This window comes from Kyrpidia sp., assembly GCF_023512215.1.
Taxonomy (GTDB): domain Bacteria; phylum Bacillota; class Bacilli; order Kyrpidiales; family Kyrpidiaceae; genus Kyrpidia; species Kyrpidia spormannii.
The window spans coordinates 1-55918 of the sequence record NZ_JAILZZ010000017.1 but is presented as its reverse complement, the minus strand read 5'-3'; the positions used below and the strand labels follow the sequence as shown (position 1 = coordinate 55918).

Below are 55918 nucleotides of genomic sequence, written 5' to 3'. Positions count from 1 at the left end.
GGCCTGACCCGCCCAGGGAGGCGGTGATGTGCAGTAACTCGGGAATGGCTCCTGCTCCTGGTTGCTGTAGGCCCGGACAGCCGGACCCATCGATGAATCGGGCGGCGAACAGCTCCCAGTGACCCCTGGGAGCTTTTTGTTCGTACCGGGCCCATCCTTTCGCACGGGGCCCGTCCTTTCGATGTTGACATCGTGTGCTATTATGTTTAATATTGAGTTGTAATTGCACATTTATCCTTGCCGAGATGACCATGGGGGAATGATTGTGCCAAAGTACGATGTCGTCATCATCGGGGGCGGCGTGGTCGGGACATCCATTTTTCGTCGACTAAGCAGTAATGATATTTCAGTGGCTCTTTTGGAGCGAGCCCCGGATGTATGCGAAGGCGCGAGCAAGGCCAACAGCGGCATTGTCCATACTGGATTTGACGCCAAACCGAACACCCTTGAAGCCAAGCTGTTACAAGAATCGCGCGAGTTATGGCCTGATTTGATCGAATCCTTGCACATTCCGTACTTGCCCTGCGGAGCGATCATGGTTGCCACGGACGATCAACAGTTTGAAACCCTCTCGGCGAAGATTATCCCCACCGCCCGGGAGAACGGTGTTGAACCTGTTTTACAAACCGCGGACGAAGTCAAACAGCGGGTACCGTGTGTCAATCCCGATATCCTGGGCGGTCTATTTATCGAAGGAGAGTCCCTGGTGGATCCTTTCTGGGCCACTCGCGCTTTTGCTGAATTGGGCGTTGCGAATGGTGGTGACGTCTACCTCGAGGCTGAAGTTGTCGGAATTGACCAGCACCCCGACCATTTGACGGTCCGGTGTGCGGGCGGTCTTGTTCTCGAAGCGGGCTGGCTGGTCAACGCTGCCGGATTGTGGGCGGATGAGGTAGCCCGTATGGTGGGTGACGAGTCGTTCACCCTGACACCCCGCAAAGGGCAGTTTGTCTTAACGGAAGACGAGTTGGGGTTAACCTCCATCATCCTCCCGGTACCGACGGAAAAATCGAAGGGGATCCTGGTAACGCCTGTGGTTTTCGGCGGGACCTTGCTTGGACCGACCGCCGAGGATCAGATCGACAAAAGGGACCGATCCACCACCGAGGAGGGGTTACTCCGAGTTATCGCCGAGTCGGCAAAACTGGTGCCGGCAGCGGCCAAAGTCAGCAGTATCCGACAATTTGCGGGTGTACGGGCGGTGTGTTCTGCAGGCGACTATGTCATCCGACCATCGTCGGTTTGCCCCCGGCTCATCCATGCGGCGGGTATTCGGTCAACCGGAGTCTCCGCTTCTCCCGGTATCGCTGCGGAAGTGGAACGCGTGTTGAAAGATCTGGGAGCCTTGTCCGGTACGAAAGCGGTAGTACAAACCCGGTTGCCGGACCGGTTCACTGACGAAGCGAACAATGGCGAGGTTGTCTGCCTATGTCGTTCCATCACTCGGCATGAAATCGAACTGGTGTTGAATGTCCCCCCGGTGCCCTCTACCTTGGACGGGATCAAAAGGAGAACAGGGGCCATGTTGGGTGAATGCCAAGGCAACCTGTGTGCTGCGGCCATTATGGATATGATCTCCAAGGCACGAAATATCCCAGTGGAGCATGTATGCAAACACGCGGCGGGGTCCCATGTCATCGTGGGCATCGCGGGCAGCACGGCGCCGGTGGAGCAGCGGGCACAGGAAGGTGGTGGCACGGAACATGTATGACGTGGTTATCGTCGGTGCCGGACGTGCGGGAACCGCGGCGGCGCTGGCTCTGGTACAGCGGGGCATCTATGGATCGGACCGTCTATTGGTCCTCGATCACCAGGCTCAGGCCGCCGGATGGAACCGTCCATACTGGTGTGCAGTTGCTCCCGCAGCTGAGCGCACGCTCGAGGAGTTTCAATCCCTCGTCCGGGAAAACGTTTTGACGTTCCGTCCGTCCACGACGGCGGTCGGCGTTCTGCATGGACACACCGGACAGGCGCACGTTGTCCTGGCACGGCACAGGGGCGGTACTGACGAACTCGAAACCCGTTTCATTGTCATAGCGTCCGGCAGTTTCGACCGTCCCCGGGAGGCCATGCGCATTCCCGGCACCCGCCCGGCCGGGGTCATCACCGGTCAGCAGTTGCACATCTTTATGGATCGGGGGTGGTTGCCGGGGCGCCGGATTCTGCTCGTTGCGCGAAGCCCGTTTCGGGAAATCATCGAAAAACGGCTCAGGGAGTGCGGGGTCGCCCCGACAGCCGTGGTCACGCCGCCGGAAGAAACGAGAGCCACAGGAGGCCCGGTCTGCGGAGATGGAGAAATTCGGAGATTTGAGGGCACAGTGGTCGACCTTGTGGGATTCCCGCGGGTTGAACGAGCCGTGGTTCAGACCTCTACCCAGAACTCGGTATCCATTGATTGTGATTGCGTGGTCTTTTGCATCGGACGCATGCCGAACGCGTTATTTTTAAAAGGCTCCGGTGTGTGTGTGCAACCCGGGGGAGGCCTGTGGGTTAACGAACGGGGTGAAACGTCTCTGCAAGGAATTTACGCGCTGGGCTCCTGTGTGACTGGAGAATCCTTGTGTCCCCTTGACCCATCCCTGGCCAGAATCGCCGATTCCATCCAGGAAGCTCTTTCGCAGTCGGCAAAAAGTTGAACGAACAGGAGGATCCGAAATGCGGATGGAAGACACCTTTACGGTCGCAGCTCCGGTAGAGATCGTATGGAATACGGTGATCGATCCGACCAGGCTGGGCCAGTGCTTACCCGGGTGTGAGAGTATCAAACGAGTGGACGACACCCATTATGAAGCGACCATGGCGGTGAAGATCCAATTCATGACCTTGCGTTTTTTCACTCGCGGAGAATTGAAAGACACGGATCCTCCCCGGCATCTCACCGTTGTCATGGACGGGAGACCCATTGCCTTGGCCGGGGTGTTTCGGGCGCAGTTGAGAGCAGAGCTTATTCCGACGAACGGCTCCACCGAGATGCACTATGAGTTAGATCTCCGGATGACGGGTCGCTTGGCTTCTCTTGGGGAAGCCATTATGCGAAAAACAGTGGAACAGTCGGCTCGGGAATTCGTTACAAAGGTACGTGCTTTGGTCGAGGACACTCCTGCAGTCCAATCCTGAATGAGTGTGGTGGTCAAGTACAGGTTGTGAGGCAGCGAACAGCGGATGGCAAATGCTCATGAGGAGGATCAGTCCGCATGCTTCAGGAGGAACGTCAAAAGAAAATCATGGAATACCTTCAGCACCACGGCACGTTACGGGTGACGGATCTGGTGGAACGGCTCGGCGTTTCGCGGGAAACGGTTCGCCGTGATTTGCAGGAGTTGGAACACCAAGGGGTGCTGAGAAAGGTGCACGGCGGGGCAATTCTGACCCGCACAGGCGTCGAGCCCACCTTTGCCGTTCGACGAACCACCAACATCAAGGAGAAGGAAGCAATCGGGCGGGCGGCCGCGGGTCTCGTGGAAGATGGAGATACAATTTTTCTTGATCTTGGTACCACAGCCTTGGAGGTAGCCCGTCACTTGCGGGGCAGGGGCCGGATCACCGTCGTAACCAACTCGGTGCAGGCAGCTCTGGAACTCATCGATGACGAGGCCATTAACGTGTACCTCACGGGCGGTATGTTACGCAGCGGCGATCTCTCTCTGTCCGGTCGGTTTGCCCGCCACATGCTGGCCCAATTCTATGTGGACAAGGCCTTTATCGGGGTTGCCGGCATCTCCCTGGCGGGAGATCTGACGGATTTTCACGTGGAGGAAGCAGAGGTTCGCAACATGATGATTGAACGCGCCAAAGAAGTGATAGTGGTGGCCGATCATTCAAAATTCGGTGTGACGGCTTTTACCCGCGTGTCGGCACTGACGGCCGTTCACCGTATCGTCACCGATGCGGGGACGGATCCCGAACAAATTTTCATGATTCGTTCCCTTGGAGTCGAGGTGTTTACGGTTCCCATTCCGTGCGAGGAAGGGAAACACAATCATGTACAAACGGATGAGGAGGTTTAACATGGATATGCAACGCGATCGTCAATTGACGGACGGTTCTGCTGATGATTTGCAAACGATGCAGACGTTTCACTATTCCCAGGAGTTGAAGCGCACCCTGAAACTGTTCGCTTCCTTCGCTGTAGCCTTCTCTTTTATTTCCATTACGACAGGCATTTTTACAAACTACAGTTTCGTTCTGAACACAGCGGGACCCTTGGGGATCTGGACCTGGCCGATTGTGGGTTTAGGGCAATTCTTCGTTGGCCTGGTTTTCGCCGAATTAGCGGGAAAAATCCCTCTCAGCGGCTATTCTTATCAATGGGTGAGCCGAATGGCCGGTCCCGGATGGGGGTGGTTCGTCGGTTGGGTGGGTGTCTGTTTTCTCGTCCTGGTTGTGCCGGCCGTGGATTCGGGACTGGCACCCATTCTCGCCAGTGTGCTTGGAATCGAACCGACCCAGAGCCATTTGAACATGATCGTTATTGGAATATTACTGATTCAGGCCCTGTTAAACATTTATGGTGTACGGTTGGCGTCCTCCATTAATAACATCGCCGTGTTCACCGAAGCTGTCGGAATCATTGGTTTGACGGTGCTGTTGGGTATCCTGGCGGTCATCCACCACGCTCCGATCCAACTGTTGTTCCATCCAGGTGCCGAACATCAGGGCTATCAGTTATCGAACTTTGTCATGGCTTCTTTGATTGGTGCCTTCACTCTAGTTGGATTTGAAGCTGCGGCCAATTTGTCGGAAGAAACAATACATGCCTCGAAGACAGTGCCGAAAGCGATTCTCACCTCTCTGATACTCAGTGGGGTATTCGGAACTTTGTTCTTGATCGCGGCGACCTTGTCGATTCCCGATGTGGCGCTCATCACGAAATCTGACAATCCGCTACCGGCGGTTATCGAGGCCAATTTGGGGTCCTGGATCGGTACGGCTTTCTTGGTACTTGTGATCATTTCGATTTTCGCCTGCGGGTTAGTTATCATGACATCCGGTTCACGGCTCATTTATGCCATGGCCAGGGATAATGCGTTTTTCTTTAGTTCCTTGTTCAAGAAAATTTCTCCGACGACCGGAGTACCCGTTCCCGCGACAGTGATGTTGCTCATCATCGGAATTCTGGCAACACTTTTTTCGAATTCCTTGACCCTGCTGGTCGGTGCGGCATCGGTGTTACCGGCCATCCTGTATCTGATCACCGTAGCCTCATATACGTGGGGCGGACATCGCCTGCCCGACCTCACCCATGCGTTCTCCCTTGGGCGGTGGGGCCGTGTTGTCGCTTGGCTGGCCATTGTGTGGCTGGTGGTGGAAATCGGGATCCTGACGATTCCCTCCGAGTTTCATAAGGTGACGTTGGTGGCCGCGGCGTTGTTGGCTATCGGGGTGCTCTTTTACTTTGGGTTGTTTCGCCGGCGGATTGTGGCAGGCGAGGCTGGTGTCCATCCGGTGGAATAGTGATCAGACACATATGTAACACACACGGTTCTGAATTGATGGAAGGAGAACGACATAAACCATGGGATATATTCTTGCAATCGACCAAGGGACAACCGGAACGAGGGTGCTGGTCGTCGACCGAGAGGGAAGGATTAGGGGCGAGGGTTACGCTCGACATACGCAATATTACCCGAAACCGGGGTGGGTGGAACACGTTCCGGAAGAAATCTGGCGATGTGTGTTGAAAGCGACCGAATCGGCACTGGCTGCTGCGGACGTTGGTTCGGAGGAGATTGCGGCCATCGGCCTGGACAACCAGGGGGAAACTGTGGTCTCCTGGGACGTTCGTACCGGCGAACCCCTTCATCCGGCCATTGTATGGTCCTGTCGGCGAACATCGGTGGAAGCGCGGAGGTGGGCCGACGACGCCGATTGGGAGGAGCGGGTGAGGTCTGTCACCGGTTTGACCATAGACCCGTATTTCTCGGCGACCAAGGTCCGTTGGCTGCTGGACCACACCGATCAACCCGCAGACACCGTGCGCTGCACCACGCTGGATGCATGGTTGCTGTACCGGTTAACAGGTGGTCGTCGTTACGCAACCGACGTTTCCACCGCGTCCCGGACGCTGCTGTTCGATATCGTTAGACTCAAGTATTGGCAAGATACCTTGGATTATTTACGGATCCCCCCGGAGGTTCTCGCCCCGGTGCTACCGACCGTCTCCCATTTTGGCGACACGGATCCCGAGTCATTTCTCGGGATCTCAGCTCCCGTGTTGGTGAACATCGTCGATCAGCCGGCCGCTTTGTTCGGCCATCTGTGCACAGAGTACGGCATGATCAAATGCACTTTTGGGACTGGGGGATTCGTCCTGATGAATGCGGGAGGCCGACCCCATCTCCCATCGGGGTCGGTGCTCACATCCATCGCCTGGCAACAGGGGGGTGCGGTAACTTACACCCTGGATGGAGCGATCTACTCGGCGGGGTCTTCGGTGGACTGGGTAGTTCGAAACTTGGGCTTAGCCGATTCTGCGGCGGAAACGGATGCCCTGGCCCGGTCGGTTGAGGATTCGGCGGGGGTTTATTACGTGCCGGCGCTGACGGGACTGGCCGCTCCTCATTGGGACAGCACCGCCCGGGGCGCTTTTCTGGGGCTGAATCCAAAGGCGGGACGGGCCCATTTGATCCGGGCGATGTTAGAAGGCATCGTCCATCGGGTTGCGGATGTTGTTGAAGCCATGGAGGCGGCCTCCGGTTTGTCCTCCCGGTCATCTCTGCGGGTGGATGGCGGTATGGTGCGCAACGCGTTCTTTATGCAATGTCTGGCCGACTTCCTTGGGACGGACGTCATTGTGCCGCGGCTCACAGAAGCCACGGCGATGGGTGTTGCTTACTTAGTCGGTCTGGAATTGGGATGGTGGAAAGACGCTGACGCTCTGCGCGACAAACAACAGATTGCACGGCTGTACACACCCGCGTTGTCGCAAGAGCAGCGAGAGCAGAAGCGGGAGGCGTGGCGCCGGGCCTTGGCCGCTGTACAGGTGTTTCCGGCGGACGAGGATTAGCGATGCCTGGGTGTCTCGCTTGTTACCGGCTCGTTAACGAAAATCACCTTATGGTTGATCCGGACCTCAATAGGCGTACTTCACAACATTAAACATTCCTCCCATCGGAGTCCGGTGGGCGTTCGTCATATGATGAGGCTTGTGACAGTGAAAGGCCCATGTTCCGGGGTTTGCAGCTATGAATTCAATATCCCATGTCTCTCCTGCGGCCACATTCATCGTATTCTTCAGCACTCGGACGGGTAGGGGCCACCCATCCCCGGCAACCACGTGAAACGTATGTCCATGCAGATGCATGGGGTGGGAATCCATGCTCAGATTTCCCAAGCGAATCCGAACACGTTCCCCGTATCGGACAAGAAGCGGCTCAGTGTCCGGATACGATTTTCCGTTCATGGTAAAGTAGTTAAAATCCATGCTCATGGGGTCGATGGTTCGTATCGAGGTAACGACGCGTGGTTGAACAGAAGCTGCGGAAACGGAAGGATCAGGGCGCCCCGCCGTGGCGGGTGCCGTCGCCACTTGGTCGCGAACACTCCATTCTTGGAGGAGAATGATGAATTCTCAATCTGCCGTTTGGAGGTGACGGGGCAGGGAGATGAACATCCCTCCCAATCCCATCATTTCCTGTTTGGCGTCGTGGGCATGGGCATGATACATAAAAGTGCCGGACTGGGGAACCGCAAAATCGTATACATAGGTTTGCCCGGGCAGTACCAGCGGACCCGCTCCGATCTCCGGAACCCCGTCTACCTGATTCGGAACGTTTAAGCCGTGCCAATGAATCGCAGTCGGCTCGGGAAGCCGGTTGTGCAATGCAACTTGGATCCGTTCGCCTTCATGGCTCACAATGACGGGGCCCGGAATCGACCCGTTGTATCCCCAGGCTTGGATGACCACACCCCGGACCAGTTCGTGCGCGATGACTTCCGCCGTCAAATGAAAGCGTCGAATGCCGTGGACAATCTCATATGGGGCGAAGGCCGCGTTCGGAGCGATGAGTCGGGGAGTGCCGAGGTGCCGAGAAGGATACAGGGTTGCATTCCCCATGGATACAATCCCCCTTCATCACGGATCGTGTGATTCCAGGGTATGCGCACACCTTTCGGACGGTTACCCAAGGGTCTTCATCGGATCTTCACAAGTCGGTGTTACGCTGACCTTGGCCGGGTGCACCGGCATACTGATGAAGGAACGGGGGGATTTGAATTGAATCGGCGAAAATGGTGGATAGGACTTGTCCTGCTCCTGATCGTCGCTTTGATTCCCGTCGGCGTATACCTGTTCAGGGGTCAATCCACCGTGGAGGCAGCGGACAAGCCGCTCGAACCCGACAAGACGTGGACGGATAACGAAGGGCGGACTGTCAAGGACTTTACGGTGATAGCAAAACAGATCAAATGGCAAATTGCCCCCAATTTTCAGGTGGATGCCTTGACCTATGGAGGCACGGTACCCGGCGCCAAAATTCAGGTCACGGAAGGTGAACGGGTTCGGGTCAAATTGGTCAATCAACTGAACGTACCGATCTCGATCCATTGGCATGGATATCCAGTCCCCAACGCCATGGACGGAGTGACGGGAGTGACCCAGGATCCGGTGGCCCCTGGACAAAGTTTCACGTATGATTTCGTGGCGAAAGTGCCGGGTACCTATTTTTATCATTCCCACTACAACAGCGCCCAACAAGTCGATCAGGGTTTGTACGGAGTTTTCGTCGTCCTTCCGAAAAACGAGCCGGTTAAATATGACCGGGATTATACACTGGTTCTGGACGAATGGATGAATATGTCCGGATCGGGAAACGGCATGGGCAATATGGACATGGGGAATATGAATATGGGCAACATGAACGGTATGGATCACTCCAACATGAACATGGGGCCGTCTTCCACTGAATCCGCACCGGCAGCCAATGCGACGCCGAGCAACAACATGCCGGTCATGGACCATGATCAAATGATGAAAATGATGTACAACGTGTACACGGTGAACGGGAAGTCCGGATCGCTCATTCAACCCCTTGAGGTGAAAGAAGGAGAAAAGGTTCGCCTTCGATTCATTAACGCCGGATACATGACGCACCTTGTACACCTGCAGGGACAGACCTTCCAAGTGGCAGCAACTGACGGTAACCCCATTGCAAATCCATCTCCGGTTCAAGACAAACTCTTGTCGATTGGAGCCGGTGAGCGATATGACGTGACCTTTGTAGCAGGAGCGAAAGATTTTGCGATTGATCTGCACGATCAAACCAATGGTGCAAAAACGGCCGTCATTCCCGTTCACGTCGCCGGAAACACCCAGGCTCAACCGGTTGCGGATCAAGCGAATCTTCCCGTCTTGGATCTGACGACGTATGGTCAAAATACCGGCGGTTCGGTGGACGAAGGCCAATTCGACAAGTCCTACACCTTACATCTAAACTCCACCTTCCAGGGCAATGACCAAGTATACACGATCAACGGAAAAACCTGGCCGAATACGGATCTCCTTGAAGTCCGCAAGGGTGAACGGGTCAAAGTGACGCTGATTAACGACGGCAAGTCGGATCATCCGATGCATCTTCACGGGCATACCTTCCAGGTGTTGCGATACAACGGGAAGCCTGTCACCGGATCTCCCATCAACAAAGACACCCTGCTGGTTCGGCCGGGAGAGACTTATGAAATCGCTTTTACGGCCGACAACCCGGGGAACTGGGCGTTTCACTGCCACGACCTTCACCATGCTTCGGCGGGTATGATGACCCTCCTGAAGTATCAGGATTACCAGAGCAACTACCGGATCGACTTGTCCAAGGTAGGCGAATGATCGAGGAGCAACGATCGAGCAGAGGGGGCGGCGAGCCCCCTTTTTTGCTCCGGGAGTTCGACAGTTGAGCGAGTGGGGCGCACGCGGGATCCCGGCGGCCTTGGGTGCATTGATTGCATTCGCAAGCTGGCGTATACTGCCCTCGAATGCCTTTGTATGGACGCACATGAGAGGGCGAAATTATGTTAGGGGGCGAGGAGGATCGACGCGGTGCTGGTTTCGGGAGGGGCCGGGTATATCGGCAGTCATGTGGTGAAGCGCCTGGTGGAGGCGGGCCGGCCGGTGGTGGTGATGGACAATGAAACCACCGGGCACCGGGAGACGGTGGGTGCGCTGGAAGAGCTCACCGGTTGGAGGGTGCCATACATAACTGGGGACGTCGGGGATGGGGAGGCCGTCCGCAGGACCGTCGAAGAGTATCGGGTGGGCGCGGTGATGCATTTTGCGGCGAAGAGCGTCGTCGCCGAGTCCGTCCGGAACCCCGAGGTGTATTTCACCGAAAATGTCGCGAAGGGGATCGCATTTTTCCGGACGTTGTGCGAGGCGGGGGTGAGGCGGATCGTGCTGTCCTCCACGGCGGCGGTGTACGGCAATCCCGAGCGGGTGCCCATCCCCGAGGACCATCCGGTGCGGCCGATCAACCCGTACGGGGCCTCGAAAATCATGCTGGAACAGGTGCTGGGATGGCTGGAGACCACCTTTCCGATCCGCTGGGTGGCGCTGAGGTATTTTAACGCGGCGGGGGCGGATCCGTCGGGGCGCCTGGGGGAGCGGCACGATCCGGAGACGCATCTGATCCCCATCGTGCTGCAGGCGGCGCTGGGACAGCGGGAGCGGATGACAGTGTTCGGGACGGATTACGGGACGCCGGATGGGACGTGCATTCGGGACTACATCCACGTGCTCGACTTGGCGGACGCGCACCTGTTGGCCCTGGCGGCTTTGGAGGGGGGCCATCCCTCGGGGGTGTTCAACGTGGGCACCGGGCGCGGGCATTCTGTGCTCGAGGTGATCCGCGTGGCCGAGGAGGTGTCAGGGCGGAAGGTGCCGGTGGAGTACGGAGCGCGGCGGCCGGGGGATCCGCCGGTGCTCGTGGCGGACGGCTCTCGGCTGCGGGAGCTGGGCTGGAAGCCGCGATACGGGCTGCGGGACATCGTGGCGTCGGCATGGGCGTGGCATTCGGGGGACGTCGGAGATGCCCCACGGCGGGTTTAAGCAAAGCGGGCTCGGTAAGGACCTGTCCGCCCACTCCCTGGAGGAACACGGTGGTCAAACATTGTGCGATGACGGACATCGTTTCCATTGTCAATGGTACATCCGGACCTTGAATGGCTCGTTTTTCCGTTGTAGGATGGCCGCAGAGACAACCTGCTGTCTGCCGCCCGCATTCTGGCGGCACACCTCCCGAAAGGGACAAAACCCTTGAGAAGGAGAGGATTGACATGAAAGCTCTGGTGTATCATGGCCCGGGACAGAAAAGTCTGGAGGACAAGCCCAAACCGAGCGTGCAGCAGCCCACCGACGCCGTTGTCAAAATCTTAAAAACAACCATTTGCGGAACGGATCTCCACATTCTGAAAGGGGACGTGCCGGAGGTTGCCGACGGCCGGATTCTCGGGCATGAAGGGGTCGGCATCGTCGAAGAGGTGGGTGAGAGCGTCGCCAATTTTAAAGTTGGCGACAGAGTGTTGATTTCCTGCATCACTTCCTGCGGCAGATGCGATTATTGCAAACGGGGCATGTATTCGCACTGCGAGAACGGCGGCTGGATTCTCGGTCATCTGATCGACGGCACCCAGGCGGAATACGTGCGCATCCCCCACGCCGATACGAGCCTCTACCCGCTTCCGGAGGGCGTGGAAGAAGAGGCCCTTGTCATGCTGAGCGACATTTTGCCGACCGGCTTCGAATGCGGCGTGCTCAACGGCAAAGTCCAGCCCGGCGACACGGTGGCCGTGGTGGGGGCGGGTCCCGTCGGTCTGGCGGCGCTCCTGACCGCTCAGTTGTATTCCCCCTCGGAGCTCATCATGGTCGATCTCGACGACAATCGCCTGGAAGTTGCAAGGCGATTCGGGGCGACGGAGACGGTCAACAGCGCAGACGGACGCGCCGTGGAAAAAGTCATGGAGTTAACGGGGGGCAAAGGTGTCGACGTGGCCGTCGAGGCCGTCGGCATCCCCGCCACCTTCGACATCTGCCAGAGCATCGTGGCGCCGGGCGGCTGCATCGCCAATGTCGGCGTGCACGGGAAAAGTGTGGACCTGCATCTGGAGACCCTGTGGTCTCACAACATCACGATTACCACCCGGCTCGTGGATACGGTGACCACCCCCATGCTGCTAAAAATGGTCCGGGCGGGCAAACTCCAGCCGCAGCACCTCATTACCCATCGCTTCAAACTGGACGAGATCCTGAAGGCCTACGACGTTTTCGCCAACGCCGCCCGGGAAAAAGCCCTCAAAGTCATCTTGAGCAACGAATGAGGCAGGTGAGCCCCGGCCGGCCCGGGGCTCACTGCCGGATACGTTCTTCCGGGGTCGCGAATAGAGTATTTTCATTCGGAACCGGCTCAAGGACGTCGACCGAATGAGCTTCCTAAAGATCCGTCAACGCCCCAGCACTCTTTCGTAATCCTCTCTTCGGTTCGACCGGAGCGCATCAAACCGAGGATCGTTGTCAAAATCCTTCGCCGACTCCGGGCGGATTCGCACCGCTTCTTTCATCCAGCTCAGGGCGGCCGTCCATTCCTGCTGCTCCGCATACAGCGCGGCCAAGTCGCAAGCCGCCTGGTAATTGTCCGGATGATGCTCAAGATCCTTCCGGAAACATTCCTCGGCGGCGACGAGATCGCCTTTTTCATACCAATACACGTAGCCCAGCGCCACATAACCGTTGTACACCGACGGATCGACCTCCAGAGCTTGGCGCAACAGGGCGATTTTGCGGTCGGGATCGCCGGTCACGCCGTAGGCGGCAATCACTTTCTGCATGGCTTCCTGTTGGGCGAGGAGCCGCTTTTCCAGGCGCTTCTCCATTTCGTTCATGCGCTCTTGAACCCTTTTTTCCACCAGGTCGGGAATTTCCTTGGACGAGTACCAGCCGTACAAGGCAAAAGCGATGCCGCCCAGGGTGGCGCTGGCGGAAACGACCGTGAGGAGGAAGGCGGCCTGTTGATCGGCGGAATGGCCGAAAAAGAGCCCGACGACCAATAAGGCTAAAACGGCAAGAACGATCAGATACCTCATGGTCCTCCCTCCCTACGGCCATTGTACCGGAAGGTCGGACCGAACAAAAGAGTGGGGCGGAGGCCTCGGGCTCTGGCAAATTGTTCCCCAGCCGCGCGACAGGGTGCCTCCGGCCCGGCCTCGCGCCCCTTCGCCGGACTAGCGATCCTCTCTTCGCCAGGATTCCTGATTTGCCTCAGCCATTCAGATCTTAAATTGCCTCACCAGGTCGTGGAGCTGTTCTGCCAGTCGGCTGAGTGACTGAGCCGATGCGGCAATCTCTTCCATGGACGCATGCTGTTGCTCTGTTGAGGCGGAAATGGTATGCATGCCCGTCGACGTTGCGTCCGTGATTTCGGTTACCTCACCCATCGTCGTGCGCAGTTCTTCGGCATTGGCGGCCAGTTGCTGCAGGGCTGCAGAAACTCCCTCAATCTGTTCGACGACCCTATGTATCGATCGCTCGATTTGGGCAAAGGATTCTCCGACCTGGTCTACCGCGTCAAGGCCCGCGCCCACCGCCGTGGTTGTATTCTGCATGGACTCGACCGCCAGACTGCTTTCCTCTTGGATATTCTTGATGAGTTCGACGATTTGTTTTGCCGAATTACCCGCGCCTTCGGCCAGCTCTCTAATTTCTTCCGCCACCACGGCAAAACTTCGCCCGCTTTCCCCGGCTCTCGCCGCTTCGATGGCCGCATTGAGCGCCAGGAGATTCGTCTGTTGGGCGATGTTTGTAATCACCTCTATAATTCGCCCAATCTCGCCGGATCGCTCGCCCAGGCTTTTGACAACCGCGGACAGGGTATCGACCGTTTTCTGAATGGTGTCCATTTGCATGCGCACATGTTGGATGGATTGGCTCCCCAATTTGGACAAGTCGGAGGCTTCTCCCGCGGATGTGGATACAATCTGCGCGTTGTTGGCGATTTGTTGCATTGTATCGGTCATGTCGTTGACAGTCGAGCGGCTTCGATCCACCGTTTTCACCTGTTTCTCGGCGCCGACGGCGATCTCTTGTGCAACCTGAGTCACTTGTTCAGTCGCTTTCGTGTTCTCTTCTGTGCTGGCCGTAAGCTCTTCGGCGGATGCCGCAAGTTGTTCAGAAGTTTCACTGATGTTTTTGACGAGATCGCGCAGATGGTTGGTCATGGATGAAAAGCCGTGGGCAAGACGGGAAATTTCGTCGTTCCCTTTTTTCACGAGGGGCTCCAAATTCAGATCGCCGCGAGCCACTTGCTCCACTTGTTGCGCCATGAGGGAAACGGGTTTGGAGATGCGGTTGGCAAGCCACAAACTGATCACTGCACTCAGGATGACCTCGACACACAGGGCAATGATCAACACATTCAACACTTGATTGGCCGGCGCATTAAAGTCGACCATGTACGAACTGGAAATCACGTTCCATCCCCAATGGGGATCTTTTTGGACGTAAACGATCTTGTCACCAACTTGGTCAGAGTTGGGGAATGGGAATATGTATGTGAAATATCCGCCGCCGTTGTTTGCCAAACGAACCATGTCGGGCACGAACAACTTACCGTCCGGACTTTTGGTATTCGAAAAATCTTTTCCTTCTGTGACCGGGTTCATGACGGACACCGATCGATCATTGACGGCGGACACATAGCCGTACTTGCCGATGGCGAAGGTTGGATTGATTGGACGTTGTCCTTTCTCGTTCTTTGGCCCCAACACTTCTTGTTTGACCATTTCTTGTGCGTCTTCCAGTCTCATCTTGCCTGCTTTCACTTGTTTGTCCGCCTCATCAATCAGGGCCAAAACATGCAGGGTGTCCTGTTTCAATTGTGCCATTCCGGTTGCCTCAAGTTGTTTGGTGGTAATCTTGTAGGAGATTGTACCGATTACAAGGCTCGGAATCAGCGTCAAAGCAAGAGACATCGTCAGCAGCTTGGTCCTCAACGACGAAAATACGGCATTGAATTTCAGCCTGCGCAAAACCTTTTCCTCCTTACGACGCCAATCCGGAGACGTTTGTTGACGGATTGTTTGCATCAATGTGGGGTCGTGTCCCGGGGTCATCCCCGGGCCAATGTCAATGTATGAAACCCAATTCCTTTGAGATTTGCTCCGCCGCCACCCTGACCCTTTCTTTGATTTCTGTCAAGCGCGGCTCGCGGAACGCGTATTTTAATCCGCTGACACCCAGGGCGGCGATCACATTCCCCGTGTAGTCCCGAACCGGGAAGGAGATCCCAACCGTATCTTCATCCTGTTCGCCCTCGCTGACAGCAAAACCGTCGGCTCTGATCTTTTTCATTTCCTCGAGCAACTTTCTTTTCTCTGTGATTGTATTTTTTGTTAATGACTCCAGCGGATAGTGGCTGATGATTTGTTGGAATTCCTCTTCCGGCGTGAAAGCAAGAAGCAATTTGGGTCCGGAACCCGCATGCAACGGAGCCCTTTTCCCCACTCGAATAAACAGCCGCAGGGCCTTTTTGCTCTCCACCTTTTCGATATACACAGCCTCATTTCCCTCTCGAATGGTGAGATGCACCACCTCTTCGACTTCGTTGCCCAACCGTTGCATGTGTGGAAGGGCCACCTTGCGCAATTCCAATTGTTCCGCCACTACATTTCCGAGTTCCAGTAATTTCGTGCCCAATTTATAACGGATATCAAGCTCGGAATACTTTATTTTTTTCACAAAATGGTATTTCTCCAGCGCCGCCAAAAAACGGTATACCGTGGGTTTCGGCATGCCGGAAAGACGCGCCAAGTCTCTCAACGTCAACTCGGGTTCTTCAATAAAAAAATCCAGCAATTTTAATGCCTTCAAGACGCTCTCATTCATCAGCATCTCCCGTTTCACAAAATGAAATGGCATTTCATCATTTAAGCACTTCCTCTCCTTCGCCGTTCACAGGCAACCATGTTCGTCAACTTTGGTCTGGAGTGGATGAAGCAGCCGGTCGATGAACCGCCGAGCCACTTGGGAGTTCAAAAGCCCGCGGTAAAACTTGCGTAAAAAACAGTTTGTCCCCTATCCCGTCGCGAAACGTTCCGCCCCCTCCCGTTCGTTTGGTGTAAATTATTGGCTTGCCTAGACTATACCGTTGTCTCAAACGTGTTGTCAACCTATTTTGCGTATTCATGTCGTGTGCGCAGTTGAGTGATCCTGGGGACTTGCGTCGATATGTTGACACCTGTCAGAGGGCGTGGTACAGTCGAACAAGATGGATTATTTGCACCAAACCTCAGCGACGCGGGCGGGGTATTGGGGCTTCGAAGTATTGGTGGAGGGTGGTGGACGGAAAAAGTCCTGACTTGCATAAATGATGAAACGCCGTTTCATTAATTGAAACATAGGCCACTTGCGGATCAGGATTCCTGCTCGGTGCTGAATCAAAGAGATGACGCGGAGATGACGCGCCCTTCTGAGCATGCGGCGGTGGAGCACTTGGATCGCGTCCGTTGGGCGTTCACGGACATGCCGGCGATAGAGCAGAAATCGTTGAAAAGGAGATCGTCGCGATGCAAGATTCACTGGAGGTGCGAGTTTTGGAGGAGCATGTTTTATGGAAAGAATGACGGCGGCCGAGGCCATTGTTGAAGTCATGGTTCAAGAGGGGGTGGAAAACGTTTTTTGTGTACCGGGCGAAAGTTATTTGGACGTAATGAATGCTTTGTATGACCATGATCACATTCAACTCATCTCGGGGCGCCATGAAGGCGGAGTTTCATTTATGGCGGAGGGATACGCAAAAGCCAGTGGTAAGGTTGGGGTTTGTCTAGCCACCCGAGGCCCGGGGGCCGCCAATCTGTCCATCGGACTGCATACGGCCATGCAAGATTCCACTCCGGTCGTGGCTCTGATCGGCCAGGTCGAACAGGCTTTTCGGGACCGGGAAGGGTTTCAGGAAATCGATCTGGCGGCGTATTTTCGGCACCTTGTGAAGTGGACCGCGGAACTGAGAGAGGCGTCACGCGCGCCTGAATTGCTCTGCCGGGCCTTCCATATTGCGCGAACGGGCCGCCCCGGTCCAGTGCTGATATCCTTGCCCGAGGATGTGTTGAACGGGACGGCGGAAATGCTATTCCAACCGGCTCGGGTCTACAGCTTGCCCCGACCCGAGCGCGAATCTGTCGCGCGTGTTGCTTCCCTTTTACAAACGGCTCAGCGCCCGGTGGTGATTGCCGGCGGTGGAATCAGTGCAAGGAAGTCGACGGATCTGTTGGTCACTTTGGCGGAATGGTTTCGGCTTCCGGTTGCTACAGCCTTTCGGCGCATGGATGCTTTTCCGAACCAACATGCGTGTTACATTGGCCACCTCGGGCTGAATGCCCCGAGCTACCTGGTTGACGCCGTACAACAGGCCGATGTTGTTCTGGCGTTGGGAACCCGTTTATCGCAAGTGACTTCCCAGGACTATACGCTCATTCGCCCGGGAACACAGTTGATCCATGTCGATATCTCGCCCGATGAGATCAATAAGGTGTACAGACCGGCAATCGGTATTGTCGCGGACGTGGGTTATTTTCTGGAGGATTTGTTAGAAGTTTCGGCGGGTGGGATGACGGCCGATCTGATGGCGGAACGCGAATCCTACACCTCTGGACTGAGGGAGGCGTATTCGGCCTATTCCAAACCCCGTTCAAACCACGGGGACCGGACGGTTGATCTTGAGGGACTCATGCACGACCTTCAAGAAGCATTGCCGGAAGGGACCATTGTTACCAGTGATGCCGGGAATTTCTTCGGATGGCTGTCACGGTATTATCGATTCCGGGAGGCGGGGACGTATATTGGTCCCACCTCGGGAGCGATGGGGTACGGATTGCCGGCCGCCATTGGGGCGAAACTGGCCCGGCCGGACAGGACCGTCATCGCTTTTGCGGGCGACGGGGGATTCATGATGACCATGGCCGAACTGGAAACGGCGATACGTTATCAGATTCCGGTGGTGGCCGTTGTGGTCGTCAACAACATGTATGGAACCATCCGCATGCATCAAGAAAAACGTTATCCGGAGCGAGTGATCGGCACGGATCTGAGCAATCCCAGTTATGCCGAGTATGTGCGTCTGCTGGGTGGGCATGGTGAAACGGTTCGCAGCAACCGGGACTTTTTGCCCGCGCTGGAACGGGCCCTGGAGTCCAACCGACCGGCGGTGATTGAGGTGATGGCCGATCCGGAACAGATATCGGCGGCCTTAACCATCGAACAGTTGCGGCGGGGGTGGCAACACAATGGGGCTGCAGTTTAAGTATGCCGGGGATCAGGCGATTTTGGTGGAGGTCGGCGAAGGAATCGATCCTCACACGAGCGGGAAGGTGAGAAGCTTAGCTCAAAAGGTCGAGTCCTGCTCCATTCCCGGGTTTGGCGAGGTGATCCTTGGTTATCGATCGTTGTTGGTCAATTACGACCCATTGATCATTTCTGATGAGGAAGTGATCCAATGGCTTCAACGCTGGGGGCAAGAACCGGAAGTGATCCAAAGATCCGAAGCGCGCCTTGTCGAGATTCCGACTCTCTACGGGGGAGAATGGGGGCCTGATCTGGAAGATGTCGCCGCTCATAACGGCCTGACGCCTCAAGAAGTCGTTGAGATTCACAGCGGCGGTGATTATCTTGTTTACTTCCTGGGTTTTATACCGGGCTACCCGTTTATGGGCGGTATGTCCGAAAAAATCGCAACGCCACGGCTTTCCAGTCCCCGCGTTGCCATTCCCGCGGGGAGTGTCGGGATCGCGGGCAAACAGACGGGCATTTATCCCATTCAAAGTCCCGGCGGATGGCGGTTGATAGGACGGACACCCCTGCGTCTTTACGATCCCAACCGCACTCCTCCTTTCTTGCTCCAAGCGGGCGATCGGGTCAAATTTATACCCATCAATGAAGACGAGTTTTCAGAGATTCATGAATCCGTTTTGCAAGGGAGGTACCGCCCGGTGACAAGGGGGGAGTCCGTTGAGCCGAACTGAGCCGGTGTTCGAGGTCATCCATCCGGGAATGCTGACAACGGTTCAAGATCTTGGACGGCGAGGCTATCAAAAATACGGATTGGCCGTATCCGGCGCCGCAGATGCTCATGCGCATCGGATGGCCAATCTCTTGCTGGGCAATCCCGTGGATGCGGCAACTCTCGAAGTCACACTGATGGGGCTGAAAGTGCGCGTGCTGAAGCCGGCGGTGATTGCCATAACCGGCGGGGACTTGGATCCCAGGCTGAACGGACAACCCCTCCTCATGTGGAGCACGGTTCCGGTTCACCCGGGAGATGTGATCCATTTCTCCGGTTGCAAATCAGGATGTCGGGCTTATCTGGCCGTTTCCGGGGGGATTGATGTCCCCGTTGTTCTGGGGAGTCGTTCTACAGATTTGCTTGGCGGTATAGGGGGGGTTGCAGGGCGCAAACTCGAAAAGGGGGATCTTCTTTTCGCCGGTCCCGCTCGGGTTCCTGCAGACAAGGTCCTCAGGCGTCGACTGCATCCGGACTGGGTTCCCCAGTATCCCCGGCAGGTGGAAGTGCGGGTGGTGCTCGGGCCTCAGGAAGACGCCTTTACTCCCGATGGTATCGCCACATTCTTGTCTTCCGAGTACACGGTCAGCACGACGTCGGATCGAATGGGGCTTCGCCTCATGGGGCCGACAGTTGGCCACAAACACGGAGCCGATATTTTGTCCGAAGGACTTTTTATGGGCGCTGTCCAAGTGCCGCAAAACGGTCAGCCGATTGTGTTTTTGGTTGGTCGCCAGAGTGTCGGCGGTTATACAAAGATTGCCGGGGTCATCACTGTGGACATGCCGTGGCTGGCCCAGCTAAAACCGGGCGACACGATCCGCTTTCGTCAGGTGACAGTGGCCGAAGCGCACCGATTGCTTCGGGAGTACGAGCGTTTCTTTGCCGCGATAAAAGTATGGGGTTCAAGCCATTTGTCGGCATGAATGAAAAGGAGGATGCGGTATGTCAAAAAGATACATTGATTTGAATTGCGATATGGGTGAAAGCTTCGGGGTGTATAAGCTTGGCATGGATGAAGAAGTGATAAAACTCATCTCCTCGGCCAATGTTGCCTGTGGCTTTCATGGCGGTGATCCGAATGTGATGGACCGAACGGTGGCGATGGCAAAAGAATACGGCGTCGGGATCGGCGTGCACATGGGGTTTCCCGATCTGTTGGGATTCGGCCGCAGAAATATGGATATCGCCCGGGAAGATCTCATGAATTTGATCATTTACCAAATCGGGGCATTGGATGCGTTTTGTCGCAAGCACGGGACCGTGATCCAGCATGTCAAGCCCCATGGAAACATGAACAATATGGCCGACACCGACGAGGAAATGGCTGAGAATATCGTTGATGCGATCCTTGCCGTACTTCCCGATGTTCCGATTTTTGTAAAACCGAACAGTCAGTTGCACCGAGTTGCCGAAGCCAAGGGGTTGCCGTTCGTACTGGAACTTTTCCCCGACAGGGCGTATAACAACGACCTGACGTTGGTTTCCCGCCGACAGCCGGGTGCGGTCGTCAAAGATCCGGAAGTTGCGGCGGAGCGTGCGGTCCGCATGGTGACGGAAGGCCGGGTCACCTCGATCACGGGGGATACACTTGAGGTTAGAGGGGAGACGATTTGCGTTCACGGCGATACACCGACCGCGCTTGAGATTGTGCGCAGAATCAGGGAAAAATTCGACCGACAGGGCATTGTGGTGGCGCCGATTTCTCAGTGGTGGAAAAGCAACTAGCGATGCAGTTGTTAGAACGAAAAAGACGCTGATGCTGTTTACGTGAGGGGGAGATCTGTTGATCGCGCGAAATTTGTCCTCAGAGATGAAAAGGGCTATCGTTGGCGGCACCATCGGCACAGTGATCGAATGGTATGACTTTGCGGCTTACGGATTTCTTGCCGCGATTCTGGGCAAAGTGTTTTTTCCGTCACAGAATCCGACAGTATCACTTCTGGCTTCCTTTGCGACCTTTGGTGTTGCATTTTTTATGAGGCCCATCGGCGGCATCTTATTTGGAAGTTTGGGCGATCGGTTCGGTCGCAGGTCAGCCTTCACTTGGAGTATCATCCTCATGTCGTGTCTCACTTTTTTGATCGGGTGTCTGCCCACGTATGCTTCGATCGGTATCGCAGCACCGGCCTTGTTGGTTTTGTTGCGTTTGTTGCAGGCGCTTTGTGCGGGTGGAGAGCTGACGGGGGCCTACACGTTCGTCGGAGAGTTTGCATCGACAAAGCGCAGAGGGTACGAAAGCAGTTGGACAGAAGCCGGTGCGATCAGCGGGTTTTTATTGGGATCACTCTGCGCGTTCGTTTTGTCTGCAACTTTGAGCCAGAGCGAATTGGTTGCATGGGGTTGGCGAATCCCTTTCTGGTGTGCCGCACCGCTGGGTGCGGTGGGCGTATACCTCAGGATGCGAATGGGTGAGAGTCCGGCATTTGAAGTGATGAAAGAAAAAGGGCTGATTGTCTCGGCGCCCATTGGAGAAGCTGTACGGTACAGCCGCATACCGCTGTTTCAGGCATTCGGGATCGCGATATATCAGAATGTGGGAATTTACATCATATTGACCTACATGCCCACTTATTTTACTACACAGCTTCATTTTTCCCCGATGCAGTCGATGTTATCGTCGGTTATCTCCATGGCGCTGGCCATTCTCTTCATGCCCATCGCGGGAGCGTGGTCCGACAGGTTCGGGCGGCGCCGGGTGCTGGGCTGGTCCTGTGGGATTGCTCTGGTTCTGACGTATCCTTTGTTTTTGCTCATGAGTCAGCACAACTTTGGTCTGGCGCTTCTCGCCCATGTGGCGACATCCATTCTGGTCGGGATATTTCTGGGGCCGATCCCGGCCACGATGGCCGAACTTTTCCCGACAAACATCCGCTACGGTGGAATGTCTCTTGCGTATAATATCTCCGTTGCAGTATTCGGGGGATTTGCCCCTTTTATCGCCACATATTTGATTGCTTCAACGAAAAACCCTCTGAGCCCGTCGTATTATGTCATCGGTTCGGCTGTGTTAACATTAATTACCTTGGCGAGCATGGCGGAAACCAGCCGCACCCCATTAAAAGAAAATGCGAATGCCGTGCCGCCCATGCAGCTCGGCATGTACGAGGGGATGTCTTCCGTCGAAGAAGGTTCCGAGTGAATCGGTTCAAAGTCATCGTGAGCAACGAATAAGGCAGGTGAGCCCCGGTCGGGGCTCACGGCGTTTTCGGTCACCGGCGCGTGTATCGCCGCCGACGGCTTTTCGCCAGATGATACCCGTCGATTGACTCGGGTAAACCGATGTGCTCCTTTATGGGGAAGTCGAAAAATGCCAAAGGACCTGCGGCGTCAACTGGAACGCAAGTGGGGAGGGTAGGGTTCTCGCCTAATCCAAGTACCCCAAGGAGCAGTTGGAGGGATTGGCGATGGGGGATCCGGCGATCAAGAAGGCGCTGACGATGTTGGAGTTTCTGAGCCAGGACGAGGAAGCACAAAAGTTGTATGAGGAGCGCATGAAAGGTTTGCAGACGTGCATGGCGGACGTCGAAGGGGCAAGAGAGGAAGGGCGGAAAGAAGGAAGGGAAGAGGGGGACAGGGGAGCTCGCAAGGAATTGGCGAAGAACTTTTTACGCATGGGACTGACGGGAGGGCAGGCGGCGGAGGGGACGGGACTCAGCCTGGAAGAGGTTGAGGGTATTCGCAGAGAGATGCTGGACCGCGACTGACGGGTGCACCGGGCTTCGGAATATCTCGGTGCCTGCATTCGGGGGAGCTGAAGACAACAGAGGATGCCTGTTTCCGTCTTCCTTTGATACGACAGAGCCTGTGCGAGGGCGGATATGTATCGCAGTGCGTTCAAGTGTGAGCACCGACACATTAACGTAGCTTTGTCTTCTGAACAGAAATACCGTACCGGATACGTTCTTCCGGGGTCGCGAATAGAGCATTTTCATTCAGAACCGGCTCAAGGACGCCGACCAAATGAGCTTCCATTCTTAGTCCGGCCAATTCGTCTTCGGCTCCGCAGAAGATGATGAAAAGCCGATCAGCATAGTGCCAAATGATCCTATAAAGCCACTCTCGACCACCCTTCTTCCACAAATAGTCCAAGGCTCGTCCCACCAGCAGGTGCGGAGAACTCTCACCGACGTAGAGGCAACGATCTCCGTCGAAGAACACGTAGACTCCGTATTCTCTCCGATGACGGATCTCGTCGTCTCGTGGAATGACCAGCCACCGGCGGTCTTTTCCCAGATGCACAGTGCTCCTGTCGATCGAATATTCAAACACCGTCAATTGCCGCACATATTCGAGTGCGTCCATGATTCGAGACACATACGGCATTGTTGTACCCGCGGCCATTCGATTCGGTCCAATGATCATCGGCCGCCGAAAGATCCGTCAACGCCCCAGCGCCTTTTCGTAATCCTCTCGCCGGGTTGGCCCGGAGCACATCGAACCGCGGGTCGTTGTCAAAATCCTTCGCCGACTCCGGGCGGATTCGCACCGCTTCTTTCATCCAGCTCAGGGCGGCCGTCCATTCCTGCTGCTCCGCATACAGCGCAGCCAGGTCGCAAGCCGCCTGGTAATTGTCCGGATGATAGTCGAGTTCCTTCCGGAAACATTCCTCGGCGGCGACGAGATCGCCCTTTTCATACCAATACGCGTAGCCCAGCGCCACATAACCGTTGTACACCGACGGATCGACCTCCAGAGCTTGGCGCAACAAGGCGATTTTGCGGTCGGGATCGCCGGTCATGCCGTAGGCGGCGATCACCTTCTGCATGGCTTCCTGCTGGGCGAGGAGCCGCTTTTCCAGGCGCTTCTCAATTTCGTTCATGCGCTCTTGATGCGCTCTTGAACCCTTTTTTCCACCAGGGCCGGAATTTCCTTGGACGAGTACCAGCCGTACAGGGCAAAGGCGATGCCGCCCAGGGTGGCGGTGGCGGAAACGACCGTGAGGAGGAAGGCGGCCTGTTGATCGGCGGAATGGCCGAAAAAGAGCCCGACGGCCAATAAGGCTAAAACGGCAAGAACGATCAGATACCTCATTGTTCTCCCTCCCTACGGCCATTGTACCGGAAGGTCGGCCCGAACAAAAGGGTGCAAATGGTCGAGCAAATCTACACGTGATCGGATGAAAGGGTCCCGACGGCACACCGGTTGCATAATCGCGGATTTAGGATCCATCCAGACAAAGAATCAGACATAGGGTCCACCAACGGCGAACTGGCTGTTCTGTCATATCGTGCAGTCCTCCACTCACCAGATCGTCTCAACATCATAACGCTTGATCCACTCATCCGCGGTGATGATGGGCATGCCTTCTTGTCTGGCTTGGGCGACCAAAAGGCGGTCAAACGGGTCGCGGTGCAAATCCGGAAGCCCATAGACGCCAAGCGCATGGAGGATCTCGACGGGCAAACCCACAATACCGTTTTCGTTCATCTGCCGGGTCATGAACCGGTCCAAATCTTCGTATACGCGTATTCGGCCGAGGGCGGCTTTGATCGCGATCTCCCAGGCACTCGCCGCGCTTGAATACAGTTCATTCCTTGTATCTTGGATGATCGCTCTTGCACGTTTGGACATCCGCCCATCACCGGTGATCCACCACAGGAAGACGTGCGTATCAAGAAGGGTCTTCATCGTTCGAACAACCTCTGAATCGACTCCGGCAGCGGATCGTCAAAATCTTCCCCGACAACAATCAGACTTTTGGCTGTGCCCGGTACGCGCTTTGTCGGCCGTTCGCGATAAGGCACGAGCCGGGCGAGAGGTTTGCCCGCTTTCGCGATGACGATCTCTTCCCCGGCTTCTGCACGCGCCAATAGTTTTGAAAAATGCGTCTTTGCCTCGTGGACGTTGACCACTTTGGTCACCGAAACCACCTCCTGACGATATTATGAACTAAGTCTTGGACTAAGTCAATTCACATCTATCTGCTGGAGAGACGGTGGACCTTCCTGCCTGCTCCCGTAAGTGCCAAACGGCGTCGGTGGCTGTAGGCTTTTTGCGCACTCCAAATAGACTCCATCCGACCCAAGTGATGGAGCCTACTCTTCAGTTCAAATTTTACGGCGCTGGATTGCCGACGGCGGACAGACTCCGGCAAATCGGGCGACCAGGAAGTAATTGGAGATTTTCTGCATAAAAAAGCCCCCTCGTCACTTCATGTGGGTAGATCCAGGTTGGTTCAACTTACCATGAGGTAGATAGTGGGCAGACCGGTGCCGCATGGTGTGCGACTCACCAAATCAGGGAGCATCAGCTTCGGTATTGGGTGAGCAAGTTTAAGACAGAGGCTTCCCCGCAATCCCAACACCAATTTGTCCCGATCCGAAACCAGGAGGCTCCGGATGCCGCGCGGCCGGATCAGATTGGGGTAAATGACGGGGCAACAACTCAGAGACGCATGCACACAGTCACGGAGGTAGGGTGTCTATCTTCTATGGCTGCACTATCTTGGTCCTGTCCTGCTACTGTCGTGGGTCCATTATAGGGAGTTGGGGGGCGATCGGTGATCCAGGCGTCGCACCGCGTTCCCTTTCTCCAACCAAGAGAAGAAGAGCTGGATCTGTCTCGTCGCGAGGGCCGTAAACCCGGGTGCATCCGCTTCATCTGTGGGGATGCGCGGTGGGGGTAGCCCCGGCCGACCGGTATCACTCGACCTTTCATCTGCGCGAAGACACCACGGTGATCTTGCAGACCGACCTGGCGGAGATTCATGTGATCGAGCTGCCGAAACTCCGGCCTGACAGAAAGGAGAGCGCCACCAGGCGCCCCGAAGGTCGCCCTAGAAGTAGAAAACATCTTTCAAGTCAATCGTTAAATCCGGGAAAATTCCAACGGTTGCAGTTTCATCCTTTCCGTATACGATCGGTGCCCCCAACACATTTTCCGAAAGCATGTAGACTTCGACAATCTGGTTTGAACTATCCACAATCCAATATTCTCGCACACCAGCCACCCTGTAAGCGCGCAATTTAACCGTCTTGTCTTTAACAGCTGTAGATGGCGAAAGCACTTCGATAATCATATCCGGCACGCCAACACAGCCCTGCCGATGGATTTTGGTTGGATCGCACACAACTGTTATGTCCGGCTCAACGTAGTTTCCGTTGTCGTCAGCATCGAGCCAGACACCAAACGGTGCGGGAAACACTTTGCACGTCTTCCCCTTCAGGTACACACTTATTTCTCGGATCAGGTTACTCACGATACTTTGATGATCAGAGGTCGGCGGTGGCGACATATCGTAAATCGCGCCATCAATTCGCTCCCACCGCTCAAACTTTGACTCGTCAATCCGGTTAGCCTCCACAGACCATCGCTCCTTCTTTGGTTCGCATCTTAGGTGCATTGTAGCACGGTTCAACATTATTTATTAACCTGTCATGACAGCGGGTGCAGGCTATGTTCAGGACATTCCTTCAGTGCCGTCAGACGGGAGAGATACCAACGGATCGAATCGCAGTAGTGGGGCGGGGCATCATCACCAAGATGTTGCGGAGAAAAAACGAGGCCGTTGATGATCTTCATGGTCGTTACATGGGTCGAGGCGAATGGAACGGGGGAGCGTGACCGGGTTATAATGGAGGCGAGAATGGTCGGGGAGTGAACCGGATGGAGTTGCTCAGCCCCAAGGTCGATTTTGTGTTTAAGCGGATCTTTGGAGCGGAAGAGAATAAGGATGTCCTTGTCAACTTTTTGAATGCGGTGTTTGAAGATTCCGGCGAACCGCTGGTTGCCGATGTGGAAATCCTGAATCCGTTCTTGGACAAAGAGGCGCTGACCGATAAGTTGGCCGTGCTGGACGTCAAAGCCCGGACGGAGAGCGGAACGCTGATCGATGTGGAGATTCAGTTGTGGAATCACCGGGATATGGAAAAGCGGACGTTGTACTACTGGGCGAAACTGTTTGAGAGCCAATTAAAAGAAGGAGAGAGCTATTTCAAGCTGCACAAAGCGGTGACGATCAATGTGGTGGATTTCAAGTATATCGAGACCGACCGGTATCATTCGACCTTTCACTTGCGCGAAGACACCACGGGGATCCTGCTGACCGACCTGGCGGAGATTCACTTTATCGAGCTGCCGAAACTTCGGGAGCGGTCGGTGGGGTTGGAGCGGCGGCTGGTGCGTTGGATGTTGTTTTTCACGGCGAAAACGAAGGAGCAGTTGGAGGGATTGGCGATGGGGGATCCGGCGATTCGGAAGGCGCTGACGACGCTGGAGTTTCTGAGCTAGGACGAGGAAGCGCGGAGGTTGTATGAGGAGCGGATGAAAGGTTTGCAGACGTATCTGGCGGATATGGAAGGGGCGAGGCAGGAGGGAAGAGAAGAAGGGGATAGGGAGGCTCGAAGGGAGTTGGCAAGGGCCTTGCTTGAAATGGGAGATGATCTGGAAAAGGTCATACGGGTCACCAAACTGTCGAAAGAAGAGGTCGAGGCGATCCGAAGAGAGATGGCGCCCGAAGGGTGACGAGGTGTTGGGCCGGCCCGCGGAGGCGGTCAACCCGCAGCCGTCACACGGGCTGACGCCGGAGCGGGCTTGCTCGCTTGGCGACGGTCCGCACGATGCTCCCGTGATTGGTGGACTCCTTTTCGATGTTCGTCGGTCACGTGGTACGATGGATGTAGAAATAATTAAGTCTGACTTGGGGTGGATGCATACCCATGGGATTGCGGAGCTCGGATTTATCGAAGGGATGAACCTTCTCCTCCAAGGACATCCCGAGGCTTCCAAAGAGAAAATCAGGGACTATGAGACACCGGACGGGACCTGCATCCGGGACTACATTCACGTGGCGGACCTGGCCGATGCCCATCTCGTCGCGTTGGAGGCACTGGAAAACGTCCGTGGCTCGGCGGTGTTCAATGTCGGGACTGGGCAGGGGCATTCCGTGCGGGAGGTGATCCGGACGGCCGAAGAGGTATCGGGCCGAGCCATTCCGGTCCAGGAGGGGTCGAGGCGCCCCGGGGATCCGCTGGTCCTGGTGGCGGACGGAGGCCGACTGTGGGAGATCGGCTGGCGGCCGCGGTACGGCCTGCGGGACATCGTGGCCTCGGCGTGGGACTGGCACCCCAGGGAAGGGTGGTAGTGCGCTCTCTTTGGTGTTGGGCGCGATGAAAGAACCGAGCGAGTCGCGGAATTATAGATCCAGCAGGACAAGGGGGAAGACCAATGGTAAATATGTTTGATATCTATACATGCAATAAGTGCGGATCTGAAAATGATCGGCAACCCATGTACTATGGATATGGCAGAGAGACGGACCACACCGTAGCTTTCTTTTTTGAGATTCCGGGGGGAGATTTGAAGAGCAAAGATAAGGAAGAGGAAAGGAGGTTTGATCTCGTTAAGTTTGTTGAAAACGGACAAATCGGTTGCGATCATACGGCTGAAGTGTCAAGGTACTGGCGGTGCGGAATGCTCCGGTGGATATTTGAGAATCATAGAAAAATGTTTCAACCAGTGGTTTACGCTCTATCAGAAAGTGGATTTATCAATCGGGATAAACGGTACAAATTGGCATCGTGGGAAGGATACTACCAGTATGTTATACAAGCTGCCGAAAAAGAGATTTATTTTTCGGACGTTGTGAAGTGTCGTCCTCGATACAAAGGTAAGATGTACAGGGAATACGAAGCGAACAAACGGTGTCCTACATTATATCTGGAACAGGAGATAAAACTGCTGAAGAATCTGGAGTTAATCATTGTTTTTGGCTATGATACTTTCTCTGTTTTTCGTGAGACAGTTTTCCAGGGCCAAATGGAATTGGTGACATCATCGAACGGTGGGGCCCGGAAGCGTATGTCTCACGGTGACGTGTACAGGTTATCTAAAGATGGTCTAGCCCATCCGTTTGTCATTCTGTCTTTGCATCCATCAAGCATGAGGAGGCTGAAGAAGGGCGAATTTATAGATACCGTAGACAACTTGACCAAGTCCATTTGTGGTTGCGCAAAGGCCCACAAGTAACTGTATGATGTCGATTTATCTCCCCCGATTATGGAAACGGGAGGTGTCCGCGTGGGTGTGCGCCGGGCGGGAAGCAGTGCGACGCCGGGAACTGGAGTGAGCCGTCTACCCAGGTGTTCGCCGTGGAGCGCATCTGCCGGGAAATGGCCCTGTGCCGGTTTGCAGTGCCTTGCTCCAAATCGTTCGCAACGTCTATTCTGATTTTAAATTATTGAAAGGATCAAGGATCCCAGTAGCGAATGGGATTACCGTGTGACCGAACGGGAGGAGGATTGCCGACATATTCATCGAAAATGGGATCTCCTTGTTCAAGCATCTCTCCTTCGAATAGGCACCGACCATCATGACATGGAACAACATCTTGAATTTCCATAGCTCCACGCACCGTATTGCCGGCAACGAAAAGGACGTACTGTTGTCCACGGGCTCGTCTGGGGCTGACCCTCCAACACGCTCGACCTGCTTGGTAAAGATCCTGCTGTGACATGCCATTCCTCCATCCGACCGTCGTACGTCCAAGACAGTCTGTCGTAGGGTTCACTTCCTGGGCATTTTTAAGGCAAATAAAGATCATCGTCCCCACCATCCTTAATTGAGAAATCCCCGAGGTGAGCTTTGTCACCGCATGTTCTGCCCCTGAAAGCGATTGTATCGTTCGAATTGGTGCGTTTCAACTAATATTATCGCGTCCTACCTTGTAGGAACTCAAGGCGGCTCGTGGACGTATGTCCAGCAAAGCCGCGCCTGTGAAGCGAACGAACGCCAATTGGTATGATAAAATAGGAACAAGATATGCACCGCGACGATCTCCGGCCGTCTGCAGATCACCCGGGAATCGGCGCTCCGCAACAAAGCGGCGTGTTGAGCGAAGCCTCCGTGATGGCGTATACTGCCGTCAAAAGCGTGCAAACGAGCGGCGTGAATACGAATCGGAAGAGAGCGGGTGCGGGGAATGGACGCGGTATTGGTATCGGGTGGGGCCGGGTACATCGGCAGCCATGTGGTGAAGCGGTTGGTGGAGGCGGGGCGGCCGGTGGTGGTGCTGGACAATGAGAGCACCGGTCATCGAGAAACCGTGCGGGCGGTGGAAGCGCTGACCGGGCGGGAGATTCCATACATACCGGGGGATGTCGGCGATGGGGACGGCGTTCGCCGAATCGTTGAAGAGCACCGGGTGGGCGCGGTGATGCATTTTGCGGCGAAAAGCGTTGTGGCCGAGTCCGTGCGGCACCCGGAGGTGTATTTTTCGGAAAATGTCGCGAAGGGGATCGCGTTTTTTCGAGCGTTGTGCGAGAGCGGAGTGAGCCGGATCGTGCTGTCCTCTACGGCGGCGGTGTACGGGAATCCGGAGGGGGTGCCGATTCCGGAGGAGCACCCGGTGCGGCCGATCAACCCGTACGGCGCGTCGAAGGTGATGTTGGAGCAGGTGCTGGGTTGGCTGGAGACCACGTTTCCGATGCGCTGGGTGGCACTGAGGTATTTTAATGCGGCGGGGGCGGACCTGTCGGGGCGCCTCGGGGAGCGGCACGACCCGGAGACGCATTTGATCCCCATCGTGCTGGAGGCGGCTCTGGGGCGGCGGGAGCGGGTGACGGTGTTCGGCACGGATTACGACACGCCGGACGGGACGTGCATTCGGGACTACATCCACGTGCTGGATCTGGCCGACGCCCATCTGGAGGCGCTGACGGCACTCGAGGGCGGTCACCCTTCGGCGATTTTCAATGTCGGGACGGGGCGGGGGCATTCGGTGCTCGAGGTGATCCGGATGGCCGAGGAGGTGTCCGGGCGGACCGTCCCTGTGGAGCTGGGGGCGCGGCGTCCGGGGGATCCGCCGGTGCTGGTGGCGGACGGAGGCCGGCTGCGGGAGATCGGCTGGCAACCGCGGTACGGGCTGCGGCAGATCGTGGCCTCGGCCTGGGCCTGGCACTCGGGGGAAGGACGGTAGGGCGCAGCGGCTCCGGGTTGCGACCGGGCGGACGAGCCGATCGCCGACCTGGGCTTGTCCGAGATTTTACGGAGGCTTTGCGTTGTTGTCGCGAACCTTTAACCGTCCGTTTACCTACAAAATTCGACACGGCGCTATAATGCTGTCTGCGGTGTCGTTGCGAACAAGTCTCAGTGTGCTCGGAGTGAGCCGGATTCGGGAAGGTGACAAAATGCCCTGGGTGCCCCGTTTATGGAAACCGGAGTGGTTCGCCTGGTTGGTTGCCGGATGGGAGGCGGTGCGGCAGAGGCGGGCGTTGTATGAAGAGGCGATGCGGCGGCGGGAGCTGGAGCGGTTTGTGCGGAATCGGGACATGGTCACGTTGTTTCAGCCCATCGTCCGCCTGGCCGACGGGGTCACCGTCGGGTATGAGGTGCTCAACCGTCCGCCGGTCAGCTCCTCATTTCCCAACGCCGAGGCTTTTTATCATTATGTCGGGCAGTCCACCCAGGTGTTCGCCGTCGAGCGCAGCTGCCGGGAGACGGCCCTCCGCCGGTTCGCCGAACAGGTTCGGGAGGCGCCGGACCTGCGCCATGCCCTGCTGTTTCTCAATATCCATCCCCATGTGATTCTGGATCCTTCGTTTCGGGCCGGCCACACCCTGCGCCTGGTGGAGGATTACGGCTTTTCCCCTTCCCAAATTATACTGGAGTTGACCGAGCGCGGGGCGATCGAGGATTACGATCGGTTCGCCCGGCTGCTGCATCACTATCGATTCCAGGCTTTTCGGGTGGCGGTGGACGACGCCGGGACGGGCTACAACAGCCTGCAGACTCTCGTCTATCTCCAACCGGAGTTTCTGAAATTGGACCGGTTCCTGGTCCGGGGCATCGCGGACAATGCGGCGGCCAAGCGGATGGTGGCGCTGCTGTTGGACTACGCCCGGGAGTCCGGCACCCGGGTCATCGGCGAGGGGATTGAGACAGCGGAGGAATACGCCTGCCTGCGCGACATGGGCGTCGACCTGGGACAGGGTTATTTTATCGGCCGCCCTCAGCCGCGGGCGGTGGCGGGACAAGTTCCGAGCCTGATGGCAGCCGACGCACAGGTCGGGGCGGGTGGGTGATCACAACTTCAAAAGCGGTAGGCTCATAGGTGTAGAGTCCTATCTTTTACACATGCACTGACTTGGTCTTATCTGGTTGCTGTCGTATAATGTCGGTGTGGAACAAATCTAGGGAGGGCAAGTTTTCCCGGTACTCTTTTTCTCGATGATAGGTCCCCGAGTCAAAGGTATTTCAAGGACTCGGTGGTAGAGGGGAAGGTGAAGGTATGGGTAGGTGGCTACGCAGGATAATATGGATAGGCTACGACATCAGTATAATTTTATCGGCTGTTGCCTTGGCTTATGGCCTACGTTTCGACTTTTCTTGGGACCCGTCTGACATGAAGTATATGCCCTTGGCCGTGATTTTATCTATAATCATCCTATTAACAGTCTATTCGTTTGCGCACGTCTATAGAAAGCTGTGGAGATACGCGAGTGTTCACGAGCTTCTTGTATTAGGTGGTGCCACAACTCTCGCTATCCCTTTTCTCTATATTTGTTCCCACATTCTACATAGTTTAATTGGAAGGATCGTTATTCCCCGATCGATCTTTTTGATTGCTTACCCTTTCGTTTTAATGGGTGTTGGTGGCGGACGTCTGATATGGCGTGTGGCTGCAGACATTGTGTCGAACAGAATGGAAAAGGGCATAAGGGTCTTAATTGTGGGTGCCGGACAAGCCGGGGTTATGGTTGCAAAAGAGTTACGTAATCAGCCTACTGGCCGTCGCATACCAGTTGGCTTCATTGACGACGATCCTGCCAAACTGCACATGGAACTGTTGGGCGTTCCTGTTCTTGGGTGTCGGAATGATATACCTTCTGCCGTGAAACGTTATGGTATAGATGAAATTATCGTTGCAATCCCGTCAGCCCCGTTAAAGGAAATCCAGAGTATTATCAGTATATGTCGGCAGTGCCATATCAGGATTCGGATGCTACCGGATTTGAAGACTATCCTGGCGGGTAGCTCGATGATCCGTCTGATACGAGACGTACGCGTAGAAGATTTATTACGAAGAGACCCTGTGAATCTTGATGTAGATGGGATTGCTCGATTTCTGACAGGGAAGCGGGTCCTCGTTACGGGGGCCGGTGGGTCCATTGGGTCTGAGCTTTGTCGTCAGGTAGCCGCTTTCGACGCGGAACTGTTAATCCTAGTTGGACACGGCGAACATAGCATTTACTCGATTGATCGCGAACTAAAAAGTTTGTTTCCTCACATACAGACAGTATCTTGTATCGCTGACATTCAAGACCGAAAACGCATCGAAGAAGTGGTATCGCATTATCGCCCGGAAGTTATCTTTCATGCTGCTGCGCACAAACACGTTCCCCTTATGGAGATGAACCCCACTGAAGCCGTAAAGAACAACGTTTTTGGAACTGTAAATGTTGCTGATATTGCCCATGATTACCATGTCGAAAGGTTTGTTATGATTTCCACTGACAAAGCGGTCAACCCAACCAACGTTTTAGGTGCGACGAAGCGAGTCGCCGAAATGTATGTCCAAGCGCTGAATGGGAAAAGTCGCACAATCTTTGTATCCGTTCGTTTTGGAAATGTTCTCGGCAGTCGAGGCAGTGTTATTCCTCTGTTCCAAGAGCAGATCGAAAATGGCGGACCTGTGACCGTCACTCACCCGGACATGACGCGTTATTTTATGACGATACCCGAAGCGGCCCAACTGGTCATCCAAGCCGGGGCTATGGCTCGAGGCGGAGAGGTATTTCTTCTGGATATGGGAAAACCGGTTAGGATTGTCGAATTGGCAGAAGACCTAATTCGGTTGTCCGGCTATCAACCCGGAAAAGACATTGAAATCGATTTTGTCGGCATTCGCCCCGGAGAAAAATTGCATGAGGAAATGTTAACGCATGATGAGGGCGCACATGTTACGAAGCACGATCGGATTTATATCGGAGGGGGTGGTGATGTCCCCTCTTATAAGAAACTCGTCGCCGGCATTGAGTCTTTGAGCCGTATTCTGGAAGAGGAGCGGGATCTGCCGGTTCAGAGTGTAAAAATCAAATTGGCGTTACAACGCTTGGTGCCCAATTATCAAGCCTACCTTGATGATGAACAACAACAGATTGCAGATACAGTACAACGGGTTCCGTGGAGCGACAGTCGAGTGTTGAGCTGAGCTCGGATTGAATTAGAATTATCAAAGAGAGGGTGGCGCTGGTGGCATACTCGCAAATTGCTTATAAGCAGGATCTCATCGAGAAGATTGTCGATAGAAAAGCCGTGGTTGGAGTTATTGGAATGGGGTATGTGGGATTGCCGTTTGCCGTTGAAAAGGCGAAGGTAGGATTCCCTGTTATTGGCATTGAAGAGAATCCTCTGCGGATGGAAAGTATTAACCGCGGAGAGAGCTATATTCCGGACGTTCCTAGCGAGGAACTTGAGAGACTTGTTCAACAGGGGAGAATTCGGTGTTTCTCTAACTATTCCATCGTTCCTGATCTGGATGCCATTGTGATTTGCGTTCCGACGCCGTTGACAAAAAATCGTACACCTGACCTGAGTTACGTGGAGAGTGTCACCCGAGAAATTGCGCGGAGGTTACGCCCGGGGCAGCTCATCAGTTTGGAGTCGACGACCTATCCGGGTACAACTGAGGAAGTCATGTTACCGATCTTAGAGACCTCTGGTTTGCGGCGGGAGGAAGAATTCTTTTTAGCGCACTCGCCGGAACGAGTAGATCCGGGGAATCGCCGGTATACCACGAAGAATACCAATAAAGTGGTCGGGGCGATCGGGCCGAATTCCTTGGCCGTCGCTGAGATTTTTTACCGGCAAACGGTTCAACAGGTTGTGAGTGTCTCCAGCGCGAAGGCCGCCGAATTGGTGAAAGTCTTCGAGAATACCTTCCGAGCGGTCAATATTGCGCTTGTCAATGAGATGGCTTTGCTGTGCGACCGGATGGGTTTGAACGTTTGGGAAGTGTTGGACGCGGCGTTTACCAAACCTTTTGGGATTATGCCTTTTTATCCGGGGCCAGGGGTTGGTGGCCACTGCATTCCAGTAGACCCGCACTACTTGGAGTGGAAGGCGAAAGAACTAAACTTTAATACGCACTTCATTGCATTGGCGGGTGAGGTCAATCGACGTATGCCCGAATATGTAAGGGAAAAGGTACTGCGTGTTTTGAATAGGATGGGTATGTCTCCTTCTCAGGCGTCTGTACTTGTACTCGGTGTGGCATATAAACGAGACATCGGGGACGTTCGGGAATCACCCGCACTGGATATTATCGATTTGTTGGAACGCGACGGAGCAAGCGTTCTTTATCATGATCCGTTCGTACCTTCGTTGGAGCTGCAGGGGCGTTCCATGACATCGCAGGCAATGACAGAAGATCTGGTTGGTGGGGTGGATTTGGTTTTGATTGTGACGGACCATTCAGTGATTGACTATGACTGGGTAGTAAAAAATGCGAACTGTGTTTTGGACACACGGAATGCAACGAAGGCGGTATCGGCGGGAAGGGAGAAGATTACTTTATTATGACCAAGGTTGCCGTGATCGGAGCGGGAATGTGGGGCCGTAACCTTGTTCAGACATTCTATGCCTTAAATGCTCTGGCTGCGGTAGTCGAATTGAATCCCCAATTACGGACTGAAGTGAAAGACAAATACCCCGATGTTGCAGTGTATGAGGATTACAAGCAGGTTCTGGAAGACGACATTCCAGCTGTTGTATTGGCGACTCCGGCGCCTACTCATGCGGATGTAGTCCGGGATGCTCTGTTGGCCCGGAAAGACGTGTTTGTGGAAAAGCCCATGGCGTTGTCTTCTGCGGAAGCAGAAAGCATGTGTCTTCTTGCTGAAGCACATGACCGTATTCTGATGGTCGGCCATCTTCTTCTGTACCATCCAGCCATACAATGGATCAAAGATTTTCTAAACGATGGACAGCTAGGAAGACTCCAGAGTATCCACCAAACAAGGGCGAAATTTGGGCGTGTTAGGTCGGTGGAGAATGTCCTGTGGAGTTTCGGTGTCCATGATATTGCAGTACTATTGTATTTAGCGGGTAATATACCGAACCAAATCAGTAGTTGGGGACAAAGGATTCTTCAGTCCAGCATTGAGGATGACGTTTTTCTCCATATGCAATTTCCAGACGGTGTGCATGCTCATCTCCACACGTCGTGGTTGTGGCCGGAAAAGGAGCGTAGGCTGGTCCTGATCGGATCATCCGGGATGTTGGTCTACGAGGAATCCAAGCAACAAGTGGTGTTTCATCAAAAAACGGTTACCAAGGATCTTTCTGCGGAGGATGGTGGGTCATCCGTTCTCTTTTCTTGCGATGTCCAGCCCTTGGAGCTGGAATGTCGTCATTTCTTGGAATGTATCCAAAAGCGAAGGGAGCCGGTCTCGAATGGACGGCATGGGCTAGAAGTGATTCGCGTGCTTGAACATGCTTCTGACATATTGAGGAAAGGAATACAACGATGATGAACGAGCAAGAGGTATTTATTCACGAAACGGCCTCTGTCGACCCGGGGGCAGTGGTGGGGAAAGGAACAAAGATCTGGCATTATTCCCACGTGATGTCCGGTGCCGTAATTGGAGAGCGATGCAATCTTGGACAAAATGTGTTCATCGCGGACAATGTGCGAATAGGCAACAATGTCAAGATTCAAAATAACGTATCTGTCTATGAAGGTGTAATCCTGGAAGACGATGTATTCTGCGGTCCGAGCGCCGTGTTTACCAACGTAAGAAATCCGCGATCGGCTTTTCCGCGCAATTCGTTTGAGCATTATGCGAAAACCTTGGTAAAACGGGGAGCCACGATCGGGGCCAACGCCACCATTGTGTGCGGCGTGACCCTCGGAGAATGGGCATTTGTGGCCGCTGGAGCAGTGGTGACGAAAGATGTACCCCCTTATGCGCTTGTTGTCGGTGTACCAGCCCAATTCCGGGGTTGGGTCTGCGAGTGTGGGCGATCGTTAGCATTTGAGGGACAAGGGGCGGAGTGCGGGGCGTGCGGCCGTCGATACGTTAAGGAAGACGCGAGGGTACAGTGTGTGAAATAGCAAAGGGGAGAAGAAAGATGGAACAGATTCCTATGCTCGATTTAAAGTCCGAAATTGAGTTCCTATGGGACGATTTGATGAAAGCCATTGAAGGAGTCTTGAAATCCGGCCAATTCATTATGGGGCCCAATGTAAAGGCTTTTGAAGAAGAAGTGGCCGCTTATCTCGGAGTGAAACACGCCATAGGGGTCAACTCGGGCACGGATGCCCTGACGATCGCTTTAAGAGCGGCGGGGGTCGGGCCCGGAGATGAGGTCATTACAACTCCATTTACCTTTTTTGCCACTGCTGAGGCCATTAGTCATGCAGGGGGTCATCCCGTATTTGTCGACATCGATCCCGAAACTTTCAACCTGGATCCGAATCAAATCGAGCCAGCAATTACTCCCAAGACCAAGGCGATTATTCCAGTACATCTTTACGGACATGCGGCAGACATGGATCCCATCCTAGAAATTGCGAAGGTGTATAAATTGCGGGTGGTTGAAGATGTGGCCCAGGCTTTCGGTGGAGAGTATAAGGGAAGAAAACTTGGCAGCCTGGGCGATGCTGGCTGCTTTTCGTTTTTCCCGTCAAAGAATCTTGGAGCTTATGGGGACGGCGGGTTAATTGCAACCAACGATGACGAACTTGCCGAGACGGCACGGATGCTTCGGGTTCACGGTGCCAAGAGAAAATATTATAATGAAGTTATTGGATACAACTCTAGGCTCGACGAAATACAGGCGGCTAGCTTGCGAGTTAAACTTCCGTACGTGGATCGATGGAATGAGATGCGACGTGAGATTGCCAGGAGATATAACAATAATTTGTCCGATGTATCGAATATTGTATTGCCTATTGAATGCCCCTATGCCAAGCACGTGTATCACCAGTACACGATCCGCATATCGGGTGTGGACCGGGAAACAGTTCGTGCCAAACTGGCCGAATCGGGGATCCAAACCGCTGTGTATTATCCGGTTCCTCTCCATTTATCGAAGGTCTATCGGACGGGTGGTTCGGATCATATATCGGTTCTTCCCCATGTCGACAAGGTTTCTAGGGAAGTGGTATCCTTGCCGTTATCGCAGTTTTTAAGGATAGACGTTGTGGATAACATTACAGAGACTTTGCGTGCATTGATATAGGGCCTGTTCAGAACATGAATCCACTGCGCAAGATCAGACTAGGAAAGATTTTTTACCAAGGCTGGATTTTAGTGAGAAGCGCGGCGTTCGCACAGGGGATCATCCTGCTGGCCATCCCGCTTTTATCGCGACTGTATGGACCGAAAGAGTTTGGTATCTACGCCATATGTAGTTCTGTTTTGAGTATATCTTTGGCGGTCAGTTCTTTACGATATGAACTGGCCATACCCGTGGCGAAAAGCGATCGAGAAGCAATGTATCTGAGCTATATAGCTTTACTGTTGCTTGTACCGGTGTCCATTGTTCAGGTAATAATCCTGGCGATCTTGTCCAATGAGCATTTCTCCCTGTTTGGTGGGCAGTTTGCGCAAATTCGGCCGTATATCTTCTTGATTGCCCTGGGAACTGTATCGGGAGGCGTATATCAGATACTGACATACGGAGCCATCAGATACGGTCTTTTCGAGGACATAGCAGCAACCCGCTCCAGACAATCCATCGCTCAGACTGTTTTTCAGATTGTATCAGGTTTGGTCAGTGCAGGGCCAAGCGGCTTAATCTTGGGCTTCATTATGGGCAAGAGTGTGGGAAGTGTACGGCTTGGACGACGTGTTCTTTCCTTCGATGCAATTGGTCATCTAAGGCTGAGACTCCTATCCCTTACTGCCTATCGATACCGTAAGTTCCCGGTTTATCTGAGTTGGTCTGGGCTGCTAAATACCGCAGGTATGGAACTGCCACTGATTTTACTCGGTGGGCTCTATGGTCCGCAGGTCTCCGGCTGGTTCGGGCTTGCTCTAAGAATTACCTCTATTCCTTCTGCATTGATCGGGCAAGCAGTCTCACAAGTATATTTGCATGAGTTTACCTCGGCCCTGAGAAACAAGACGGAAGATGTCTTGAAAGTCTACAACAGGTTTATGTTGGGCCTTTTTGCGGTGTCTGTACTTGGAGTGATATTGTATATAAGCGTGTTACCGGTTATGTTTCCTCTGGTTTTTTCGCAAGAATGGGAACCCGCAATTTGCTATGTTTTGTATTTGATGCCTATGTTCGTTACTCAATTGGTCGTCGCCCCGCTTTCTCAAACGCTCATTGTCGGAGGACGTGAAAGCTGGCAGAGCCTTTGGGATACTGTTCGGGTGTTGGTCATAGTGCTTTGGACTTTTTTGGCAAGCCGCTTTCATCTCACAGACACCCAAGCAGTCTTAGGGGTCAGCGTGAGCATGTCTGCTTGTTATGTATCGCTTTTTATCTTGAGCCGAAGGTTATTACACGATATTCGTAGGCAATTCAAGGATGGAATTTATCATGAGTTTAGCTAGGAGAGATGTTAAGTGCGACTCACCCGTTTACTAACGTTTGTTGGGGCTTTCCTTTACGTATGCGTTATTCATCTGTGTTATGTTTACTACGTAAGTCCACGCTACGCCTATAAAGGTTTTATATACAACAATCCGCAGACCATGATAGTCGTTGTTGCATTTGTTCTAGCTATTTTGCCGGTTCTGGTACTGCCGATCGGCATTTCACGGCCTTCCACTGTGGTTTACTGGTTTCTCTATCTGTGGGTCGTTGCGCCGTCTATCCTTATCCTGTTCTACGTGTCAACCCGTCCTTTGTGGCACACATTTGCCTTTGCAGTAACAATCTGGGTCGCATTTTTTCTATCTGTTTGCGCTTCGAGATTCTTACCTTTATACAGCATCCCTAGGTTTCGTATCCAGAGAACCGCCTATTGGTCGTTGTTTTTTCTTATGTACGTGGTGATCTTACTTTATCTCGTAACCTCCTTCGCAGGTCAAATGAAGGTTGTGTCGTTGAACGACGTGTACCGCCTACGTCTGCAAGCCCGGGAAGTTTTTGCTACTCATCCTCCGATTCTTGCCTATGTCTTTAATTGGTACGGAAGTGTTTTCAATGTACTCCTTTTGGCGTATGGACTTGCATATTGGAAACTGTTCTATGTGTTTTTAGGGGTTGCAGGACAGATTCTCCACTATTCGATTGCTGCAAATAAGGCGGTCCTGTTCTCCGTTCCGTTCATGCTAATTATCTCTGCATCGTTGAAAAGATGGAGAGCTAGGTTTGGAGCTTTGATTATGTGGGGGCTGATTGGCATGATTGTAGTTTCAGTCCTTATGGATGTGTTGCTTTTCAAGCGTCCATATGTGACTGCCTTTGCTGTTGTAAGGGTTATCCTCATGCCTGGATTACTTACGGCAGATTACTACGATTTTTTTTCAACTCATCAATGGGCTTATTGGAGCTATTCTTTTTTAAGGTATCTCATAGTTTATCCGTATGATCGAGAACCTCCTTTTCTGATCGGCCAGATATATTTTCACAACCCGGCGACGAGCGCAAATGCAAATCTATGGGCGGATGGTTTTGCGAACGCAGGATTTGTTGGGGTTATACTAGTATCACTGGTACTTGGGTTTATAATGTGGATATATGACAGCATTATGCGGAACAAGCCAGCTGTGTTGGGCGTTCTATGTTTAGCATTGCCCTCGTTTCTATTGTCAAACGCATCTTTACAAACATTTATGTCCACCAAAGGTTTTGCTCTTCTGCTCCTATGGCTGTTGTTCATGCCCGATCCTTTGAAACATCAAGTAGGTTTAAGGTTTAGCGATCGAGAGGAGATTACATGGAGTCTGCAACACTCAACACGACCAAAAAGATCGTACACATGACATCGGTTCACCGTCCGTTCGACACCCGAATTTTTCACCGGGAATGCAAGTCGCTGAAAGCGACCGGCCATGAGGTAGTGTTGATTGCCCCCCACGAAAAGGATGAGGTGGCCGACGGAATTACCATCCGCGGCGTGACCAGGCCTCGGAATCGTTTCCAAAGGATGTTTCAGACGGTCTGGCATGTCTATCGACGGGCTACCGAGGAACGTGGATGTGTCTACCATTTCCACGACCCGGAACTGATCCCCGTCGGTATACTGCTGAAGTTACGGGGGAGACGGATTGTTTATGATGTTCACGAAGATGTCCCGGCGGATATATTGGACAAGGAATGGATTCCACCTTTCATCAGAAAACCTCTGGCATTCTTGATGTACGTGCTGCACAAATTCTGCACTTACGTGTTTGATGCGATTGTGGTTGCGACGCCAACCATTAAAAACGGATTCTCAAATAGAAAGACGGTACTGGTGCAAAATTTTCCTCCGATCAGTGAACTCGTTGTCGAAGATGACACGAAGTATGCGGCTCGTCCCCTACGAGTGGCGTATATCGGCGGTATTTCTATACCTCGAGGAGCAAAGGAAATGGTGCTGGCTATGGAATATGTAAGGGACCACGATGCTCGTTTGATATTAGCGGGCAGGTTTGACCCTCCACAGTTGCAGCACTCACTTGAATTGCTCCAAGGTTGGCGTTGGGTCGACTATGTTGGATGGCAATCGAGAGAAGGAGTGCGCAATGTTTTGGCTAGTAGTAGATTAGGGCTGGCTGTACTTAAGGCGAAAGCGAACTATTTAAATTCACAGGCAACAAAGCTGTACGAGTACCTCAGCGCAGGTCTCCCGGTCGTAGTGTCTAATTTCCCACGATGGGTCGATTTTGTGCAAACGGTTCAATGCGGCCTCACCGTGGATCCTGACGATCCCGAAGCGATTGCAGAGGCTATAACTTGGATGTTGAACCATCCTGATCAGGCTGAACAGATGGGGAGAAACGGGAGGAGGGCAGTTATGGAAATCTATAACTGGGAAAGGGAGTCTGAAAAGCTACTGGAAATGTATCACAGATTATTGAGTGGCTAACATATATGGTTGTCATGTGTTGCGAGCAATATCTGAAGGACTCTGGTTCGTATGGAAACCGGTGTGAGTGTGGGGAGTGGGTTCGCCCATGTGTGGTATCGCGGGTGTGATCGAGGCAATAGGCGGACGGAACGAGAAACTTGAGTCCATACTCGAACGAATGGACGTTTTCCAGAACCACCGTGGGCCGGACGACCACGGGGTCTGGGTGGGCTCAACGAGTTCGGTTCGGATAGGACTGGCACATCGCAGGTTAGCGATCTTAGATCTATCTGCCGCTGGACGTCAACCTATGGTTTCTTCGTGTGGAAAGTATGTACTCGTATTTAATGGAGGATTGTACAATTACAAGGAACTCCGAGCCGAGCTTGAGGCATATGGGCACGTGTTCAAGACCCGGACGGATACCGAAGTGGTACTGCAAGCTTCAATCAAATGGAAAGAAAAAGCATTACAGAAATTTAATGGAATGTGGGCTCTGGGTTGGTTGGATCGGTCAGAAGGAAAATTTTTGCTATCACGGGATCGTTTCGGAGAAAAACCACTGTATTGGTTTTGGGATCGGGAAAATCATCGATTCCTGTTTGCCTCTGAGATCAAAGCGATCCTGATGGGAACCCGTCCGCACAGGTTCTCACTTCATCTTCCGGCTGTGTTCCGCTATCTTTTTCAATCACTTCTTGATGGCCAACCAGAAACCCTCTTTGAAGGCATTGTAGCGTTACCCGCAGCCCATAATATGACGAGCGATCTGCGAGATTTTGATCAACGGAAGGATATCGAGATTTATCAATACTGGCAACCTTCTTTGGCACCTATGGTAGGGGGTAACCAGGAGTCTATCATCGAGGAAATTCGCGACATCTTTATCGATTCGGTTCGGATACGTTTACGAAGTGATGTGCCTGTCGGCGTTTTGCTCTCTGGTGGCCTTGACTCGTCGACAATTGCTGCCATGGCGAACCAATTAGGAGACCGATCGTGTCTTTTTTCATCAGTGAGTCGTGATCCACGCTTCAATGAAGAACCCTATATGCAAATGGTTGCTTCTCATTTGAAGCAACCATTGACAAAAGTAGAACTCAACATCAATCCACATAACCTATGGCCGATGTTACAAGAGGTGGTGTGGTACAATGATGAGCCGGTTGGCAGCCTTTCCAATGTAGCTCACTATTTGCTGATGAAGCAGGCAAAAGATCTTGGAATTACCGTCATCTTAAGCGGCCAAGGGGCTGATGAACTGCTATGTGGATATAAAAAGTATCTTGGTTTCTACGTTCAGCACCTCTTACGGCGTGGCAAATTTGTCATGGCCGCCAAGGTTCTAATGGACTTTTCACGGAATCGATCCATTGTGGTTCAGTTTAACCTTGGAGAAGCTAAACGTTATTTACCTCGCTGGCTTGTCAGGAGAACCACTAATATTGTTGGTGAACGACTGAAAGGTCTTTCTTTCGAACTGGATGTAGGACTAGGTGAAGGCGATGTTACAGAAAGACAGATTCGGGATCTATATCAGTATTCTCTTCCCGCTCTTGTTCATTATGAAGACAGGATGTCGATGGCGCACAGTCGTGAAATCCGGCTGCCTTTTCTCGACTATCGATTGGTAGATCTGCTTCTACCTCTATCTACGGATATGAAGCTTCATGGGGGGTGGACGAAGTGGATCTTTCGAAAGGCTATGGAGCCCTTTCTTCCGAAGGAGGTGGCGTGGCGTAAAGACAAGCAGGGATTCGTTAATCCACAAAGCGAGTGGTTTAAACATGAATTAAGGGACTATACCAATGAACTGTTGGCCGATGATGACCTGTTTGTCTACCGATCCGGCTTGGTAAATCCACATTCTGCACGATCATTATTTGCCGCTTATTGCTCTCAGCCGGTTGGGCGTGGTTCAATAAATTTTCGGGATGTATTCAATGTCTTAGCATTAGAATCATGGCTCCGTGTTTTTGAACGTCATCTCAGAATCGTGGATTAATCAGCACCTGGAAAAAGGTCAATCCTGACAATCATCTATCGTACTGTCTTTTAACATGGAGGGAACTCGATGCTGAAAATCGTTACGGTTATTGGTACCAGACCGCAATTTGTAAAGGCTTCTGTGGTTTCCCTCGCGCTGTCTCAGGAAAACTGGGTGACAGAGTTGCTTGTTGAAACTGGCCAGCACTATGACCGCAACATGTCTACATTGTTCTTTGAGCAACTGAGATTACCAAGTCCTCGTTATTATTTGAACGTGGGTTCTCATTCTCACGGGGTACAAACTGCCTTGATGCTTAAGGGCGTTGAAACCGTGCTTGTTGAGGAGAAGCCTGACTTAGTGTTGGTATACGGGGATACGAATTCGACACTAGCTGGTAGTTTGGCTGCTGCCAAGTTAAACATTCCTGTGGCTCATGTGGAAGCCGGGCTGCGTTCTTTTAATCGAAGGATGCCTGAAGAAATAAACCGGGTTCTGACAGATCACATGTCCGAGCTTTTATTTGCTCCAACAATCAATGCGGTGGAGAATTTGAAAAAAGAAGGTGTGATGGAAAAAAACATTTTTTTCACAGGCGACGTCATGTACGATGCGGCGCTCTATTTCGGAAGTCAAGCGGAAACGATGAGCACCATCCTTCAGGAAACAAGAGTTCGTCCAAAGGAATTCGCTCTGATTACGGTTCACCGGGCGGAGAATACTGATGATAGGGAGAAATTGGGCAGTATCTGCCGGGGATTGGCACGTATAGCGAAGACGATTCCTGTCATATGGCCTCTTCACCCCCGCACTCGAAAGGCGCTCATTCAATGGAATTTCTTTGAATTTATCGAAAAACACGTAAAGATTATCCCACCTGTTGGTTATTTGGACATGGTTATGTTAGAGAAGCATGCGTTGGCTATCGTGACCGACTCTGGAGGGGTTCAAAAGGAAGCTTTTTTTCATCGGGTCCCCTGTGTGACCCTTCGAACGGAAACAGAATGGCCCGAACTTGTGGAACTGGGTTGGAACCGTATTGTTCCACCAGACGATCCTTCTCTGATCGAAACGGAAGTTCAACGTGCCCTTGGGATCAGCGGAATGGATGCCCAACCCTATGGTGATGGACAGGCGGCTCATAAAGTGGTATCTGTAATAAGGGATTATTATGGTATTCTCTAGCGGACAAAACCGGTTAGTGTCTGGTTTCTACCTTTGTAGGACGGTGAACCAAGAATGCGTTTTCTCGTTCTCACTCAGTATTTTTGGCCCGAGGTCGGAGGGCCTCAGATGCGGTTGAGCGCTTTGGTAAAAGAACTGCACCGTCACGGACACGAAGTTGAAGTGGTAACCGCTTTGCCCAACTATCCTCGCGGTCGTTTTTTTCCTGGATACAGTGGGAGATTGTATATGCGAGAGGCGTATCTCGATTCGGCGGTCCACCGGGTTTGGCTCTATCCGGCTCAGGGGGCGGGGATTAAGCGCATGTTGAATTATGGCTCGTTTGCTTTATTATCGCTGATGGGGCTCGCAAGATGCAAAACACCCGATTATCTCTTCGTCAATTCTCCTCCACTGTTCTTGACCATTCCGGCCTATCTTTATAGCCTTTGGAAGCGTGTTCCTATCATTTTCAATGTGGCAGACCTTTGGCCGGATTCGGTGAAGCAGCTTGGTCTTTGGAAGGAAGGGCCTGTTCTTCGCTTTGCTGAAAGTCTCGAAAGATGGACGTATCAGAAGGCGACGTTTGTGACGGCTGTAACAGAGGGGATTTTGAAGATTCTCGTCGATAAGAAAGGTGTTCCCCGCGAGAATCTTCTTTTCCTGCCAAATGGAGTCGATACAGATCTCTTTTCTCCTCGTCCACCTGACCGGGAATGGATGAAAAAGCTTGGCCTAGATGCGACAAAAAATATGATTCTTTATGCTGGCAACCATGGATTTGCTCAGGGATTAGATACAGCGTTGCGAGCCGCCAAAAAGCTAGAACAGGAATCGGTTCAGTTCGTGTTCGTCGGGGATGGATCAGATAAGGCGAGGTTGGTCCGCCTTAGAGAAGAAATGCGGTTGTCGAATGTCACGTTTTTGGATCCCTGTTCTCCCGAACAAGTTGCTCAGCTCTATGGCACTGCAACCGCGGCACTTTCTACTCTTCGCTCCTCTCCTTTGCTTGAAGGGGCTCGGCCGGCAAAAATCTTCTCCGCAATGGCCTGTGGAAAGCCCGTCCTCTACAGCGGGGCGGGAGAGGGTGCGCTGCTTATCCAAGAAGCCGAAGCCGGGATGGTGACCCCGCCGGAAGACGATGAAGCGCTGGCTCATGCCATAAAGTATTTGATTCAACATCATGACGTGGTTGAGCGCCTTGGAGAAAACGGTCGGCGCTTTGTATGTGAACATTACAGTTGGTCCGTATTGGTTGGGCGTTGGCTTGAACAACTGGCGGATCGTACATCTCTGCGGCAAGCTGCGCAAAGCCAAGCTCGGGCCGGTTTTTAAAGCTGTTTGAGATTTTGAACTCAGTATCTCGCGGAAGGAAGGGCGATTATGCCACGCAATTCCTATCTTCCCTTTTCTGCACCTACGATTGGTGAGGATGAAATCCATGAAGTAGTCGATACTTTGCGTTCTGATTGGCTAACTACAGGTCCCAAGACAAAACTGTTTGAGACCGAATTTGCTTCGTTTGTCGGCTCTCCTGCTGCTTTAGCAGTTAACTCATGTACTGCCGGATTGCATTTAGCACTTATGTCTCTAGGAATCGGCCCTGGTGACGAGGTTATCACAACCCCCATGACCTTTGCGGCCACTGTGAACGTTATCGAACATGTTGGAGCCCGGCCGGTCTTCGTTGACGTTGAAGAGGACACGCTGAACATAGATCCTGAAAAAGTTGATGGCGTACTCGGGCCACGATCAAGGGCTGTCTTGGCCGTTCATTACGCAGGTCACCCTGTGAATCTTGACGAATTATACGCGGCAGTGAAGCCTCTCGGGATCCATCTTGTTCAAGACGCAGCCCACGCTCTTCCTGCAAAATACAAAGGAAGATTCATTGGTTCGGGTACCGATCTTGTATCCTTCAGCTTTTATGCGACGAAAAACATGACTACTGGAGAAGGGGGAATGCTTGTCGGAAATCCGCATTACTTAGAAAAGGCGCGAGTCATAAGCCTTCACGGGATGAGCCGAGATGCCTGGAGACGTTATGACAAGGGTGGGGGCTGGTATTATGAAGTACTCACTCCCGGCTTTAAATATAACATGACGGATATTCAGGCGGCTCTGGGGTTGTGGCAGTTGCGCCGATTGCATGAGTTTCAGAGTCGACGTCGACAGATTGTAAAGGCATACCATGCCGCCTTTTCTGCAGAAGAAGCATTGGAGGTCCCGGTGGAACGTCCAGACGTAGAACACGCGTGGCATCTATATGTACTACGTCTTCACCTGGACAGACTGCGTATCGACCGGGATCGTTTTATTGACGAACTTAAAGCTCGAAACATTGGTACATCCGTGCATTTCATTCCCGTACACCTTCATCCATATTATCGGGATAAGTATCATTACAAGCCTGAGGACTATCCAGTTGCTTATGAAAACTACAAACGCATGGTGAGTTTGCCTCTATATCCCCGGATGACGGATCAAGATGTAGCGGATGTGGTGGAGGCGGTGCTGGATGTGGTCGATCGTTACCGACGGTGATCCGGGATGACTTGGAAAAAGCGTTGTTTTGATTTTTTTTGTGCGGTTCTTGGCCTTGTCCTATTGTCTCCTGTTTTTTTGGTGGTTGCAGTGCTGATTAGATTAGAGAACCGAGGGCCAATTTTCTACCTTCAGGAAAGAATTGGCTACCGCGGGCGTCCTTTTCGTATCTTCAAATTTCGCACCATGGTCCTGAATGCAGACCGAATGGGCCCATCTTTGACGGTGGGACAAGATCCGCGGGTGACCCGGGTGGGAACAGTTTTGCGGAAATATAAATTGGATGAACTGCCTCAATTGGTTAATGTGTTGCTGGGCGAGATGAGTTTGGTTGGTCCTCGGCCTGAAATCGCAAAGTACGTTGATCTCTACAGCCCCGAGCAGCGCCGTGTTCTTGACTTAGTCCCCGGCATTACAGATCCAGCATCTCTCAAGTATCGAAATGAAGCGGAGCTCTTGAGTGCGTCCTCGGACCCTGAACGTGTGTACATCACCAACATTCTTCCGGACAAAATCCGAATCAATCTCGAATACGCGGATCGTGCCACGGTTCTTCGAGATATCGGCGTTGTGATCCGTACACTTCTTACAGTGATACATGGTTAATTGACACGCTCGTCATGAGTGGAGGATGAATACAGGTGAACGACAGTGATGAAGTTTTGCGTATTCGTCAAAGGTATGAACGTCGGGAGCAGATCGATCATTCGTTGTACCATCCTTTGGATCCTTCTGTATACTTGGCTGTTCAGGAAAGGGAACGGGCTTTGATCCGGTGGATACATGAGGCACGTCTGTTGCCTGTGTCTGAGCGTCGCGTCCTGGAGGTCGGTTGTGGGAGCGGGGCAAATTTGTTGACTCTCATTCGGCTTGGCTTTCGGCCTGAGAATTTAATGGGGATCGACCTTTTGGAGGAACGCGCGGCTTATGCACGGACCATACTGCCCCCTACGACTCGCATTCTCGTCGGAGATGCTTCTACGTTTGATTTTGGGAAATCGACCTTCGACGTAGTCCTTCAATTCACGGTGTTCACATCTATACTTGACCCTTGTTTTCAAGAGCGTCTGGCCGATCGGATGTGGTCATGGGTGAAGCCGGGCGGGGGGATCCTTTGGTATGATTTTACTTTCAACAATCCGAAAAATCCTGACGTAAAAGGAATACCATATCATCGCGTGCGGAAGTTATTTCCACGCGCTCAGTTCAAGGTGTGGCGGTTGACGTTGGCCCCCCCCATCAGCCGAAAAGTGACCAGGGTGAACCCGAATTTATATCATGTCTTTAACCTGTTTCCTTTTTTGAGAACCCACATAATGTGTTGGATATATAAATAAATTTCGGCGAAGTAATGCCTATGCCAGTATGGAAGAAAAAATTCCTCACCAAAGTTATTTTGCGTAAAATGTCAGGAAAAAGATGCACAGGCTGAGGACATCTATTTAGAGGATTTCCGGCACTTATGGATGAAAAGAGAATGACACGATTGCATCTGTTTTTCAATCACCTGCTACGGATCCACTAAATTGCGAACAGATAAGTTGTATAAAGAGGGGATGAAGATATGGCGAAAAATGTGCTCTTAGCATTATGCATAATTTCACTAATCATAACTACTGGTTGTAACACTGTTCATAGAGAGTCTAATTGGTTAACTGATTATAATCTATTGCTCGGGCAATTCTCGACGGAGAATCAAGGGTTGGGTCTAGAACCATCTTTTCCGGAGTCTGGGATGAGGGATCAACCTATGACCTACGGTCTTATTCTTTCTGCAGAAAGTTTACGTTATTTAGCAGATCCAAATGAGGAAAGTAAGTTTCGGATTAAAATGGCGGTACGGTGGCTATTAGATAATGCGGACTTGAATCATGATAGTTACCCTGGTTGGGGTTTACCACAAGCATGGGATGCTTTTGCTGATGGAACAGTTAATCCTGAAAATCATCCGTATACGATTACAACAGCAATTGTACTTCAGGGTTTAACGGACGCATTATCTATCTCGTCTTTATGGAACAAAGAGGAAACAGAGGAAATTCAAAAAACTATAAGAGATGTTGGTCTATATTGGTGTCAAAAAGTCTGGACCGAAACGGGTGATCGTGGATTTTTCTGGTACAGTATCAGTCCTTCTGATGGTTACTTTTGTCCAAATGTGTCAGCCATGTTTTTGGGGGTCCTTGCACGCATAATGTCGGAACACAAGCAGATATTTTCGGATTCAGAGTTACGGCTTATTCAAGATCGAGTTGATAAAGCGGCCAGAGGAATAGTATCAGTGACGCAATGGCGTTCGGGAGCACCATTCTGGACTTATACAGCGTTTCCCAAGTATCAGAATAAGGACACCCCCAATGATTTAGTTCATCACGCTTATATTCTTTGGGGAATGGAATTATACCGTTCTAGTGGGGGCCGGGTTCAACTCCCTTGGGCAACAAGCCAGGCCATTGAATCGTTAAATCGCTTTTGGAAAAATAGAATGATTTATGATTACCCCCAGGACGTTTTGTATAATGAAGCCTGGGGAACATTGAAAAACAGGCCAGCGAGACTTTGGGGCGTCGGTATGGCACAAGCATTTTATATGAAGTACGGTGCCTCAGAAAGGGCAAACTTGTGTTTAGAGATTTTGAAAGAGAAATATGGTTTTCCGCGTTCGAGACTTTATCCCAAGGATTTTACCAAAGACGATCAGTTTTATCCCAGATATGCGGCTCATGTTTTGTACGGAATAGCACAGAACTTTTACTCAAGGCAACAGGCGCCTTAGACCCCTATGCCGCCGGAGCGGCAGGGACCGGTCGGCCGGTGTCCGACAGGAGGATGTGCGGAAAGAAGCGGCGCGGTGACGGGCAAAGAGGTGAACCGCAGGGCTGAAGGGTTACAAATCGAGCCAGTGCATGAGCAGTTAAGATGAAAACTTGCCGGGAATTGTTGGCCGCACGGAGGAAACCGCAATAAGCATCGTGCAAAGGGGAATCTGCGATGTACAAAGACGCAACGATCGTTGGACCATACCGATATTCGCTTACTCGCGAATGGGATGCAAGTAAACCGCGTGTTGTGTTTATTATGCTGAATCCCAGTACCGCGGATGATGATCAAGACGACAACTCCGTTAAACGATGCATCGGGTTTGCTAAGAAATGGGGCTTTGGTTCTCTGGAGGTTGTTAATCTCTTTGCTTATCGCACACCAAATCCAGAGAAATTATCGCAGGTTGAGGATCCCGTGGGCATGGAAAACCGGGAGCACATTGGGTGTGCGTGCAAGCTGGAACGCCTGGAAAGTGGTTGGAAATGCGATGCATGACGGGGATCTAGCGGTTTTCCACATACGAACTCCAGAGATCGCGGTAGAATGTGATGATCGGGTCGCCTGTTATCGAACTGAGAGCTCGTAGCAACGTAATGTGCTCCAAATGGTAGTCCGGCGATGAGTGGATCTTTCGCGGCGGCCGAGACAAATGACCGAGGTGGTAAGCGCTTGTGTTTCCCATGTCGTAAAAAGGCAGAGCAAACGTAAGGGTATTGATCCCATCCTCAAACAGTTTGCTGGCACCCGATGCGGGGGCAACGGCAGGGAGGTCGTAGAGGCCGATCAATGTGAACATGAATCCATTGAGCGTATACGATGGTGGCGAGGTCGGGTACTCCTCATAAAACGGGTGTCCGAAGAAGTCCGCAGTGAGCCCGCCATCGGAGACCGACTCATGCAGGGGGTGCATGGCCCTCAGTGCGGCGTCTAGGTATCGCCTGTCTTTTGTGACGCGGTATACACGCGTAAGAAGAGACATGGCTTGTCCTTGGGCCATAGCGGATGACCAAGGTGCCTTGAGAGTGACGTCCATCCCGGCGACGGCGAAATCGAAGCCATAGTACCATTTTCCAGTTTGCATGTCTTGGTTCTCCACCAGCCAATTGGCGGAGCGAATCGCATTTCGCAGACTCTCGTCCGTCCGTTCCACAAGGTAGTAGCTGTACTCTTGGAGTCCGTACTGCGCAATTGTCACTGGATTGCGGATGGTGGTGTCTCCGACACGGACCATAGGGATACCGTTATCGTCCATCGCGATATTCGATGCGCTTGCGATTCGGCTCTGTTTCCACAGATTGAGGTAGACACCGTCCGGCCGATAGATAGCCGACTTTTGGTCAGCCGCAGACTCCGGTGATGATGAGTGATTTCCTGAGGAGTCCGGTCGATAGATAGCCGACTTTTGGTCTGAACTTGGAAAAAGCCAGAAATCGCCAACGCGCACACCAAGACAGCAAGTCGATATAATCTCATAGCCCCCCACGCGTCCTTCCATCAGAACAGAATGTTTTTGACAAAGTAAAGATAAGGGCGCTGGTCTGGATAGTCAAGAGGGCGCATCCTCACACATGAGACAAACCGGTGCTGCGCACATGCTCCGGATCCCAGGTCTGGGCTTATCCACAGTGGCGGGCTTCTTGGCTGAGGTTTTCACAAGCTGGCACCAAATCCGCAAGTTGGCAGGATTGAACTTGAAGGAAAACAGTTCCGGCAAGCACAAAGGGCAAACGCGTATCAGCAAGCGTGGAAGGGCCAAACTGCGAGCTCTGTTGTACCGGGCCGTGTTTCACTTGGTTGCGATCAACCCAGAGTTCAAATTGTTGCACCACCACTTCAAGACCCGTGTGGACAACGCACTGAAACCGAAGCAGTCGCTCATCGCCCTTTGTGGGAAACTGATCCGCATCCTGTTTACCATTGGAACTCGGCAAGTAGATTATGATCCGATTCGCGCTCTGGGCCCAGCCTATCGGCAGCTCATGGATCCAGTCGCTGGGTAAGACGTAGGCACCGCCACGACTCACCCATCTCGAATGAGGGAGGAATCCACACTTGTGGATTCCTCCACGAAGACCAGTGTGGGCGGTCGAAACCGCCTGTCAAGGCGGAAAACGGCCTTGACAGGCTCACCTTGGCAATCGAGTATGTCCATTCAGATCAATGTGATAGCAAGAGGCACCATTGCATGATTCGCGCTTGACAAATGTACAGCACGGAGAAGCCGGTAGATCTTTCCTCCATTCGGGCAACGACCCCGTATACGAGCTTAACTGGCCTCCACCCTTTCGATAGGCCGTACGAGGGACTGCTGAGGGCATCGACCCAGTGAGACATGAGAGGGTAAACCACGAAAGTTTTTGGTGGAGATCCGAGGTGCGTACCATAATTTAGGAGACAGTCAGGTACCGTCTACTTTGGTGCACCCTCAAAGAGCCAAAACCGTTCTCATGAACGATTGTGCAGTCTGAGTACGGAATGATCAAATGCCAAATCATGCGATTGAGTGAGAAAAACGGAGAAAACACTGCTTTCCTTGAGAGAGCGAGGAATTCTCAGGGGCTCATTTGATCATAAGACCCGAGGACATTACCGAAGTGAAATCTGAGCAGCATGTTATTCTGCAGTGTATGGATGTGATACTGGGGGCCATGTACTTTAGACTGAATGATCTCCATAAGGAAAAGCTTCCTGGAACTTACCGAAGAGGAAAGCGGACGATAGCGAAGCATACATTGTATAAACACATAAATACAAGAATACGTCGCATTTATCCTGGCTTTAACATTGGAATTTCGACCGGCGGGACCACGGCCGACAAATGGAATCATCCATACCGTCATTGGCTCTTTACCCCAAAGCAATACGAGATAGTTCCAGAATACGGCAAGAAAAAATCGTGAGGCCCCATTCCTCCTACCTCAATGGGCTAAGTGGTACTTAGCCGTTCGGAGTGAACAGGGCCTCTCCCACTTATTATCTTACTCGATACGGCTCGTTTATGCAACACATTGAAGCCGAACGTACAACGGGGCTGCCGATCAACGTCGTTTCACTCCAGCCGTTGCCCCGTGCACGATCAGCGCACGGGACGGTCGGCCCCCTTTTTTGGCCGCCGATTCGACGCTCCACCAGGGGTAGCTGATCATCGCCCTCCCGATGAGCCGACGTTTTCCCGCCTTGACAGACGGCTGTGGGTGTTGCTATCCTCGGGTAGGTCCCACTTGGTCAGCTCCTCCGTCAAAGTGATATGCTTTCTTGGAACTCGTTTGTGACAATATCATCGGGACCCTGCAGCACGGTGCCAATGATTGAACGGAGTTCGGCGATAGCTGGAGTGCCGCGCAATCGACCCCCTTAGAACAGCCTGCCAAAAGCTGATGCCTTAGTGTCTGCAAATTTATTCTATATTTCAAGCATTTGATTGTCAAACAACGTCGGGTTCCTTGCTGCATGATATTGTCATCATGGAACTCGTCAGTAACCAATGTCATAATGCCATAGGAGACGAGTGCGAGGAAAATTGTTCTGCCTTTCAGACCCGGGTGCCGCAGAGTTTCTTCTTTATCGGGGGAGGCAATCCGCACAAGGGTTCACCTTCCCTAACCTGCATCGCCGCTTGATCGAGCACGAGGAAGCACCTCCACTCGGGGTAAAGGCGCTTGTGACTGAGATATTGAAGCTTCTGGCCGAGGTGGACGGTTGGTGAAGATCCGGCTCAAATCCGTTTCTTATTCGGCTCTCTACTGACCCCAGAGAAAGGAGGTCGGCCGATGACGACGGTGGCTGTAAGCCAACGCGTGCTTCGATGGGCGATTGGCCGGACGGCAGACCCGATCGAGCTCCAACAAAAGTTTCCCAAACTTCCCGAATGGCTGAGCGGGGAAAGCCAGCCAACATTGCGGCAACTCGAAAATTTCGCGGTTGCGACTTCCGTCCCACTTGGATATCTGTTTCTTTCTGAGCCCCCTGAGGAACGGTTGCCTATGCACCTGTTTCGCACTCTGGACGGTAAACATGTGACCCGACCGAGTCCTGGACTTTTGGAAACGGTTCGCATGATGGAGAGACGCCAGGCATGGATGCGTGACTACCTCGTGGAGCGAGGGCAGGAACCGCTATCTTTTGTTGGATCGGCAAGTGCGGCGACTGACCCCGGCGATATTGCTCGGGCGATGAGGAAGACGTTGGGCATTGACGCAGGGTGGGCAAAAAAGCAATCGACTTGGGAGATAGCCCTGCGGGCGTTGCAAAGGAAGATGGAGGATGTCGGTATCCTTGTCGTGGTGAACAGTATCGTGGGAAACAACACACGCCGCAAACTGGATGTTAAGGAATTTCGGGGGTTTGTGCTGGTTGACGAATACGCACCCCTCGTTTTTGTGAATGGTGCCGATGCTAAGGGGGCTCAGATGTTTACCCTGGCGCACGAATTGGCACACATCTGGTTCGGTGAGAGCGCTGCCTTTGATCTGCGGGAACTCCAGCCGGCGAACGACGAACTGGAGCAAAAATGCGATTGCGCTGCCGCCGAGTTCCTTGTCCCTGCGGAGGAGTTGCGGTCGGTTTGGGACCAAATGAAACACGAGGCGAGACCCTATCAAATGATTGCCCGCCATTTTAAGGTCAGTGAGTTGGTTGCCGCACGAAGGGCCTTTGATTTGGCGCTGATTAGTCGTGAAGACTTCCTGGAATTTTACAGGGGTTATGTGAGCCGCGAACGGGACAGTCAAGATCAGGATCATGCCGGTGGGAATTTCTATCTAACCCAGCATCTTCGAATCAGCCGGCGCTTCGCGGAGGCTGTTGTCCGCTCCGTGAAGGAGGGTAGGACTCTATATGATGAGGCGTATCGTCTAACCGGGTTATACGGGACATCCTTCGAACGTTACGCCCAACGTTTTGATACTGGGGAGTAGTTATGGTGGATGTCATTACATATGTACTTGACGCAAATGTGTTTATCGAGGCGGCCAGAAGATACTATGCCTTTGATCTCGCTCCTGCATTTTGGAGAGGGTTGATTGAACATGCAATCCAAGGGCGCGTGTTGAGTATTGATCGGGTAAGTGAGGAACTCAAGAAGGGCCATGATGACCTGGCCAAATGGGCAAAGAATGAGTTTCACGAGTGGTTTGTCTCCACCGCAGAGCATTCCGTCATCGAGTGCTATCGTTCAATTATGGAGTGAGTGCACAGCCGGAGTCAATTTTCGGATGTGGCCAAAGCGGATTTTGCGGGCGGTGCGGATGGTTGGCTGGTTGCGTTCGCGAGGACGCGTGGATATGTTGTCGTCACCCATGAGCAGTTTGATGATGGTGCCGGTGCGGTTCCGGCCTTGACCGTCGGATTGCGCCCAGATCGCTCGAAGAAATTGTTCTGAGCCCGCGGTAAAAGTGATTCAATAATACGGGC

General features: G+C 53.0%; 51 protein-coding genes and 2 pseudogenes. 41 read left to right on the top strand and 12 right to left on the bottom strand.

Going from position 1 to position 55918, the window contains the following annotated elements; all coding sequences use genetic code 11:
- Positions 1-259 precede the first annotated feature (259 nt).
- From K6T64_RS08370 to K6T64_RS08345, 6 genes are all read left to right on the top strand, one after another.
- The gene (locus K6T64_RS08370; protein WP_483306135.1) at positions 260-1711 is read left to right on the top strand and encodes an FAD-dependent oxidoreductase; all 1452 of its coding nucleotides are present in this window, start codon (positions 260-262) and stop codon (positions 1709-1711) included.
- The gene (locus K6T64_RS08365) at positions 1704-2636 is read left to right on the top strand and encodes an FAD-dependent oxidoreductase (protein WP_288009572.1); all 933 of its coding nucleotides are present in this window, start codon (positions 1704-1706) and stop codon (positions 2634-2636) included. Before K6T64_RS08370 ends, K6T64_RS08365 begins: the two co-directional genes overlap by 8 nt.
- A 19-nt stretch (positions 2637-2655) precedes the next feature.
- Positions 2656-3117, top strand: a complete 462-nt coding sequence (locus tag K6T64_RS08360) for an SRPBCC family protein (RefSeq protein ID WP_288009571.1) — start codon at positions 2656-2658, stop codon at positions 3115-3117.
- Positions 3118-3194: 77 nt separating this feature from the next.
- Positions 3195-4007, top strand: a complete 813-nt coding sequence (locus K6T64_RS08355; protein WP_288009570.1) for a DeoR/GlpR family DNA-binding transcription regulator — start codon at positions 3195-3197, stop codon at positions 4005-4007.
- 1 nt (position 4008) lies between these two features.
- The gene (locus K6T64_RS08350; protein ID WP_288009569.1) at positions 4009-5454 is read left to right on the top strand and encodes an amino acid permease; all 1446 of its coding nucleotides are present in this window, start codon (positions 4009-4011) and stop codon (positions 5452-5454) included.
- Between the two features lie 61 nt (positions 5455-5515).
- Positions 5516-7006, top strand: a complete 1491-nt coding sequence (locus tag K6T64_RS08345) for an FGGY family carbohydrate kinase (protein ID WP_288009568.1) — start codon at positions 5516-5518, stop codon at positions 7004-7006.
- A gap of 66 nt (positions 7007-7072) precedes the next feature.
- On the opposite strand, the gene K6T64_RS16855 is transcribed toward K6T64_RS08345, so the two are convergent.
- Positions 7073-7402: a multicopper oxidase domain-containing protein gene (locus K6T64_RS16855; RefSeq protein ID WP_483306138.1), complete on the bottom strand. Its 330-nt coding sequence runs from the start codon at positions 7400-7402 to the stop codon at positions 7073-7075.
- A gap of 168 nt (positions 7403-7570) precedes the next feature.
- Positions 7571-8056 (bottom strand): multicopper oxidase domain-containing protein, encoded by a 486-nt coding sequence (locus K6T64_RS16850; RefSeq protein WP_353737802.1) that lies wholly within the window; start codon positions 8054-8056, stop codon positions 7571-7573.
- Positions 8057-8215: 159 nt separating this feature from the next.
- On the opposite strand from K6T64_RS16850, the gene K6T64_RS08335 reads away from it, so the two are divergent.
- From K6T64_RS08335 to K6T64_RS08325, 3 genes are all read left to right on the top strand, one after another.
- On the top strand, positions 8216-9820 hold the full coding sequence (locus K6T64_RS08335; RefSeq protein WP_288009566.1) for a multicopper oxidase family protein: 1605 nt from the start codon (positions 8216-8218) through the stop codon (positions 9818-9820).
- Positions 9821-10021: 201 nt separating this feature from the next.
- Complete coding sequence (galE, locus tag K6T64_RS08330; protein ID WP_288009579.1) at positions 10022-11035, top strand: UDP-glucose 4-epimerase GalE; 1014 nt, start codon at positions 10022-10024, stop codon at positions 11033-11035.
- Positions 11036-11262: 227 nt separating this feature from the next.
- Positions 11263-12303 (top strand): zinc-dependent alcohol dehydrogenase family protein, encoded by a 1041-nt coding sequence (locus tag K6T64_RS08325; protein WP_100666655.1) that lies wholly within the window; start codon positions 11263-11265, stop codon positions 12301-12303.
- A 123-nt stretch (positions 12304-12426) separates the two neighbouring features.
- On the opposite strand, the gene K6T64_RS08320 is transcribed toward K6T64_RS08325, so the two are convergent.
- The 3 genes from K6T64_RS08320 to K6T64_RS08310 all read right to left on the bottom strand — a co-directional run bounded on the left by K6T64_RS08320 (position 12427) and on the right by K6T64_RS08310 (position 15862).
- On the bottom strand, positions 12427-13065 hold the full coding sequence (locus tag K6T64_RS08320) for a TPR end-of-group domain-containing protein (RefSeq protein ID WP_288009563.1): 639 nt from the start codon (positions 13063-13065) through the stop codon (positions 12427-12429).
- 183 nt (positions 13066-13248) lie between these two features.
- Positions 13249-15006, bottom strand: a complete 1758-nt coding sequence (locus tag K6T64_RS08315) for a methyl-accepting chemotaxis protein (protein ID WP_288009562.1) — start codon at positions 15004-15006, stop codon at positions 13249-13251.
- 97 nt (positions 15007-15103) lie between these two features.
- Positions 15104-15862 (bottom strand): IclR family transcriptional regulator, encoded by a 759-nt coding sequence (locus tag K6T64_RS08310; RefSeq protein WP_288009559.1) that lies wholly within the window; start codon positions 15860-15862, stop codon positions 15104-15106.
- A 733-nt stretch (positions 15863-16595) separates the two neighbouring features.
- On the opposite strand from K6T64_RS08310, the gene K6T64_RS08305 reads away from it, so the two are divergent.
- The 6 genes from K6T64_RS08305 (at position 16596) to K6T64_RS08280 (ending at position 22738) form a co-directional block, all read left to right on the top strand.
- Entirely contained in the window at positions 16596-18275 is a 1680-nt protein-coding gene (locus K6T64_RS08305) for a thiamine pyrophosphate-dependent enzyme (protein ID WP_483306137.1), read from the top strand.
- Entirely contained in the window at positions 18259-18993 is a 735-nt protein-coding gene (pxpB, locus tag K6T64_RS08300; RefSeq protein ID WP_288009555.1) for a 5-oxoprolinase subunit PxpB, read from the top strand. The genes K6T64_RS08305 and pxpB overlap by 17 nt, the downstream gene beginning before the upstream one ends.
- A complete protein-coding gene (locus K6T64_RS08295) occupies positions 18980-19957 on the top strand; it encodes a 5-oxoprolinase subunit C family protein (RefSeq protein ID WP_288009553.1) in 978 nt (325 codons plus the stop codon). Before pxpB ends, K6T64_RS08295 begins: the two co-directional genes overlap by 14 nt.
- A 19-nt stretch (positions 19958-19976) precedes the next feature.
- A complete protein-coding gene (locus K6T64_RS08290) occupies positions 19977-20759 on the top strand; it encodes a LamB/YcsF family protein (RefSeq protein WP_288009551.1) in 783 nt (260 codons plus the stop codon).
- Positions 20760-20817: 58 nt separating this feature from the next.
- On the top strand, positions 20818-22173 hold the full coding sequence (locus K6T64_RS08285) for an MFS transporter (RefSeq protein ID WP_288009549.1): 1356 nt from the start codon (positions 20818-20820) through the stop codon (positions 22171-22173).
- Positions 22174-22438: 265 nt separating this feature from the next.
- Positions 22439-22738 carry a hypothetical protein gene (locus K6T64_RS08280; protein WP_288009547.1) on the top strand — a complete coding sequence of 100 codons (300 nt, stop codon included), beginning with the start codon at positions 22439-22441 and terminating at the stop codon, positions 22736-22738.
- Positions 22739-22889: 151 nt separating this feature from the next.
- On the opposite strand, the gene K6T64_RS08275 is transcribed toward K6T64_RS08280, so the two are convergent.
- From K6T64_RS08275 to K6T64_RS08255, 5 genes are all read right to left on the bottom strand, one after another.
- Complete coding sequence (locus tag K6T64_RS08275) at positions 22890-23336, bottom strand: hypothetical protein (RefSeq protein WP_288009546.1); 447 nt, start codon at positions 23334-23336, stop codon at positions 22890-22892.
- A complete protein-coding gene (locus K6T64_RS08270) occupies positions 23296-23853 on the bottom strand; it encodes a TPR end-of-group domain-containing protein (RefSeq protein ID WP_288009545.1) in 558 nt (185 codons plus the stop codon). The genes K6T64_RS08275 and K6T64_RS08270 overlap by 41 nt, the downstream gene beginning before the upstream one ends.
- Positions 23850-24065 (bottom strand): hypothetical protein, encoded by a 216-nt coding sequence (locus K6T64_RS08265; protein WP_288009544.1) that lies wholly within the window; start codon positions 24063-24065, stop codon positions 23850-23852. Before K6T64_RS08265 ends, K6T64_RS08270 begins: the two co-directional genes overlap by 4 nt.
- 210 nt (positions 24066-24275) lie before the next feature.
- Complete coding sequence (locus K6T64_RS08260; RefSeq protein ID WP_288009542.1) at positions 24276-24662, bottom strand: type II toxin-antitoxin system VapC family toxin; 387 nt, start codon at positions 24660-24662, stop codon at positions 24276-24278.
- On the bottom strand, positions 24659-24895 hold the full coding sequence (locus K6T64_RS08255) for a type II toxin-antitoxin system Phd/YefM family antitoxin (RefSeq protein ID WP_288009541.1): 237 nt from the start codon (positions 24893-24895) through the stop codon (positions 24659-24661). The genes K6T64_RS08260 and K6T64_RS08255 overlap by 4 nt, the downstream gene beginning before the upstream one ends.
- Positions 24896-25197: 302 nt before the next feature.
- Between K6T64_RS08255 and tnpA the strand changes: the two genes are divergently transcribed.
- On the top strand, positions 25198-25515 hold the full coding sequence (gene tnpA / locus K6T64_RS17015; RefSeq protein ID WP_483306136.1) for an IS66 family insertion sequence element accessory protein TnpA: 318 nt from the start codon (positions 25198-25200) through the stop codon (positions 25513-25515).
- A 294-nt stretch (positions 25516-25809) separates the two neighbouring features.
- On the opposite strand, the gene K6T64_RS08250 is transcribed toward tnpA, so the two are convergent.
- Positions 25810-26337, bottom strand: coding sequence for a Uma2 family endonuclease (locus K6T64_RS08250; RefSeq protein ID WP_288009539.1), 528 nt, complete (start codon positions 26335-26337; stop codon positions 25810-25812).
- Between the two features lie 302 nt (positions 26338-26639).
- Here K6T64_RS08250 and K6T64_RS08245 point away from each other — a divergent pair, with 302 nt between their 5' ends.
- The 22 genes from K6T64_RS08245 (at position 26640) to K6T64_RS08145 (ending at position 51001) form a co-directional block, all read left to right on the top strand.
- Positions 26640-27263, top strand: coding sequence for an Rpn family recombination-promoting nuclease/putative transposase (locus tag K6T64_RS08245; protein ID WP_288009538.1), 624 nt, complete (start codon positions 26640-26642; stop codon positions 27261-27263).
- A gap of 18 nt (positions 27264-27281) precedes the next feature.
- A complete protein-coding gene (locus tag K6T64_RS08240; RefSeq protein WP_288009536.1) occupies positions 27282-27497 on the top strand; it encodes a hypothetical protein in 216 nt (71 codons plus the stop codon).
- A 184-nt stretch (positions 27498-27681) separates the two neighbouring features.
- Positions 27682-28116, top strand: coding sequence for an NAD-dependent epimerase/dehydratase family protein (locus tag K6T64_RS08235; RefSeq protein ID WP_288009534.1), 435 nt, complete (start codon positions 27682-27684; stop codon positions 28114-28116).
- Between the two features lie 83 nt (positions 28117-28199).
- On the top strand, positions 28200-29000 hold the full coding sequence (locus K6T64_RS08230) for a uracil-DNA glycosylase family protein (protein ID WP_288009532.1): 801 nt from the start codon (positions 28200-28202) through the stop codon (positions 28998-29000).
- A 952-nt stretch (positions 29001-29952) separates the two neighbouring features.
- Complete coding sequence (gene galE, locus K6T64_RS08225) at positions 29953-30948, top strand: UDP-glucose 4-epimerase GalE (protein ID WP_288009530.1); 996 nt, start codon at positions 29953-29955, stop codon at positions 30946-30948.
- Between the two features lie 82 nt (positions 30949-31030).
- Positions 31031-32053 (top strand): EAL domain-containing protein, encoded by a 1023-nt coding sequence (locus tag K6T64_RS08220; RefSeq protein ID WP_288009528.1) that lies wholly within the window; start codon positions 31031-31033, stop codon positions 32051-32053.
- 206 nt (positions 32054-32259) lie between these two features.
- A complete protein-coding gene (locus K6T64_RS08215) occupies positions 32260-34182 on the top strand; it encodes an SDR family NAD(P)-dependent oxidoreductase (protein WP_288009527.1) in 1923 nt (640 codons plus the stop codon).
- Between the two features lie 56 nt (positions 34183-34238).
- Positions 34239-35552, top strand: a complete 1314-nt coding sequence (locus tag K6T64_RS08210; protein WP_288009577.1) for a nucleotide sugar dehydrogenase — start codon at positions 34239-34241, stop codon at positions 35550-35552.
- Positions 35549-36502: a Gfo/Idh/MocA family protein gene (locus tag K6T64_RS08205; protein WP_288009526.1), complete on the top strand. Its 954-nt coding sequence runs from the start codon at positions 35549-35551 to the stop codon at positions 36500-36502. Before K6T64_RS08210 ends, K6T64_RS08205 begins: the two co-directional genes overlap by 4 nt.
- Positions 36502-37086: an acyltransferase gene (locus tag K6T64_RS08200; RefSeq protein WP_288009524.1), complete on the top strand. Its 585-nt coding sequence runs from the start codon at positions 36502-36504 to the stop codon at positions 37084-37086. Before K6T64_RS08205 ends, K6T64_RS08200 begins: the two co-directional genes overlap by 1 nt.
- Positions 37087-37103: 17 nt before the next feature.
- A complete protein-coding gene (locus K6T64_RS08195; protein ID WP_288009522.1) occupies positions 37104-38216 on the top strand; it encodes a DegT/DnrJ/EryC1/StrS family aminotransferase in 1113 nt (370 codons plus the stop codon).
- Between the two features lie 14 nt (positions 38217-38230).
- Positions 38231-39541, top strand: coding sequence for a lipopolysaccharide biosynthesis protein (locus K6T64_RS08190; RefSeq protein WP_288009520.1), 1311 nt, complete (start codon positions 38231-38233; stop codon positions 39539-39541).
- A 495-nt stretch (positions 39542-40036) separates the two neighbouring features.
- Positions 40037-40918, top strand: a complete 882-nt coding sequence (locus tag K6T64_RS08185) for a hypothetical protein (RefSeq protein ID WP_288009517.1) — start codon at positions 40037-40039, stop codon at positions 40916-40918.
- Positions 40873-42006: a glycosyltransferase family 4 protein gene (locus K6T64_RS08180; protein ID WP_288009515.1), complete on the top strand. Its 1134-nt coding sequence runs from the start codon at positions 40873-40875 to the stop codon at positions 42004-42006. Before K6T64_RS08185 ends, K6T64_RS08180 begins: the two co-directional genes overlap by 46 nt.
- Positions 42007-42094: 88 nt before the next feature.
- The gene (asnB, locus tag K6T64_RS08175) at positions 42095-43993 is read left to right on the top strand and encodes an asparagine synthase (glutamine-hydrolyzing) (RefSeq protein WP_288009576.1); all 1899 of its coding nucleotides are present in this window, start codon (positions 42095-42097) and stop codon (positions 43991-43993) included.
- Positions 43994-44062: 69 nt separating this feature from the next.
- Complete coding sequence (gene wecB / locus K6T64_RS08170) at positions 44063-45160, top strand: non-hydrolyzing UDP-N-acetylglucosamine 2-epimerase (protein WP_353737801.1); 1098 nt, start codon at positions 44063-44065, stop codon at positions 45158-45160.
- A gap of 54 nt (positions 45161-45214) precedes the next feature.
- Positions 45215-46474, top strand: a complete 1260-nt coding sequence (locus K6T64_RS08165; RefSeq protein ID WP_288009513.1) for a glycosyltransferase family 4 protein — start codon at positions 45215-45217, stop codon at positions 46472-46474.
- A gap of 48 nt (positions 46475-46522) precedes the next feature.
- Positions 46523-47683, top strand: a complete 1161-nt coding sequence (locus K6T64_RS08160; protein WP_288009511.1) for a DegT/DnrJ/EryC1/StrS family aminotransferase — start codon at positions 46523-46525, stop codon at positions 47681-47683.
- 6 nt (positions 47684-47689) lie between these two features.
- Complete coding sequence (locus tag K6T64_RS08155) at positions 47690-48289, top strand: sugar transferase (protein WP_288009508.1); 600 nt, start codon at positions 47690-47692, stop codon at positions 48287-48289.
- Positions 48290-48324: 35 nt separating this feature from the next.
- A complete protein-coding gene (locus K6T64_RS16845) occupies positions 48325-49020 on the top strand; it encodes a class I SAM-dependent methyltransferase (protein WP_353737800.1) in 696 nt (231 codons plus the stop codon).
- Positions 49021-49433: 413 nt separating this feature from the next.
- Positions 49434-50459: a hypothetical protein gene (locus K6T64_RS08150; protein WP_288009506.1), complete on the top strand. Its 1026-nt coding sequence runs from the start codon at positions 49434-49436 to the stop codon at positions 50457-50459.
- A gap of 215 nt (positions 50460-50674) precedes the next feature.
- On the top strand, positions 50675-51001 hold the full coding sequence (locus K6T64_RS08145) for a DUF1643 domain-containing protein (protein WP_288009505.1): 327 nt from the start codon (positions 50675-50677) through the stop codon (positions 50999-51001).
- Positions 51002-51008: 7 nt separating this feature from the next.
- On the opposite strand, the gene K6T64_RS08140 is transcribed toward K6T64_RS08145, so the two are convergent.
- Positions 51009-51737 (bottom strand): D-glucuronyl C5-epimerase family protein, encoded by a 729-nt coding sequence (locus K6T64_RS08140; RefSeq protein WP_288009503.1) that lies wholly within the window; start codon positions 51735-51737, stop codon positions 51009-51011.
- A 349-nt stretch (positions 51738-52086) separates the two neighbouring features.
- Between K6T64_RS08140 and K6T64_RS08135 the strand changes: the two are divergent.
- From K6T64_RS08135 to K6T64_RS08125, 3 genes and pseudogenes are all read left to right on the top strand, one after another.
- A pseudogene (locus tag K6T64_RS08135) lies at positions 52087-52506 on the top strand (transposase); the annotation flags it as partial.
- A gap of 1770 nt (positions 52507-54276) precedes the next feature.
- A complete protein-coding gene (locus tag K6T64_RS08130) occupies positions 54277-55422 on the top strand; it encodes an ImmA/IrrE family metallo-endopeptidase (RefSeq protein WP_288009500.1) in 1146 nt (381 codons plus the stop codon).
- 2 nt (positions 55423-55424) lie between these two features.
- Positions 55425-55886: pseudogene (locus K6T64_RS08125) on the top strand (DUF4411 family protein).
- Positions 55887-55918: the final 32 nt, after the last annotated feature.

Bases quoted from the DNA above. Each gene is read 5' to 3' on its own strand.
- K6T64_RS08370 (WP_483306135.1), top strand. From the start codon at position 260: ATGATTGTGCCAAAGTACGATGTCGTCATCATCGGGGGCGGCGTGGTC.
- K6T64_RS08365 (WP_288009572.1), top strand. From the start codon at position 1,704: ATGTATGACGTGGTTATCGTCGGTGCCGGACGTGCGGGAACCGCGGCG.
- K6T64_RS08360 (WP_288009571.1), top strand. From the start codon at position 2,656: ATGCGGATGGAAGACACCTTTACGGTCGCAGCTCCGGTAGAGATCGTA.
- K6T64_RS08355 (WP_288009570.1), top strand. From the start codon at position 3,195: ATGCTTCAGGAGGAACGTCAAAAGAAAATCATGGAATACCTTCAGCAC.
- K6T64_RS08350 (WP_288009569.1), top strand. From the start codon at position 4,009: ATGGATATGCAACGCGATCGTCAATTGACGGACGGTTCTGCTGATGAT.
- K6T64_RS08345 (WP_288009568.1), top strand. From the start codon at position 5,516: ATGGGATATATTCTTGCAATCGACCAAGGGACAACCGGAACGAGGGTG.
- K6T64_RS16855 (WP_483306138.1), bottom strand. From the start codon at position 7,402: ATGAACGGAAAATCGTATCCGGACACTGAGCCGCTTCTTGTCCGATAC.
- K6T64_RS16850 (WP_353737802.1), bottom strand. From the start codon at position 8,056: ATGGGGAATGCAACCCTGTATCCTTCTCGGCACCTCGGCACTCCCCGA.
- K6T64_RS08325 (WP_100666655.1), top strand. From the start codon at position 11,263: ATGAAAGCTCTGGTGTATCATGGCCCGGGACAGAAAAGTCTGGAGGAC.
- K6T64_RS08320 (WP_288009563.1), bottom strand. From the start codon at position 13,065: ATGAGGTATCTGATCGTTCTTGCCGTTTTAGCCTTATTGGTCGTCGGG.
- K6T64_RS08310 (WP_288009559.1), bottom strand. From the start codon at position 15,862: ATGAATGAGAGCGTCTTGAAGGCATTAAAATTGCTGGATTTTTTTATT.
- K6T64_RS08305 (WP_483306137.1), top strand. From the start codon at position 16,596: ATGACGGCGGCCGAGGCCATTGTTGAAGTCATGGTTCAAGAGGGGGTG.
- pxpB (WP_288009555.1), top strand. From the start codon at position 18,259: ATGGGGCTGCAGTTTAAGTATGCCGGGGATCAGGCGATTTTGGTGGAG.
- K6T64_RS08290 (WP_288009551.1), top strand. From the start codon at position 19,977: ATGTCAAAAAGATACATTGATTTGAATTGCGATATGGGTGAAAGCTTC.
- K6T64_RS08280 (WP_288009547.1), top strand. From the start codon at position 22,439: ATGGGGGATCCGGCGATCAAGAAGGCGCTGACGATGTTGGAGTTTCTG.
- K6T64_RS08275 (WP_288009546.1), bottom strand. From the start codon at position 23,336: ATGGACGCACTCGAATATGTGCGGCAATTGACGGTGTTTGAATATTCG.
- K6T64_RS08270 (WP_288009545.1), bottom strand. From the start codon at position 23,853: ATGAACGAAATTGAGAAGCGCCTGGAAAAGCGGCTCCTCGCCCAGCAG.
- K6T64_RS08265 (WP_288009544.1), bottom strand. From the start codon at position 24,065: ATGAGGTATCTGATCGTTCTTGCCGTTTTAGCCTTATTGGCCGTCGGG.
- K6T64_RS08260 (WP_288009542.1), bottom strand. From the start codon at position 24,662: ATGAAGACCCTTCTTGATACGCACGTCTTCCTGTGGTGGATCACCGGT.
- K6T64_RS08245 (WP_288009538.1), top strand. From the start codon at position 26,640: ATGGAGTTGCTCAGCCCCAAGGTCGATTTTGTGTTTAAGCGGATCTTT.
- K6T64_RS08235 (WP_288009534.1), top strand. From the start codon at position 27,682: ATGCATACCCATGGGATTGCGGAGCTCGGATTTATCGAAGGGATGAAC.
- K6T64_RS08230 (WP_288009532.1), top strand. From the start codon at position 28,200: ATGGTAAATATGTTTGATATCTATACATGCAATAAGTGCGGATCTGAA.
- galE (WP_288009530.1), top strand. From the start codon at position 29,953: ATGGACGCGGTATTGGTATCGGGTGGGGCCGGGTACATCGGCAGCCAT.
- K6T64_RS08215 (WP_288009527.1), top strand. From the start codon at position 32,260: ATGGGTAGGTGGCTACGCAGGATAATATGGATAGGCTACGACATCAGT.
- K6T64_RS08205 (WP_288009526.1), top strand. From the start codon at position 35,549: ATGACCAAGGTTGCCGTGATCGGAGCGGGAATGTGGGGCCGTAACCTT.
- K6T64_RS08200 (WP_288009524.1), top strand. From the start codon at position 36,502: ATGAACGAGCAAGAGGTATTTATTCACGAAACGGCCTCTGTCGACCCG.
- K6T64_RS08195 (WP_288009522.1), top strand. From the start codon at position 37,104: ATGGAACAGATTCCTATGCTCGATTTAAAGTCCGAAATTGAGTTCCTA.
- K6T64_RS08190 (WP_288009520.1), top strand. From the start codon at position 38,231: ATGAATCCACTGCGCAAGATCAGACTAGGAAAGATTTTTTACCAAGGC.
- K6T64_RS08180 (WP_288009515.1), top strand. From the start codon at position 40,873: ATGGAGTCTGCAACACTCAACACGACCAAAAAGATCGTACACATGACA.
- asnB (WP_288009576.1), top strand. From the start codon at position 42,095: ATGTGTGGTATCGCGGGTGTGATCGAGGCAATAGGCGGACGGAACGAG.
- wecB (WP_353737801.1), top strand. From the start codon at position 44,063: ATGCTGAAAATCGTTACGGTTATTGGTACCAGACCGCAATTTGTAAAG.
- K6T64_RS08165 (WP_288009513.1), top strand. From the start codon at position 45,215: ATGCGTTTTCTCGTTCTCACTCAGTATTTTTGGCCCGAGGTCGGAGGG.
- K6T64_RS08160 (WP_288009511.1), top strand. From the start codon at position 46,523: ATGCCACGCAATTCCTATCTTCCCTTTTCTGCACCTACGATTGGTGAG.
- K6T64_RS08155 (WP_288009508.1), top strand. From the start codon at position 47,690: ATGACTTGGAAAAAGCGTTGTTTTGATTTTTTTTGTGCGGTTCTTGGC.
- K6T64_RS08150 (WP_288009506.1), top strand. From the start codon at position 49,434: ATGACCTACGGTCTTATTCTTTCTGCAGAAAGTTTACGTTATTTAGCA.
- K6T64_RS08145 (WP_288009505.1), top strand. From the start codon at position 50,675: ATGTACAAAGACGCAACGATCGTTGGACCATACCGATATTCGCTTACT.
- K6T64_RS08140 (WP_288009503.1), bottom strand. From the start codon at position 51,737: ATGGTCCGTGTCGGAGACACCACCATCCGCAATCCAGTGACAATTGCG.
- K6T64_RS08130 (WP_288009500.1), top strand. From the start codon at position 54,277: ATGACGACGGTGGCTGTAAGCCAACGCGTGCTTCGATGGGCGATTGGC.